The sequence below is a fragment of the Marininema mesophilum genome (assembly GCF_900106775.1).
GTDB classification, from domain to species: Bacteria; Bacillota; Bacilli; order Thermoactinomycetales; family DSM-45169; genus Marininema; species Marininema mesophilum.
This window is the reverse complement of sequence record NZ_FNNQ01000001.1, coordinates 344315-401985: the sequence shown is the minus strand read 5'-3', so window position 1 is coordinate 401985 and position 57671 is coordinate 344315. Positions and strand designations below refer to the sequence as shown.

The 57671-nt window shown below is 44.6% G+C and carries 51 protein-coding genes, 1 tRNA gene, 1 other RNA gene and 1 riboswitch (1 of these 54 cut by a window edge); of the genes, 45 read left to right on the top strand and 8 right to left on the bottom strand.

Features of this window, described 5'->3' with window-relative positions:
- Positions 1-2038, top strand: partial view of a glycine--tRNA ligase subunit beta gene (gene glyS, locus BLV90_RS01805; protein ID WP_091735191.1) — the 3' portion only. Its footprint begins 53 nt before the window's first position; the window shows 2038 of its 2091 coding nt (coding positions 54-2091); its start codon lies beyond the left edge, outside the window; the stop codon is at positions 2036-2038.
- Positions 2039-2258: 220 nt separating this feature from the next.
- Here the strand turns inward: glyS and BLV90_RS01800 are convergent, their stop codons facing one another.
- Positions 2259-3173, bottom strand: coding sequence for an apurinic/apyrimidinic endonuclease family protein (locus BLV90_RS01800; protein WP_091735188.1), 915 nt, complete (start codon positions 3171-3173; stop codon positions 2259-2261).
- 234 nt (positions 3174-3407) lie between these two features.
- Between BLV90_RS01800 and ccpN the strand changes: the two genes are divergently transcribed.
- The 14 genes from ccpN (at position 3408) to BLV90_RS01730 (ending at position 20977) form a co-directional block, all read left to right on the top strand.
- Positions 3408-4076: a transcriptional regulator CcpN gene (ccpN, locus tag BLV90_RS01795; RefSeq protein ID WP_281241990.1), complete on the top strand. Its 669-nt coding sequence runs from the start codon at positions 3408-3410 to the stop codon at positions 4074-4076.
- Positions 4077-4095: 19 nt separating this feature from the next.
- Positions 4096-4923, top strand: coding sequence for a pyruvate, water dikinase regulatory protein (locus BLV90_RS01790; RefSeq protein WP_091735185.1), 828 nt, complete (start codon positions 4096-4098; stop codon positions 4921-4923).
- Complete coding sequence (ppdK, locus tag BLV90_RS01785) at positions 4920-7568, top strand: pyruvate, phosphate dikinase (RefSeq protein ID WP_091735182.1); 2649 nt, start codon at positions 4920-4922, stop codon at positions 7566-7568. Before BLV90_RS01790 ends, ppdK begins: the two co-directional genes overlap by 4 nt.
- Positions 7569-8070: 502 nt before the next feature.
- Entirely contained in the window at positions 8071-9906 is a 1836-nt protein-coding gene (gene dnaG / locus BLV90_RS01780) for a DNA primase (RefSeq protein WP_091735179.1), read from the top strand.
- 31 nt (positions 9907-9937) lie between these two features.
- Positions 9938-11056, top strand: a complete 1119-nt coding sequence (rpoD, locus tag BLV90_RS01775) for an RNA polymerase sigma factor RpoD (RefSeq protein WP_091735176.1) — start codon at positions 9938-9940, stop codon at positions 11054-11056.
- A 220-nt stretch (positions 11057-11276) separates the two neighbouring features.
- Entirely contained in the window at positions 11277-12416 is a 1140-nt protein-coding gene (locus BLV90_RS01770; RefSeq protein ID WP_091735173.1) for an acyl-CoA dehydrogenase, read from the top strand.
- Between the two features lie 161 nt (positions 12417-12577).
- Positions 12578-14215: an AMP-binding protein gene (locus BLV90_RS01765; RefSeq protein ID WP_091735170.1), complete on the top strand. Its 1638-nt coding sequence runs from the start codon at positions 12578-12580 to the stop codon at positions 14213-14215.
- A gap of 106 nt (positions 14216-14321) precedes the next feature.
- A complete protein-coding gene (hppD, locus tag BLV90_RS01760) occupies positions 14322-15443 on the top strand; it encodes a 4-hydroxyphenylpyruvate dioxygenase (protein ID WP_091735167.1) in 1122 nt (373 codons plus the stop codon).
- A gap of 126 nt (positions 15444-15569) precedes the next feature.
- Entirely contained in the window at positions 15570-17015 is a 1446-nt protein-coding gene (locus BLV90_RS01755) for a M1 family metallopeptidase (protein ID WP_177167842.1), read from the top strand.
- 219 nt (positions 17016-17234) lie between these two features.
- Positions 17235-17975: a tRNA (adenine(22)-N(1))-methyltransferase gene (locus BLV90_RS01750; protein WP_091735161.1), complete on the top strand. Its 741-nt coding sequence runs from the start codon at positions 17235-17237 to the stop codon at positions 17973-17975.
- Positions 17972-19075, top strand: a complete 1104-nt coding sequence (locus BLV90_RS01745) for a Nif3-like dinuclear metal center hexameric protein (RefSeq protein ID WP_091735158.1) — start codon at positions 17972-17974, stop codon at positions 19073-19075. The genes BLV90_RS01750 and BLV90_RS01745 overlap by 4 nt, the downstream gene beginning before the upstream one ends.
- 81 nt (positions 19076-19156) lie before the next feature.
- Positions 19157-19579, top strand: an RNA gene (gene rnpB, locus BLV90_RS01740) — RNase P RNA component class A.
- A gap of 180 nt (positions 19580-19759) precedes the next feature.
- A complete protein-coding gene (locus BLV90_RS01735; RefSeq protein ID WP_091735155.1) occupies positions 19760-20572 on the top strand; it encodes a GDSL-type esterase/lipase family protein in 813 nt (270 codons plus the stop codon).
- A gap of 111 nt (positions 20573-20683) precedes the next feature.
- Positions 20684-20977: a hypothetical protein gene (locus BLV90_RS01730; RefSeq protein WP_091735152.1), complete on the top strand. Its 294-nt coding sequence runs from the start codon at positions 20684-20686 to the stop codon at positions 20975-20977.
- Positions 20978-21186: 209 nt separating this feature from the next.
- Here the strand turns inward: BLV90_RS01730 and BLV90_RS01725 are convergent, their stop codons facing one another.
- Positions 21187-22863, bottom strand: a complete 1677-nt coding sequence (locus BLV90_RS01725; RefSeq protein ID WP_091735150.1) for a hypothetical protein — start codon at positions 22861-22863, stop codon at positions 21187-21189.
- Between the two features lie 160 nt (positions 22864-23023).
- On the opposite strand from BLV90_RS01725, the gene BLV90_RS01720 reads away from it, so the two are divergent.
- The 3 genes from BLV90_RS01720 to BLV90_RS01710 all read left to right on the top strand — a co-directional run bounded on the left by BLV90_RS01720 (position 23024) and on the right by BLV90_RS01710 (position 25841).
- Complete coding sequence (locus BLV90_RS01720; protein ID WP_143034974.1) at positions 23024-24091, top strand: M42 family metallopeptidase; 1068 nt, start codon at positions 23024-23026, stop codon at positions 24089-24091.
- Between the two features lie 217 nt (positions 24092-24308).
- Positions 24309-25406 (top strand): NADH-quinone oxidoreductase subunit D, encoded by a 1098-nt coding sequence (locus tag BLV90_RS01715; protein WP_091735147.1) that lies wholly within the window; start codon positions 24309-24311, stop codon positions 25404-25406.
- Positions 25407-25436: 30 nt separating this feature from the next.
- Positions 25437-25841 carry a hypothetical protein gene (locus tag BLV90_RS01710; protein WP_218142274.1) on the top strand — a complete coding sequence of 135 codons (405 nt, stop codon included), beginning with the start codon at positions 25437-25439 and terminating at the stop codon, positions 25839-25841.
- A 123-nt stretch (positions 25842-25964) separates the two neighbouring features.
- On the opposite strand, the gene BLV90_RS01705 is transcribed toward BLV90_RS01710, so the two are convergent.
- The gene (locus tag BLV90_RS01705; protein WP_091735144.1) at positions 25965-26738 is read right to left on the bottom strand and encodes a class I SAM-dependent methyltransferase; all 774 of its coding nucleotides are present in this window, start codon (positions 26736-26738) and stop codon (positions 25965-25967) included.
- Positions 26739-27054: 316 nt separating this feature from the next.
- Here BLV90_RS01705 and BLV90_RS01700 point away from each other — a divergent pair, with 316 nt between their 5' ends.
- From BLV90_RS01700 to BLV90_RS01675, 6 genes are all read left to right on the top strand, one after another.
- A complete protein-coding gene (locus BLV90_RS01700) occupies positions 27055-27669 on the top strand; it encodes a DedA family protein (protein ID WP_091735141.1) in 615 nt (204 codons plus the stop codon).
- Between the two features lie 52 nt (positions 27670-27721).
- Positions 27722-28021, top strand: a complete 300-nt coding sequence (locus BLV90_RS01695; protein ID WP_177167841.1) for a 2Fe-2S iron-sulfur cluster-binding protein — start codon at positions 27722-27724, stop codon at positions 28019-28021.
- Between the two features lie 80 nt (positions 28022-28101).
- Positions 28102-28205: riboswitch (TPP riboswitch) on the top strand.
- Complete coding sequence (locus BLV90_RS01690; protein WP_091735445.1) at positions 28205-28891, top strand: thiamine phosphate synthase; 687 nt, start codon at positions 28205-28207, stop codon at positions 28889-28891. Its footprint overlaps the riboswitch before it by 1 nt.
- Positions 28884-29993: a glycine oxidase ThiO gene (gene thiO / locus BLV90_RS01685; protein WP_091735135.1), complete on the top strand. Its 1110-nt coding sequence runs from the start codon at positions 28884-28886 to the stop codon at positions 29991-29993. Before BLV90_RS01690 ends, thiO begins: the two co-directional genes overlap by 8 nt.
- Positions 29994-30010: 17 nt before the next feature.
- Positions 30011-30214, top strand: a complete 204-nt coding sequence (gene thiS / locus BLV90_RS01680) for a sulfur carrier protein ThiS (RefSeq protein WP_091735133.1) — start codon at positions 30011-30013, stop codon at positions 30212-30214.
- Positions 30215-30216: 2 nt separating this feature from the next.
- Positions 30217-30984, top strand: coding sequence for a thiazole synthase (locus BLV90_RS01675; RefSeq protein ID WP_091735131.1), 768 nt, complete (start codon positions 30217-30219; stop codon positions 30982-30984).
- Positions 30985-31060: 76 nt separating this feature from the next.
- Here the strand turns inward: BLV90_RS01675 and ftsW are convergent, their stop codons facing one another.
- Positions 31061-32233: a putative lipid II flippase FtsW gene (gene ftsW, locus BLV90_RS01670; protein ID WP_245726208.1), complete on the bottom strand. Its 1173-nt coding sequence runs from the start codon at positions 32231-32233 to the stop codon at positions 31061-31063.
- A gap of 133 nt (positions 32234-32366) precedes the next feature.
- Here ftsW and rodA point away from each other — a divergent pair, with 133 nt between their 5' ends.
- Positions 32367-33512 (top strand): rod shape-determining protein RodA, encoded by a 1146-nt coding sequence (gene rodA, locus BLV90_RS01665; RefSeq protein ID WP_177167840.1) that lies wholly within the window; start codon positions 32367-32369, stop codon positions 33510-33512.
- Positions 33513-33635: 123 nt separating this feature from the next.
- On the opposite strand, the gene BLV90_RS01660 is transcribed toward rodA, so the two are convergent.
- Entirely contained in the window at positions 33636-34856 is a 1221-nt protein-coding gene (locus tag BLV90_RS01660; RefSeq protein WP_091735125.1) for a cation:proton antiporter, read from the bottom strand.
- Between the two features lie 523 nt (positions 34857-35379).
- Between BLV90_RS01660 and BLV90_RS01655 the strand changes: the two genes are divergently transcribed.
- The 4 genes from BLV90_RS01655 (at position 35380) to dacB (ending at position 38776) form a co-directional block, all read left to right on the top strand.
- Positions 35380-36063 carry a zinc metallopeptidase gene (locus BLV90_RS01655; RefSeq protein ID WP_091735123.1) on the top strand — a complete coding sequence of 228 codons (684 nt, stop codon included), beginning with the start codon at positions 35380-35382 and terminating at the stop codon, positions 36061-36063.
- A gap of 131 nt (positions 36064-36194) precedes the next feature.
- The gene (locus BLV90_RS01650; protein ID WP_091735121.1) at positions 36195-36719 is read left to right on the top strand and encodes a YhcN/YlaJ family sporulation lipoprotein; all 525 of its coding nucleotides are present in this window, start codon (positions 36195-36197) and stop codon (positions 36717-36719) included.
- 248 nt (positions 36720-36967) lie between these two features.
- Positions 36968-37315: a DivIVA domain-containing protein gene (locus BLV90_RS01645; protein WP_091735119.1), complete on the top strand. Its 348-nt coding sequence runs from the start codon at positions 36968-36970 to the stop codon at positions 37313-37315.
- A 141-nt stretch (positions 37316-37456) separates the two neighbouring features.
- Positions 37457-38776 carry a D-alanyl-D-alanine carboxypeptidase/D-alanyl-D-alanine endopeptidase gene (gene dacB / locus BLV90_RS01640; protein WP_091735117.1) on the top strand — a complete coding sequence of 440 codons (1320 nt, stop codon included), beginning with the start codon at positions 37457-37459 and terminating at the stop codon, positions 38774-38776.
- On the opposite strand, the gene BLV90_RS01635 is transcribed toward dacB, so the two are convergent.
- Entirely contained in the window at positions 38773-39669 is an 897-nt protein-coding gene (locus BLV90_RS01635) for a C40 family peptidase (protein ID WP_091735115.1), read from the bottom strand. The two genes, dacB and BLV90_RS01635, sit on opposite strands and share 4 nt — an antisense overlap.
- Positions 39670-39855: 186 nt before the next feature.
- On the opposite strand from BLV90_RS01635, the gene BLV90_RS01630 reads away from it, so the two are divergent.
- The 5 genes from BLV90_RS01630 to BLV90_RS01610 all read left to right on the top strand — a co-directional run bounded on the left by BLV90_RS01630 (position 39856) and on the right by BLV90_RS01610 (position 43750).
- On the top strand, positions 39856-41484 hold the full coding sequence (locus BLV90_RS01630; protein ID WP_091735112.1) for a peptide ABC transporter substrate-binding protein: 1629 nt from the start codon (positions 39856-39858) through the stop codon (positions 41482-41484).
- A 107-nt stretch (positions 41485-41591) separates the two neighbouring features.
- Positions 41592-42113, top strand: coding sequence for a hypothetical protein (locus BLV90_RS01625; RefSeq protein ID WP_091735109.1), 522 nt, complete (start codon positions 41592-41594; stop codon positions 42111-42113).
- Between the two features lie 141 nt (positions 42114-42254).
- Positions 42255-42328, top strand: a tRNA-Gly gene (locus BLV90_RS01620).
- A gap of 58 nt (positions 42329-42386) precedes the next feature.
- A complete protein-coding gene (locus tag BLV90_RS01615) occupies positions 42387-42914 on the top strand; it encodes a GNAT family N-acetyltransferase (RefSeq protein ID WP_091735106.1) in 528 nt (175 codons plus the stop codon).
- 203 nt (positions 42915-43117) lie between these two features.
- Positions 43118-43750: an O-methyltransferase gene (locus BLV90_RS01610; protein WP_091735103.1), complete on the top strand. Its 633-nt coding sequence runs from the start codon at positions 43118-43120 to the stop codon at positions 43748-43750.
- A gap of 76 nt (positions 43751-43826) precedes the next feature.
- On the opposite strand, the gene BLV90_RS01605 is transcribed toward BLV90_RS01610, so the two are convergent.
- Positions 43827-44078, bottom strand: coding sequence for a DUF454 family protein (locus BLV90_RS01605; protein WP_091735099.1), 252 nt, complete (start codon positions 44076-44078; stop codon positions 43827-43829).
- Between the two features lie 223 nt (positions 44079-44301).
- Complete coding sequence (locus BLV90_RS01600; protein WP_091735097.1) at positions 44302-44961, bottom strand: CBS domain-containing protein; 660 nt, start codon at positions 44959-44961, stop codon at positions 44302-44304.
- A 198-nt stretch (positions 44962-45159) separates the two neighbouring features.
- On the opposite strand from BLV90_RS01600, the gene BLV90_RS01595 reads away from it, so the two are divergent.
- From BLV90_RS01595 to BLV90_RS01545, 11 genes are all read left to right on the top strand, one after another.
- Positions 45160-46890, top strand: coding sequence for an acyl-CoA dehydrogenase family protein (locus BLV90_RS01595; RefSeq protein ID WP_091735094.1), 1731 nt, complete (start codon positions 45160-45162; stop codon positions 46888-46890).
- Positions 46891-46922: 32 nt separating this feature from the next.
- Positions 46923-47690 (top strand): 2,4-dienoyl-CoA reductase, encoded by a 768-nt coding sequence (fadH, locus tag BLV90_RS01590; RefSeq protein ID WP_091735091.1) that lies wholly within the window; start codon positions 46923-46925, stop codon positions 47688-47690.
- Positions 47691-47833: 143 nt separating this feature from the next.
- Positions 47834-48814 (top strand): hypothetical protein, encoded by a 981-nt coding sequence (locus BLV90_RS01585; protein WP_143034971.1) that lies wholly within the window; start codon positions 47834-47836, stop codon positions 48812-48814.
- A gap of 20 nt (positions 48815-48834) precedes the next feature.
- Complete coding sequence (nagA, locus tag BLV90_RS01580) at positions 48835-50043, top strand: N-acetylglucosamine-6-phosphate deacetylase (protein ID WP_091735084.1); 1209 nt, start codon at positions 48835-48837, stop codon at positions 50041-50043.
- Positions 50034-50753 (top strand): glucosamine-6-phosphate deaminase, encoded by a 720-nt coding sequence (gene nagB / locus BLV90_RS01575; protein ID WP_091735081.1) that lies wholly within the window; start codon positions 50034-50036, stop codon positions 50751-50753. Before nagA ends, nagB begins: the two co-directional genes overlap by 10 nt.
- Before the next feature lie 475 nt (positions 50754-51228).
- A complete protein-coding gene (gene queF, locus BLV90_RS01570; RefSeq protein WP_091735078.1) occupies positions 51229-51642 on the top strand; it encodes a preQ(1) synthase in 414 nt (137 codons plus the stop codon).
- 56 nt (positions 51643-51698) lie between these two features.
- On the top strand, positions 51699-52901 hold the full coding sequence (locus tag BLV90_RS01565; protein WP_245726207.1) for an MFS transporter: 1203 nt from the start codon (positions 51699-51701) through the stop codon (positions 52899-52901).
- 146 nt (positions 52902-53047) lie between these two features.
- Positions 53048-53749, top strand: a complete 702-nt coding sequence (locus BLV90_RS01560; protein ID WP_091735075.1) for a response regulator transcription factor — start codon at positions 53048-53050, stop codon at positions 53747-53749.
- Positions 53746-54750: a sensor histidine kinase gene (locus BLV90_RS01555; protein WP_091735072.1), complete on the top strand. Its 1005-nt coding sequence runs from the start codon at positions 53746-53748 to the stop codon at positions 54748-54750. The genes BLV90_RS01560 and BLV90_RS01555 overlap by 4 nt, the downstream gene beginning before the upstream one ends.
- A gap of 201 nt (positions 54751-54951) precedes the next feature.
- On the top strand, positions 54952-55722 hold the full coding sequence (locus BLV90_RS01550) for an ABC transporter ATP-binding protein (protein WP_091735069.1): 771 nt from the start codon (positions 54952-54954) through the stop codon (positions 55720-55722).
- Entirely contained in the window at positions 55697-57646 is a 1950-nt protein-coding gene (locus tag BLV90_RS01545) for an FtsX-like permease family protein (protein ID WP_177167839.1), read from the top strand. The genes BLV90_RS01550 and BLV90_RS01545 overlap by 26 nt, the downstream gene beginning before the upstream one ends.
- Positions 57647-57671 lie beyond the last annotated feature (25 nt).

The window sequence follows — 57671 nt, the reverse complement described above, 5'->3', positions numbered from 1 at the left end:
CTTTGTGCCAGATAGTCTCACTCAATTAGAAGAGAAAATGCTTCATTGGCTGGATGAGAATCATATCGCCCACGGTGTAGCGGAAACCTTCGCTACTCCGCGCCGCTTGACGATTCGTGTGCGGGATGTTGTGGAGGGGCAAGCTGATGTAGAAGAAGAGGTGCGCGGACCGGCAAAGCGTATTGCTGTAGGGGCAGACGGTGGATGGTCCAAGGCAGCTGTAGGGTTTGCTCGTAAACAAGGACTTACCACAGCCGATCTTGTACTAGAGGAGTACAAAGGGGAAACCTACGTATTTGCTCGTCGTCATGTGAAGGGACGGGCGACGGTGGAGCTATTAAAAGAGGGTGTTCCTGAGGTTCTAAGTGCCCTTACTTTCCCTAAATCGATGCGTTGGGGGAATCGTCGCCTTCGCTTTATTCGCCCCGTTCGTTGGTTAGTAGGGCTGTTTGGTGAAGAAGTAGTACCCTTTACATGGGCAGGTGTGACAGCGGACAAGGTAACACGAGGACATCGTTTTCTGGGAGCAGAGGCAACGATACCCGTTGCGGAACAGTATGAGGATATTCTCAAAGAGCAAGCGGTAGTGGTAGATATTGAAGCTCGGCGGGCAGATATTCGCTCCCAGCTTGCTCGGTTAGAAAAGGAAAAGGGCTGGCAAATCCCTATTGATGGAGACTTACTAGAGGAAGTTACTCATTTGGTAGAGTTTCCGACAGCGCTCTCTGGTTCCTTTGACGAAGCTTACCTGGAACTTCCTGCATCCGTTTTAATTACAACGATGCGTGAACACCAACGCTACTTCCCAGTTGAAGACGCGAATGGGAAACTTCTTCCCTTCTTTATCACGGTTCGAAATGGAGATGAGTGCTCTCTAGGTAAAGTAGCAAAGGGGAACGAGAAGGTACTCTCCGCGCGTCTAGCAGATGCTCGCTTCTTCTTTGAAGAAGATCAGAAACTGAGTATTGAAAAGGCAGTCGAGAAGTTGAACAATGTGATCTTCTTTGAAGGTCTGGGTACCATTGGCGATCATGTTCACCGTATCCGGGCACTGGCCGAGACCCTAGCGGATCGTTTGGAACTAGAGGATGGCGAGCGGAAGACCTTACTTCGGGCCGCTGATATTTGTAAGTTTGACATTTCTACCTATATGGTCAATGAATTCCCTGAACTCTCTGGGGTGATGGGTCAAGTGTATGCCAAGCAAGCCGGTGAATCAGAGGATGTAGCTGAAGCGATCGAGGAGCATTACTATCCTCGCTTTGCGAATGATCGTTCACCAAAAGGATCAGCAGGGACGCTGATCAGCTTACTGGATAAGTTGGATGGGGTTGTGGCTGCATTTAGCCTTGGAATTCAGCCGACAGGTTCTCAGGATCCGTATAGTCTGCGGCGCCGTGCTGCTGGCGTGATTCAAATCCTTGCCGATTCAACTTGGAAAAGTCTCACCCTTTCCACTCTTTTTGATCTGGCATTGGACCAATTAACTGAGGATGGTTGGTTGAAACGTCCTGCAGATGAAGTGAAGGATGAATTGACCGCTTTCTTTGACCTGCGGCTGAAGGCCCTTCTTCAGGAAGAAGGGATACGTTATGATATTATCGATGCTCTCCTTACAGGAGAGTCGACAACACCGTCCTTGATGCTCGATAAAGCACGGGTATTGGTGCGCGAAGTGGAAAAAGATGAGTTTAAACAAGTGGTTGAAGGATTTAGCCGTGCAGCTAATTTGGCGGACAAAGGAGAACCTGGGTTGACGATCAACCGTGATCTTTTAGAAGCCTGGGCAGAGCGTGAACTCCTCGCTACTATTGGCAATGCAGGAGAAGCCTTTACCAAAGCGGAGGCGCGTCAGGATGCACAGGGTATGTATGATGAAATCAGCAAACTGGCACCCGTGATCCATCGTTTCTTCGACGATGTGCTAGTAATGGATGAGAATGTTGCGAATCGCAATAACCGTCTCGCCCTGTTACAACAGATTGATGCTTTAGTTAGCCGATTTGCTCTCTTTAAAAAGATCGTGTTTGCTTCTTGATTCGAGGAAGACGTAGTCTACGCTACTGAAATAGATAGTTATGTTATGTGGGTATTTTTTCACTATGAAGGTGGATAAATGCCCTCTTTTTATTTTGCTAAATGATAACCATAAATTGGCGTTAGAAAAGAGAATGAGTTCACAGGAGTCTGAATGATTGGCGAGGAAAATAATAAAGTCGGACCGTTCGGGCCTTCTTGAAAGAATGTCTTGATCCTACTTACTTCTTCTTTAATCCCTTGATACGTGTTTTCCACTCAGTCCATTTTCTTTTATCTCCACTAAAAGGTAGAATGATCGGGGTTTTGGGTGAAACAAGCTCAGAAAACTTCAATAGTTCAGGTTCGGTAGAGGATGTAAAAGGGATATGACAGGTATCGGGTGTATCGCCCCAACTGAGGGAAGAAGAAAGCCTGATCAGTGAGGTGGCCGACTTTACTTGACTATAGAACTGGTTCCAATCCGATGCGGCATTAAGAATTTCTTTTTCAGTGGCAGCGGCAAATAAGCTTCGAGAACGTCGCATGTAGCTGAGTGCGTTTGAGGTGATGCGTGCGTAGGATGTGTCAAAGCATAGCTTTACCTCTGTTGCCTCCACAATGCGCAATAGGTGGCGTGGGGTGCGCAGGGCAGGATGAATGTAACCTTTATCGGGTTCAAAATAGGTAGTTCCCCCCATTGGGGCATTTTCAATGGTCATATGGATTCCATAGGGTTTAGCGAGAATCGTGAGATACTGTAACTGTTCGATTACCTGCTCGACATAGTTCGTTTTATAATCATGGAGAGCATTGAAATCGCGTGGTCGAGCATCAAGATAAGCAAATACCTCATCTAAAGTGACTGTAGTTCCATGACAGATGAGGAAGCGGTATCGCCCACCAAAGAGTGGAGCAATGGTTTCAAAAAGGTGGATCCATTCTTCCTTTTTTGGAAAATTTGCTCCTAGACCGAACCGATCAGGGGCCCGGAATGCGATTGGTTGGATCTCTGTTTTTTGAACATGATCATGAAGCGTAGACCAAACACTGGTAGTATTAGGAAGTGGGATTTCCGCCCATTGAAAATCTGGATCCGAAGAAAGTGACTGACTGGATGGCTCATATCGAATAGCCATCTGATTGGTAAATAACATGGGTGGATTCCTCCCGTCTTACTTCTCTGCACTCATTCTATAAGGAAAGATACTCGTTGGCAAACAGACCCATTCATAGGAATTATTCAATTAATTAGACAATGCTTTATGATTATAGTTGGACATTTTATGTCCCGCAGGGTTGCAAATTGTCGAAAAAAGGTTGCGCAACAGACAAGGGCAATATAGTATATACTATATAAGAAATAAACCATTTAAGTATGTCATAAATGATTGATTTCACGTGTTGCAAGGGGGTGCCATGCTATCGAGCTATCAGAACGCCAGGAGACGATCCTACGGATCGTGAAGGGTGAAGGGCCGATCACTGGAGAACAAATTGCAGAAAAGTTGAGTTTGACCCGGGCGACATTACGACCAGATCTCGCTATCCTGACTATGTCAGGTTTCTTGGATGCCCGCCCACGAGTGGGTTATTTTTATGCTGGTAAGTCCAGCAATCAATTGTTGGGGGATTATATTCGTAAGTTGACTGTAAAAGAGCACAAATCTATCCCAGTCGTTTGTCAAGAGGACACCACCGTATATGATGCGATGTGCACAATGTTCTTAGAAGATGTTGGAACGTTGTTTGTTGTTCGAGAAGGAGGACTCTTAATCGGGGTTGTATCTCGGAAGGATTTTCTTAAAAGTTTGATGGGTAGTCGAGAGTTAGCTCAGACACCCATCGGTGTTATCATGACCCGCATGCCCAACATTGTGACATGTAAGCTAGATGATACACTTCTGGAAGCGGCGGCGTTATTGATCCGTTATCAAGTGGATGCCCTACCAGTGGTGAAGGAGTCCTCATCAGAAAAAGGTGTCGAAGTGGTAGGTAGAATCACTAAAACGACCGTCACCAAAGCTTTTGTCGAATTAGGCGAAGGTACGCCTGTATAGAACCAGGGAGGGAATAACTATTTCTAGCACAACGGATCACCCTACTATCTATCTCTTATCTGATTCTGTAGGCGAGACAGCGGAGTTCGTCGTTCGTGCAGCAGCTAGTCAGTTTAATGGTGGAGATGTGGATATTCGTCGCATCCCTTATGTGGATGATAAAAAAATTATCCTCGAGACTGTACAGGCGGCAGCAGAGACTCATGGTATGATCGCCTTCACCATGGTTGTAACTGATTTGCAGGAATATCTTTTAGAAGAAGCGGAGAAGGCCTCTGTGCCTGTGGTTGATATAATGGGTCCTATGTTGGAGGGACTTGCAGGGTTGTACAAGCGAGATCCAAAACGGGAACCAGGTTTGGTTCGCCGCTTGGATGAAGAATATTTCCGTAAAATAGAGGCGATTGAGTTTGCTGTGAAGTACGATGACGGCAGAGATCCCCGTGGGCTATTACGGGCAGATATCGTTCTGATTGGTGTCTCTCGTACATCGAAAACTCCACTTTCAATGTATCTCGCCCATAAACGAATTAAAGTGGCCAACGTTCCTCTTGTCCCTGAGGTAGAGGCGCCTGAAGAATTGTACATAGTGCCTCCAGAAAAATGTATCGGTCTTACAATTGATCCAGATCAATTAAATGGCATTCGTCGCGAACGACTCAAATCACTTGGTCTAACATCCCAAGCAAACTATGCAAATATGGAACGGATTTTACAGGAGTTAGAGTACTCCGAAAAAGTGATCAAGCGTGTAGGTTGTCCGATTATCGATGTATCCAATAAAGCGGTAGAAGAAACCGCCAATATCATCTTTGATATCTTTCGAACAGGAGGCGGTCTAACGTGAGCCAAGCATTCGTAGTTTCATTTGAGGACGGTCGTTTGGAAGAGAAGCATTTATTAGGGGGGAAGGGAGCCAACTTGGGGGAAATGACTCGGGTTGGGTTACCGGTTCCCTCAGGCTTTACTATTAGTACGGAGGCTTGTTTGAACTATTATCGTGAGAACCAGACATTGACTGATGAACGGAAGCAGGAAATAGCCGATGCTTTAGCTCGTTTAGAGAAGCAAGCAGGTAAAAAATTAGGGGATGCAAAGGACCCTCTCCTCGTCTCTGTTCGCTCTGGGGCAGTCGTTTCAATGCCTGGAATGATGGATACGGTACTCAACTTAGGACTCAATGATGAAACTGTTGAAGGGCTAGCTACTTTGACCAACAACCCACGATTTGCACTGGATTGTTATCGTCGGTTTATCCAGATGTTTAGTGATGTAGTCATGGGAATCCCCCATTATCGCTTTGAGCGAGTGATCGAAGCATGCAAAGGGGAACGTGGCATCTCCTCGGATACGGAGCTTACTGCGGAGGATTGGCGGGAAGTGATTCATCGCTTTAAGGAGATTGTTCGTGAGGAAACCAAAAAAGAGTTTCCTCAGCAACCAGAAGAGCAACTCCATCGTGCGATTATTGCTGTCTTTGATTCTTGGAATAATCAACGGGCTCGAATTTACCGTAAAATCCATAAAATTTCGGATGATCTAGGTACAGCTGTCAATGTACAGATGATGGTTTTCGGCAACATGGGAGAAGATTCGGGTACGGGTGTTGCCTTTACACGTAACCCCTCAACTGGGGAAAAGAAGCTATATGGAGAGTATCTGATCAATGCCCAAGGGGAGGATGTAGTTGCTGGTATTCGCACTCCCGAACCGATCCAATCACTTGCTGATCGGATGCCAGAGATTTATGCGGAATTTTGCAAAATCAGTGAACGGTTAGAAAATCATTATCAGGATATGCAGGACATCGAATTTACCGTAGAACGCGGAAAACTGTACATCTTGCAGACACGTTCTGGAAAACGGACGGCTCATGCCGCTGTTAAAATTGCTGTTGATTTAGTGAAAGAAGGAGTTATTGAGCAAAAGGAAGCGATCAAACGGGTCGACCCTGATCATTTGGACCAGATCCTTCACCGACGAATCGATCCAGATGCCAAGTTGAATGTGCTTACGAAAGGACTTCCCGCCTCCCCGGGTGCTGCCTCAGGATTGGTCGTCTTTGATGCGGATCGTGCTGAACGTTTCTCCCAGGATGGAAAAAAAGTGATTCTCGTCCGACCTGAAACGACGCCTGAGGATATCCATGGGATTGTTGCTGCTCAGGGCATTTTGACGAGTCGCGGCGGAATGACTAGTCATGCTGCTGTTGTTGCACGAGGGATGGGTAAGCCCTGCATCTGCGGTTGTGAGGAATTACAAATTGATCTAAAACAGAAAAAATTGGTCGCAGGAAATACCATTGTCAAAGAAGGGGAATTGCTCTCCATCGATGGAGGGACTGGGAAAGTAATCAAAGGTCAAGTTCCATTGATTGATCCCGAACTCTCAGATGAATTTCAAACTCTCTTGAAGTGGGCGGATGAATTTCGTCAACTTAACATTCGAACCAACGCAGACAATCCTACCGATGTTGCAAAAGCAAGGGAATTTGGAGCAGAGGGTGTAGGACTTTGCCGTACAGAGCATATGTTCATGGAATCAGATCGAGTGCCCCTCGTTCGCGATATGATCCTCGCTGAAAATATAGCAGAGCGACAAGAAGCATTACAAAAACTATTGCCACTGCAACAAGAGGATTTCAAAGGCATTTTTCAATCAATGGACGGGCTTCCTGTGACGATTCGACTCCTGGATCCCCCCCTTCATGAATTCTTGCCTAACCTAGAAGATTTACTTACAGAGGTAGCTCGCCTCTCTGCTACACCAGATACCAATCCTGTCCATTTAAGAGAAAAAGAGAATCTGCTGCGTAAAGTACGTACCTTACACGAATTTAACCCGATGTTAGGTCATCGAGGATGCCGCCTTGGTTTGATCTACCCAGAAATCTACACAATGCAAGTGGAGGCAATTTTCCTTGCTGCTGTAGAAGCAGAAGAAGCAGGGTATAACGTTCAGCCGGAAATCATGATTCCTCTGGTGGGCCATGTAAATGAACTTCGTGAAATGCGGCAATTAGTAGAAGAGACCGCCATCCGAGTTAAAGAGACAACTGGACGCGAAATTCCTTTTACAGTAGGGACCATGATTGAGGTTCCTCGTGCGGCATTAACAGCGGGTGAAATCGCTGAAGAAGCTGACTTCTTCTCCTTTGGCACCAATGATTTGACCCAAACGACCTTTGGTTATAGTCGAGATGATGCCGAGGGGAAATTCCTTCATCAGTATATTGATCAAAAAATCCTGCCTGAAAATCCATTTATCACGCTGGACACTGGAGGAGTAGGCAAACTGGTAGAAATGGGTGTACGAATGGGTCGGGAGGTTAAACCTGATCTAAAAACAGGGATATGTGGAGAACACGGTGGGGAGAAAGATTCGATTCGTTTTTGCCACGATACGGGTCTTGATTATGTGAGTTGTTCACCTTTCCGAGTTCCTCTCGCCCGATTGGCTGCAGCCCAAGCGGCTGTAAACAAATCCCAATAATACTGATGAACAAATGAAAAAGCGCCTAGATATAAAGGCGCTTTTTTCTTATCTCTTTGAGCATTACCTCTAAGATAAACTTCATAGGATTAGAGAGTAGGTAGAAAGGGTAAGAAATCATAGTGGTTCCATGTTTTTGAAGTGGTATATAAAATATTCCGAATGTCAAGGCTCAGCAGGATTTTTTTGTATTTGACGCGTATACTAGTTAAGAAGAACTGAGAGATCGCATACTTCGACAAATGTTGGTAAATAGTGAGTCCCATATATTGTGGAAGGAATGAACGGATTGTTGTAGAATTGGTTCTTGTAGCATGGAATGTGATATTCTCCTTTTTGGGCTTGTAATTGAGAGGAGCATATAATTAGAAAACATTGCAATGAAATTTCCCTTGCAAGGATGAAGGATTTTGACGAATATTGGCGAATTCATTCCTGTTAGAAGGGATGGTATCCCGACAGCTAGAGCGAGTTTACGTATGTACTAGGAGGCGGTGATTTCATGTCGGGTAGGATCCCGGAGGAAGTCATCGACCGTGTTCGGGAGCATCATGACATCGTCGATGTCGTCGGACGGACGGTACAGCTAAAGAAAAGCGGGCGAAATTTTTTTGGACTCTGCCCGTTTCATTCTGAAAAGAGCCCGTCTTTTTCTGTCTCTCCTGATAAACAGATTTTCCATTGTTTTGGTTGTGGATTGGGAGGGAATATCTTTCGATTCATCATGGAAAGTGAGCAGATGACCTTTGTAGAAGCCCTGCGTCATCTAGCAGAAGAGGCTGGGATTGAAGTTCCTACCCCTGATCGTCGTGATGACAGTGCTGAGGAGCGGCACCGTCTTCACTTATTGAAGGCGATGGACTTAGCAGGGCGGCTGTATCATCATTTACTAACTGAAACAGAGCATGGCAAAGAAGCGAGAGAATACCTCCATGACCGAGGGATTCTATCAGAGACGATCACCCAATTCCAAATCGGATTTGCACCCGATTCTTATCATTTCCTTCATCCTTTTATGAAACGTCGGGGGTTTTCAGAAGAGGTATTGGCGGAGGTTGGATTGGTCTCTGAACGTGAGAGGAGGGGTAAACCCTCTTATTTTGATCGTTTTCGTGGCCGTGTGATGTTTCCGATCCATGATTCTCAGGGAAGAGTGATCGCCTTTGGTGCTCGCATACTTGGTGAAGGGCGACCCAAGTATTTGAATAGCCCAGAGACTACTCTTTTCCAGAAGAGCCACTTCCTTTATAACCTTCATCGAGCGCGGAAAGGGATTCGTTCAACGGAGCAAGCGGTTCTCTTTGAAGGATATATGGATGTAATTGCCGCATGGCAAGCAGGGATTACATCAGGTGTGGCTACTCTCGGAACGGCATTGACAGATTCTCAAGCACGGGTAATCCGGCGCAACACGGAGGAAGTAATCATCTGCTACGACGCGGATAGTGCAGGAGAAAGTGCCACGGATCGAGGGATGGATGTATTGAAACAAGAAGGGTGTATCGTGAAGGTCGCCCGGATGCCAAAAGGAATGGATCCTGATGATTACATTCAAGAGCGTGGTGCCGACGCTTTTCGCTCGGAAGTAATTGCTCAGGCTGTTCCCTTTACTGCATTCAAGTTAGAAAGCCTTAAAAAAGATTATGATTTACGAGATGCCGATGGGCGGATGAGCTACCTTAACCAGGCGGTAGGAGTAATAGCTGATTTACCTAGGGCAATCGAGAAGGATCATTACTTACGGCGATTGTCAGAGGAGTTCCATGTCTCCCTTGATGCCCTGAAACAGGAACAACATGTGGCGGCGTCGAAAAAGAGAAGAGAGCGTTTAGGGGATAAAGGACAAGGGAAGTGGCATAATGGATATCAAGAAAGCAAACACATGGTCGGTCGAGATCGGAAAGTCCTTGCTTTCGAAATGGCAGAGCGACGCCTACTCATATTGATGATCCATCATGCGGATATAGCTGAACAGGTACGAGAGAAGGTAGGAGCGGATTTTAATGTAGAAGCCCATGCCGCTATTGCCGCGTATCTCTATGCCTATTATGCCGAGGGGCATTTGGCTGATCCGGCTCGTTTTATTCATTATGTAAAAGATGATTACCTCGTACAAGAGATCAGCTCTTTGATTATGAGTGAATTACAAGATCAGATATCTGATGGTGAGGTAGCTGATTATATCCGTCACGTACGTAATTATCCTCTTCATCGTAAGATTGAACAAAAAAAAGAGCAAGTGAAACAGGCAGAGCGCTCTGGTAACATTGCTGAAGCCGCCCAGCTAGGGATTGAACTTATCCAACTTAGGGAAAAAGTTCAAAGAGGGTCGGAGTAGGCATGTGTCCAGGGAAGGAGGGAGCCAGAAGTTGGCAAACGAGCAAAACGTGGATCTGGAGCAAGAACTTACGTTAGAACAAGTCAAAGAACAACTACTGGACCTCGGGAAAAAACGCGGGGTTCTCACCTATAAAGAGATCATGGAGAAGATGGCCTCCTTTGATCAGGACTCCCAACAGGTGGATGACTTTTTTGAACACCTTGGGGAACAAGGTGTAGAAGTGATCAACGAAGATGAGGATAATCCTCAATTTACCCAGGAGAACGAGAACGAAGCGAATGAACTATTGGTGGATGATCTTAGTGTGCCACCAGGAGTGAAGATCAATGACCCCGTACGGATGTATCTGAAGGAAATTGGTCGTGTTCCTCTTCTTTCAGCGAAGGAGGAAGTACAGCTCGCTGAAAAAATTGAAGATGGTGATGAAGAAGCCAAGCGGCGCCTCGCAGAGGCAAACCTTCGTCTCGTTGTCAGTATCGCGAAGCGTTATGTAGGTCGTGGGATGCTTTTCCTTGATTTGATCCAGGAAGGGAACATGGGTTTAATTAAAGCGGTAGAGAAATTTGATTATCGCAAGGGCTTTAAGTTCTCCACCTATGCGACTTGGTGGATTCGTCAAGCAATCACCCGGGCGATTGCTGACCAAGCAAGGACCATTCGAATTCCTGTTCATATGGTGGAAACGATTAATAAGTTGATCCGTGTCTCTCGTCAGCTCCTACAGGAATTAGGCCGCGAACCTACGCCTGAGGAAGTCGCTGAGGAGATGGCGTTATCGCCAGAGAAGGTGAGAGAGATCATGAAGATCGCTCAAGAGCCCGTCTCCTTGGAAACGCCAATTGGTGAAGAGGATGATTCACATCTAGGTGATTTTATCCCAGATGATGATGCACAAGCGCCTGCCGATGCAGCTGCTTATGAACTTTTGAAAGAACAATTGAAGGATGTGCTGGATACACTCTCTGATCGAGAAGAAAATGTTTTACGTCTTCGCTTTGGATTAGATGATGGACGCACACGTACGTTAGAAGAGGTAGGCAAGGTGTTCGGTGTTACGCGTGAGCGGATCCGGCAGATTGAAGCCAAAGCGTTGCGTAAATTACGTCACCCTAGCCGTAGTAAACGGTTGAAGGATTTCCTTGAATAAATGAAGGGAGCACTCGTGAAAACGGGTGCTTTTTATTTTGGTTGGTAATTCTGACAAGAAGTCTAGTTCAATATTATCCCTTTTCCCAACCCAATGCAAATACCCTTAGTGATAGAGGGGTTGGATCAGGTAAGTTGCGAAAATTCTTGAAGAGCTTACCCTTTCTTCCCTATAATAAAAATGAAAGCGTTTACTTTAAGAGATTGAGGGAGTGGAGAAGATGAATTTCGATTTGAATGAAGAGCAAAAAATGGTACGCAAATTAATGAGGGATTTTGCTGATGGAGAAGTTGCTCCAGGTGCGGATGAACGCGACAGGACGAAAACTTTTCCTGTTGAAATATTCCGTAAGATGGCAGAATTGAATTTGATGGGTCTTCCTTTTCCTGAGGAATATGGTGGGGGTGGAGCAGATACCATTAGTTTCGCTATAGCAGTAGAGGAGCTTTCACGGGTGTGTGCTTCTGCAGGGATTACCTACTCCGCCCATGTTTCTCTGGGTTGTGCTCCTTTATATCTCTTTGGAACTGAAGAGCAGAAACAGCATTACCTAACACCACTATGTCAAGGAGAAAGCATGGGTGCCTTTGGTTTAACAGAAGCAGGTGCAGGATCCGATGCTGGTGGTACGAGAACGACAGCTACCCGGGATGATGATAGCTGGGTGATTAATGGTTCCAAATGTTTTATTACGAATGCTAGTTATGCAAAATTTTTAGCCCTCACAGCAGTAACGAATCGTACAGAGGCGGGACCAGAGATTACGGCTTTTATCGCAGAAACGAATTCCCCAGGTTTTACAGTCATTGATAATTATATTAAGTTGGGCTTGCATAGTTCCAACACCACGGAATTAGTGCTAGAAGACGTACGAGTTCCTGAGGATAGGGTCCTTGGTAAAATTGGGGAAGGGTTTAAACAGTTCCTCATCACTCTCGATGGCGGTCGTATCGGTATTGGTGCGATGGCTGTGGGTATTGCCCAGGGTGCCTATGAGGCGGCCCTTAAATATGCCAAAGAGCGCACCCAATTTGGGAGCTCCCTCTCCAAATTTCAAGTGATTCAGCACAAATTAGCAGATATGGCTATGAACATTGAATTAGCACGGACCATGGTCTACAAAGCGGCTTGGTTGAAGGATCAAGGAAAGAAATTCACCAAAGAAGCGTCCATGTGTAAATTATTTGCCTCAGAAATCGCGATGAAGGTGTGTGATCAGGCAGTACAGATTCATGGTGGATATGGATATATGCATGATTACAAAGTGGAGCGGTTCTTCCGTGATGTCAAACTGACAGAGATCGGCGAAGGAACCTCGGAAATTCAGCGTATGGTCATTGCACGGGAAATTGGTTGCTAGTCGATTCATGGACTTAAATAGAATAAACATAGATTGTATATGAAGCCAGTGTAGTGGCAGACTCTCCTATCTTATGCTAGGGGAGTCTGCTATATAGAAGATTATCCCAACTTTCTGAATTTGTATTGTAATAAACACGCCTAAAGAGAGGAGATATTTCTATGTACCAGTCTAACCCTTTAACAATAGCTGAATTATTAGATGAGACGGTAGCCCGTTATGGGGATCAGGAGGGAGTGGTCTACCCGGAACGAAATTTACGCTGGACCTACCGTCAATTTCGTGAGGAATGTAATCGAGTAGCCAAGGGCCTGCTAAACCTAGGTGTAAGAAAAGGCTCCCATCTTGCGATGTGGGCGACTAACCATCCTGAGTGGTTATTAACGCAATTTGCCTCAGGTAAGGCAGGAGCCGTACTTGTTACGGTTAATACCAATTACCGAACAAAGGAATTAGAATACTTACTTCAGCAGTCGGATGCAGAAACGCTCATTTTAATGGAGTCATACCAAGGTGCGAGTTACGTGGAGATGATCCAGGAAATATGTCCAGAGCTGAATCAATGTAAGCCTGGGGATTTGCAATCCAAACGTCTTCCTCGACTTAAAAATGTGATTCTCATTGAAGGGGAGCGGCGAGAAGGTATGTTTATCTGGGAAGACCTCATTAAGCTTGGAGAAGAAGGACGTGATGAGGATCTTTATCTTCGAGAAGCTTCACTAACCCCAGATGATGTGATTAACATGCAGTATACATCCGGTACCACCGGTTTTCCTAAAGGGGTAATGCTCAGTCACACAAACATTATCCATAATGCACAGAGCATTACCGAAAGGATGAAGTTGACAGCGAATGATCGCTTATGTATCCCCGTTCCCTTTTTTCATTGTTTTGGGTGTGTTATGGGTACCTTGGCATCTGTGGCACGAGGCGCAACCATGGTACCTATTATCAAATTTGACCCTCTTATCGTACTAGAGACTATTGAAAGTGAGAAGTGTACAGCGATACATGGGGTACCAACGATGTTTATCGCGGAACTCAATCATCCGGAATTTCATCGCTATGACCTTTCTAGTTTACGTACAGGCATAATGGCAGGATCCAATTGCCCTCGTGAAGTGATGAAAAGAGTAATGGAAGTGATGGGCGTACAGGAAATTACCATCGCCTATGGACAGACAGAATCTTCGCCAGTGATTACGCAAACACAACGAAATGATTCGATTAAATGTCGTGTAGAGACGGTAGGTAGAGCACTCCCTGGGGTAGAAGTCAAGGTGATTGACCCAGAGACTGGATTGGAAGTAACCCAGGGGATTCAGGGAGAAGTATGTACACGAGGCCCTCTTGTGATGAAAGGTTACTACAAGATGCGAGAAGCGACGGAACTTGCCATCGACAAAGAAGGGTGGCTTCATACAGGGGATCTTGGAGCATTGGATAGCGAAGGCTATCTTTGCATCACAGGAAGATTGAAAGATATGATCATCCGCGGGGGTGAAAATATCTATCCGAGGGAGATAGAAGAGTTTTTGTATACTCATCCTCAAATTTTAGATGTGCAAGTGGTGGGTATTCCTGATGAGAAATATGGGGAGAAGGTGGCGGCATTTATCCGCGTGGTCGAGGGGATAACCTTAACCGCAGCAGAGGTTATTTCCTATTGTGATGGTCGAATCGCTCATTTTAAGATTCCTCGTACCATTCATTTTGTTGATACCTACCCGATGACTGCGAGTGGGAAAGTTCAAAAATATAAATTGCGAGATTTAGCTGGTGAGCTACATCATTTTTAAATCCTTCATCGCAGACAAGCAAAAACGCGCCTCCGCAAATGCTTGCAGGGCAAATCGTGCTTTTGTAACCTGAAGAGAGATTATACTCCGATGGGGGGCTTTTTCTATGGAAGAATTGAAAGTGCATTCCACAATAACAGAAGATAAGGATTTCTTGCCGATTCTGGATGTCGATTACCTCGAGTTTTATTCTGGAAATGCCAAACAAGCCGCTCACTATTTCTGTAAAACCTTCGGTTTCCATCTAGTTGCTTATAAAGGGTTGGAAACGGGTAGCCGTGAAGTAGTTTCCTATGTATTGCAACAAGGTACCATTCGCTTTATTCTAAGCGGTTGCTTTACGCCAGAACATCCCATTGCTCAATTTGTCAATTTACACGGTGATGGAGTAAAGGATATTGCTCTTGAAGTGGAAAATGTTGAAGAAGCTTATAAAGAAGCAATTGCCCGCGGGGGAATATCCATCAGTGAACCTATCGAGGAATCCGATGAACATGGCACTGTTAAGCGTGCGACCATTGGTACCTATGGAGATACGATTCACACCCTCGTGGAGCGGAAAGATTACAAAGGCACCTTCGCGCCTGGGTTTATCAAAGCTGAGGCGAGCATTCCTTTTGAAGATGTCGGCTTGATGGGTGTGGACCATGTAGTAGGTAACGTGGAACGGATGGATGAATGGGTCTCTTATTATGAAAAAGTAATGGGTTTTAAAGAATTGCGCCACTTTAGCGATGCAGATATCACAACGGAATACTCTGCATTGATGTCCAAAGTGATGCAAAATGGTACTGGTCGGATCAAGTTCCCTATTAACGAACCAGCTGAGGGGAAAAGGAAATCCCAGATCGAAGAATATCTGGATTATTATAATGGAGCTGGTGTTCAGCATATCGCTCTTTACACGAAGGACATCGTATCCACCGTTAGCAAGCTGAAAGAAAATGGTGTCGAATTCCTGATCGCTCCAGACACCTACTATGAAGAATTGAAAGGGCGCGTTGGTGAGATTGATGAAGCGGTAGAAGATCTTAAGCGAAATGGTATTCTTGTCGACCGGGATGACGAAGGGTATCTGTTGCAAATCTTCACCAAACCCATCGTTGATCGCCCTACCCTCTTTATCGAAATCATCCAGCGTAAAGGTGCTCGTGGTTTTGGGGAAGGTAACTTCAAGGCGCTCTTTGAAGCGATTGAACGGGAACAGGAGCGGCGCGGGAATCTGTAAGGGATAAAAAGTTAAAATAGTTTACCATGACAAAAACACCTACCATTGTAGGTGTTTTTGTTCATAAAAAAAGTATCCTTGGAAATGATAGGAGGGTAGGACATTAATGGACGGGAGTGGATGGGTATGATGCGTCGCTTCGTGTCGCTGATGATCGTGATCACCTTGGTGATAGGGATGATGCCGATTACACAAAGAGCGATAGCAGCAGAAAAAGGGTTAGCAAAGGAGCGTCCTAGCTATACCATTGATGCGAAGTATGATGATCAACAACAGATGGTTACTGGACATATGTCCCTAAAGCTACCAGCTAATCATAAAGGAAAGTTAGATGAGTTGGTCTTTCGTCTTTATCCCAATGCCTTTCGTAATTGGAAGTGGGGTGCAAAATCCAGACCATCGGCTCCAGGTTGGTTAAAGGTGGATCATGTACGTGTAAATGGGGCGAGGGCTGAGACGAAGACAAAGGAAACGGTTCTCCATGTTTCCTTACCGAAGCCTTTGGCATCAGGCAAGACGGCAGAGGTGACGATGGACTACCAATTGAAGATGCCTAAGGGTGGAACCCGTCTAAATGTATATGGAAATACCGCTTTCTTAGCACAGTGGTATCCCATGTTGGCTGTGAAGGATGCAGCTGGATGGCATGATGAACCCTATACGACGACAGGGGATCCTTTTTACACACAGATGAGTGATTTCAATATCACCTTCCGTGTGCCACAAGGTTATCATCTGATTACGAGTGGACGAGATATCGCAGAGGATGCTAAAGGGCCCATTACAATCAAACGAGATAATGTCCGTGACTTCGCTGCGGTAATCAGTAAAGACTATGAACGTGTTCAGGGAAAGAGTGAACAAGGGGTTAACGTAAACCTTTGGTACCTCAAAGGGATGGAGGATGTATCTCAGGAGCTACACGATGCGGCAGTCTCCGCGATGGATTTCTTCGGGAAATATTTCGGTAAGTATCCCTATGAGGAAGTGGATGTTGTTCTCGGCGAAACAGGTTATGGGATTGCAGGAATGGAGTATCCTGGGTTGGTCACCTCTGTTGCGAAGATCCCGACCAAAAAAGGAGAATCTCCAGCGATCAATGTAGTGGCTCATGAGTTAGCCCATCAGTGGTGGTACGGTGTAGTGGGAAATGACCAAGTGAAGGAGCCTTGGCTGGATGAGGGTCTGACTACCTTCTCAGAGTTTCTATTTATGCATGACCAGATGGGTGAAAACGAACGGGAGTTTCTCACCAAAGTAGCGGAACGAAGTGATGAGGTATATAAGGCCAAAGGAGTTACTTCTGTAGAGTCCCTGGACAAGTATTCTGATCCGATTTATGCATTGATGGTTTATGCAAGGCCAGCGGCGATGATGTGGGCGCTAATGGATAAATTGGGTCGCGATAAAGTGATGAAAATCTTAAGCACCTACTATGACCACTACCAATTTCGTACAGCAACAACCCATGATTTTATTCAGACAGCCAATAAAGTGGCAGGCAAGGATTTAACGGATTTCTTCAACCGCTGGCTTTACTTTAAAGGTGCTGGTGCTGTGGCAAAGGATTGAGTAAGCCGTTGCTGTAGGCGATAACCTATAATAAAAGAACTTCCTGGGATGTACCCTTTTGCATTCATCGATGCGAATGAGGTGCGGAGGTGGGGGAGTTCTTTTTCTTTTGAGAAAAGGGAGCTTCCATGGAAAGATGGTAAGCTTGGTGAAGGAGGGTGAAGTAGGCCGTTGCTTTCGGTATAATTGAATAGAATTTGCCAAAGGAGCGGTTAGTGAATGGATCAGGAACAATCAGGACGGGCTACGATGCGAGATGAATTATCTACTCGCCTCACTGCGGTTGCTCGTTTTATCCCTCAAAGTAAACGGGTAGCAGACATTGGCGCAGATCATGCGATGTTGTTATCCTATCTAGTCAGTGAGGGGCGAGTGGAAAGCGGAGTTGCGGGAGAAGTTAATTTTGGTCCTTTTAAAAATGCACGGGATCGGGTACGTACATTAGGGATGGAGGAAAGAATTTCCGTCCGCAAAGGTGATGGCCTAGAGGTTATTGCACCAGGTGAAGCCGAGGTCATCATGATTGCAGGGATGGGCGGTGCGCTGATCGCCTCCATTTTGGATAAAGGAAAAGAAGAGTTAGTTGGTGTAACCCGTCTTGTCTTACAACCAAACAATGGCCAAAGACGTCTTCGAAAATGGCTTTTTGAGAACGGATGGCAGTTAATCGCTGAAGATTTAATTGAGGATGCGGGTATCATTTATGATATTTTGGTAGCAGAATCCGGCGATGCATCTCTCCCCTATGAAAAAACGGGACTGCCTGTGAAGGTGGCTATGGAGGTAGGTCCTATCTTATGGTCTGAGAACCACCCTCTCCTTATGGGAAGAATTGAAGAGGCATTGGCAGAGAGGGAGCGAATTTTAAAAAGCCTTGCTTCTGGCCGGACACCAGAAGCTGAGGTGCGTAAGCAACATTTAGCAGAAGAGATCGACACATGGAGGAGGCTACTTCTATGACAGTAATGGGTAGAGAGATAATCCAGATTCTGGAGGAATGGGCGCCCAAAAGATTGGCAGTGGAAAATGATCGAATCGGATTACAAGTGGGTCATCCCGATGCTGAGGTTAAGGGAGTTTTAGTAGCACTCGATGTTACTGAGGCGGTGGTAGACGAAGCAATCCGTATCGGTGCCAATTGGATTGTTGCTCATCATGCCATTATCTATCGCCCGCTTAACGATTTGCGCACGGATCGACCAGCAGGACGAGTGTATGCAAAGTTGCTCGCCCACGAGATCAATGTCTTTATCTCCCATACCAACCTGGATGCAGCATCTGGTGGCGTGAACGATGTCATGTGTGAGCTCATTGGATTGACAAACCTAGAGGTTCTGCTTCCTACGTATCAGCCATCCTTGCAAAAAATTGTCGTTTTCATTCCAGAGTCTCACCATGAGAAAGTACTCCAGGCCATGTGTCAAGCAGGGGCAGGGGCGATTGGGGAATACAGCCATTGTACCTTTAATCTTCATGGGACAGGCACTTTTCTCCCTGGGGAAGGAACTAATCCTCACATAGGAGAGCAAGGGAAGCTAGAGCAAGTATCCGAAGTGCGCTTGGAAACGATTGTAAGCGATGAAGTGCGTGACGCGGTTGTTCAAGCAATGAAAAAAGCCCATCCCTATGAAGAAGCCGCCTATGATATCTATCCGCTTGAATTGCAAGGGGAGAGGTTGGGAGTTGGGCGTGTGGGCGATTTGCCGAGAAGCGTGACTCTCCGGGAGTTGGCAGAGAAACTCAAAGTAGCCTATCAGCTTTCCGGTTTACGCATGGTAGGAGACGGAGAACGAAGGGTACGTAAAGTAGCCGTTCTGGGAGGGTCTGGTGGAAGATATTATCGGAATGCTTTATCATGTGGAGCCGATGTCTATATTACAGGAGATCTGGATCACCATACGGTATTGGATGCACTGGCTGAGGGACTGACTCTCCTTGATCCTGGTCATCATGCAGAAGAGTTGGTGCTACAGAGGGTCGTAGATATATTACAAAGGAAGCTCCCTTCAATAAATATTCAAGCGACGACAGTGGACACCAATCCATTTACCTTCCTTTGAACAAGTGATTTTCCATTTGATCCCATGTTCTTGCTTCATCGTTCCATCTTTGATACAATGGAATATGTCGCTTTGAATTGGAAAGTAAACCAGGCAATCGCCGGTGGAGTGCCGAAAGGCCCCACGGGAGGAAAGTCCGAGCTCCATAGGGCAGGGTGCCGGCTAACGGCCGGTGGAGGTAACTCTAAGGCTAGTGCCACAGAAATGAAGACCGCCGATGGGGATGGGGTGACCCATCTCACAGGTAAGGATGCAACGGTGCGGTAAGAGCGCACCAGCAGTATGGAGACATACTGGCTAGGTAAACCCCACCTGGAGCAAGACCTTAAAGAGATCTACGCTTCGGCGTAGCTGTAGCCCGCAGTGATCTCGGGTTGGTCGCTGGAGTGGTGTAGCAATACATCGCCTAGACAGATGATTGCCGCTCCAATACGTGGGAGGCGATACGACAATCGCTACCTGACCACTAGGAGAACAGAACTCGGCTTATGGTTTGCTTTCCAACTACAACACATGACTAATGACGCGAAACCTTCGCGTCATTTTTATTTATTTGTAAAAAAACTGTGATGTAGTTGAGAAGAGTAAGTAATATATGCATGGTATTATTTTTATAACCCAACGGGGTGCATGATTTGATTAAGGTATTTAACTGAAAAAAGTTTAAAATGGAGGGGCACAGCGATGAAAAAGTGGATTCTAGTCGCTTTGAGCCTCTCCCTGGTGATGATTGCGGTGAAGTTCTATCCATTAGTACAGTTTTTGGTTGCGCCAATCCCTGCAGAGCCTGTACTAGTCTCCCATACCAACATCATGGAGAGGTTGAAAAAGACCGCTACTGAAAAAGAAAAGTTAAATTATCTGGTTCTTGGTGATTCTGTTGCACGAGGCTATGGATCGAAGGCGAGTCGTGGTTATAGTTCTTTAGTAGAACGGGAACTAGAGAAACAAAAAATCCCGATGAAGTTAGAGAACAGAGGAGTAGTCGGTCAAACCTCAAGTAAACTGTACAACTATGTGAAAACACCCAATATAGAACAAAAGTTAAAGAATGCCGATCTAATCTCTCTTACCATTGGTGGGAATGATATGGTGAAGGTGGCTCTGGAGAATAAGAATCCTCTTTCTATAGTATCCAATTTTAATTCCATCCAAAGCCAATATAAAGAGAATTTATCTGGGATCTTGACGCACATTCGCAAGGTAAATCCCAAAGTACCCATTGTCCTTACATCTCTATATAACCCTGTCTCTTCAAATAAACTCTACTATGGAATTTCGAATAAATTGATGAAAAAATGGAATGTCGGGATCAAGCAGGTGGCTTACCAGTATTCGGGTATTCGTGTCGTTGATGTCAATGGTCGTCTCCAAGCAGGAAGGGGAACTTGGTTGTCCGATCGAATTCACCCCAATGATCATGGATATCAGGTAATTGCCACGGGCATCATGAACAACATTCTTAGTGAAAAACGAACAGTAGCAGGCAAAGAATAATGGAATGTAAATGCTCCTGAGACGGGGCGTTTTTTTTTGTTGCGATTCGCATGACTCAGCCTCTTCAGTGGAAAGATAGGTACAACCTTTTGCAGGGAGGGGTTAGAGAAAGTGCGTCGCCATCCATTTGCCACATATGATGCTTATAAGGAGCGATATCGCCTCTATTGGTCAGAAGAAGGGGATCATCGTCCCCCTTTAATGTCGGAAGAACAGTTTAGCAACAAGTTTAAGTTGTTACGGGAAAGTTATGGAACCTATCGAGACCTACTAAATCAAGGGCAAGAAGAAGAAGCAGCGATGTATTATATGAATGTAATCAATTTCCTAGAAAATGAATTAGCAGTTGCTGATGGCACAGATAATTTCCTCCAGCACGGAAATAGCACATGGCATGGCCTCTAACTAGGCCTGGCTGTATAGGAAATGTGATCTTAGGGTATGCTAATCCAACTATGGTCTGTATATGGAGCTGATTTCACATGTGGTGGCTGGGATATCTGGCTGGTGCTGTCCTTGGAGCATTGACTCATTGGGCAGGTTAAGGAAATAGGTGATTGATTATTAAAAGCCCCGATCTTATTGGATCGGGGCTTTTAATAATTAAGGGAAGGCTACGAAGGGATATGAAGAAGACGATCCAAGCGTTTGGCTTGAGTAACCATGTGCTTATGCAAGGGTATGGAGAGGTTCTCCTTCTCCTTTTCTATTAACTGAAAGCAGTTGTCTAATTCACGCTGGACAGATTTCGTTCTATCCTTAGTAAGGTGATTTAGGATTTTTTCTCCACTAGCTGCTAAGGATGCATTGCCTGACTGTCGAGCATCATCTAATAAATGATAGGCGGTATTGAGGGTCATCGCAGCCAAATAGACGCGTAACCGCCGTTTAGGATCATATAAGAGGGTGTTGGCAATCATGGATGGGTGATTTGAAAAGGTAGACCAGCCTCCTTTTTTCTCAAATCGAGCATTCTCCAAGGAGAAGCCATGGGGAATGAGAGAGTCAAAACCGACATATAACCAAGATCGTGAACCAGCATGTTTTCGTTGGAGCCTGAGGCTGATGACTGCTTCTTTTTTACCTTTTAGAAAGGAAGATAAATTGAGTTCCTGGGTTTGCCAACGATTAAACCACCCCTTCGTTACATCTTGTTGCCAGACGGTTTTTCCATCGATCAATACTTGCTTCCAGTATTCTCCTTTCCGGACGCCATAGGGATAGACATCCATGTGGGAGAAGGAAAGTCGATAATTTCTAGTAGAGTGGGGATAAATAAGTTGCTTAAATTCACCATTTACACCGGGTAAAGGATTTCGTCCAGGGGGAACAAAAACACTGGCGTAACCATATCCGGAGTGAGCTGTTTTCTCTCGTTGCTCAGCAAACCAATCTTTATATAGGACGTAGGTAACTAATCCTTGAATTTTTCCAGCTGCTAAGTTCTCCATTCCGATTCCAAGGGCCTCTTTTACATAACGAACGGAGGGGCTGGCAGGAGTAGCGGATAATTTACTAGCATGTACCATTAAGTAAAAAGGAAGACGCATGGAAGAAAGTATCTGAGATGCACCTTGAATCTGTTTACGTAGGTATTGAGTTCGTTGCGTATTACGATACTGACCATCACGGAAAGTCATTAAAACTCCATCCATCATTTTGCGATAACGCTGAAGTGTAGCTGGTTGGATGGCTGTGTAATAGATTTGCGGGACAAATTTTAGATGGGGATTTAAGGCTTTGCCTGCGGCTTTCATCCGCTGAACATAGGAGGGGTTAAAGAAAGAGAGGTTATGATTGAAATCATCGATGACGATTCCTTTAAGATTCTTAAGTCTGTGTGAAACACTGCCGACTGCGCGAAACCATGCGATAAAGTCGGTGCCAAAGGGTTCTGATTGGATATCTCGAGCTTCCGAAGGAGGAACGAGATAAACCCATACAGTGATGCCTGCTTTCTGTGCGGCAGGAAGGAATTCTTTGCGAAGATCATCCCAGTCTGATGACTGGTGCCAAATCAGATAGAAATAGGTATTAATTCCAAGTTCCTTTAGTTTGCGGATGGTCCTTGTGGTATCCACATGACGGAGACCATCTCGCCGTGGTTGACTTTCACGAATCTCCCCAGCATAATCGCCCACTATGGTTGAGGAGGAGGCGGTTAGTGGGATCGGAGGGGCAGAGGCGAAACTAGGGCGGGGGAGAAGGATGTTATAAGGTCCCAATAGTAGAATAATCAACCCTATAAACACACACCGTAATAAGGGATAAATCCGTTCATATCGGTCCATATGTATTCTCCTTTCTGTGAGTTTGGACTGGTGAGTATAGGGTGACACTCGACTATTATCCGAGAGATTATATGGTTTTATGCTGGAACAATGACGAAATAAATTAGGTAACATTCACGCATACTACCTAGAGAGGCCAAATTGACAGGAGGGTGTAGGATTGGAACTACTCAAAGAACTTACTGAAGCGAAGGCAGTCTCCGGTTATGAGGAGAATGTACGTCATATCATGCGACGGGAATTGGAATCTTCTGGTTGCGATAGTATTTTTACAGATGGGATGGGAAGTATTTTTGGTGAAAAAGTGGGTGTAGGGGATGGCCCACGGATTATGTTGGCAAGCCATATGGATGAAGTGGGCTTTATGGTTACAGAAATTCATAAAACGGGTTATCTATACTTCACGCCGCTAGGAGGATGGTGGGATCAGGTCCTTCTTTCCCAACGCGTGACGATCATGTCTACCAGTCGCAACTTTACCGGTGTGATCGGTTCAAAACCTCCTCATCTTCTGAAGCCGGATGAGCGGAATCGTGTGTATCCAATGGGGGAAATGTACATTGATGTAGGAGCCAAGGATGCAGAACAAGTGAAAAAATGGGGGATCAAGGTTGGAGATCCCATCGTACCGATTTGTCCCTTTGAAATGATGCCAGATCATGACACGATCTTAGCCAAGGCACTAGACGATCGTTTGGGTTGTTATATAGTGCTTGAAGCGTTTAAGCAGTTGAAAAACGAAGACCATCCTAATCGGCTTTTTGCAGGTGCTACAGTACAGGAAGAAGTGGGCCTAAGAGGAGCGAAAACAGCGCCACGAGCAGTTGAACCGGATGTAGCCATTGCGGTGGATGTGGGGATTGCCCAGGATGGTCCGACGAGTGACGGAACGAAACCAAGGTTGGGTGGGGGAGCACTGATCACCTTTCTTGATGCAACGATGATTCCTAATGTCGGTCTCCGTAATCTGGTGATCGATACCGCCGAGGAACATCAGATTCCTTATCAAGTCGATACCATGATGGGCGGAGGAACCGATGCAGGCCAATTTCACCTTTTTCACCGCGGGGTACCATCCCTAGTGATCGGTGTGCCTGCTCGGTATATCCATAGTCATGTCTCTATGGTGAGTAAAAAGGATACGGAAGCCGCTATCAAGTTATTGGCAGAGACAATCAAAAAATTAGATGATGAAACAGTAAAATCTTTTACCGCCTTCAAAGAATAGAATAAATAATATAAAAGAGAGGCTCCTATAGTAACACTAGTGATACTGGTTCTTTAGGGCTTCTCTTCTTTTTGTGAGGGCCCTATTCATGGAAAAGGGCTCCTATTCATGATAAAATAGCGAATAGTGATTGAAGAAGAATAATTCACATTGTACCTTTTAGTAATTGCTTTCAAGATGACTGACGCTGTGAAGAAGGGGAGAGGGAGGCAGTTTCATGCGGACAGAAGAAATGCTCTTAAACGTGGGGCCACAGCACCCAAGCACCCACGGAGTATTCCGGCTTGTACTTCGCATCGATGGAGAGATGATCAAGGAAGCTACACCGGTGATCGGATATCTTCATCGGGGAACAGAAAAACTGGCGGAGGACCTTACATATACGCAAATCATCCCTTATACCGATCGAATGGATTATGTCAATGCAATGAACAATAACCATGCCCTTGTTCACGCAGTCGAGATGCTCATGGATATCGAAGTACCTGAGCGAGCAGAGTATTTACGTATTATTGTTAATGAATTGAATCGTGTAGCAAGCCATCTCGTCTGGTTTGGTACTTATCTATTAGATATTGGTGCGATGAGTCCGTTCTTATATGCGTTCCGCGACCGTGAAAAAATCGTAGATCTATTTAACGAATTGTGTGGGGCAAGGCTAACCTACAATTACATGCGAGTGGGTGGAGTGAAATGGGACGCTCCCGTAGGGTGGATCAAAAAAGTTTCTGATTTAGTAAAAGAATTGCGTTTAAAGCATAAAGAATATATGGATCTTGCTGGAGGAAATGAAATTTTTCTTTCGCGGGTGAAAGGGATTGGGCAGTATGATCGAAATACCGCGATCTGCTTTGGTCTTTCGGGCCCATGTTTACGCTGTACGGGTGTCCCAAGAGATCTTCGAAAAGATGAACCCTACTCCATCTATAATCGCTTTGATTTTCAAGTACCTGTGGCAACTGAAGGAGATTGCCGTTCGCGGTTTGATTTGCGAATGGAAGAGATCAAGGAAAGCTTGTCTATTGTCGAACAAGCGGTCGACTCCTTTCCAGAATCGGGGCCTATTATGGCAAAAGTGCCGCGTGTTTTACGTCCTCCTGAGGGGGAGGTGTATGCTGCTGTGGAGAATCCTCGGGGAGAGCTTGGGGTACATGTCATTAGTAAAGGGAAGGATAAGCCTTGGCGTATCCATTGGAAGCGTCCCTCTTTTAGTAACTTACAAATTTTGCCCCATCTCTTAAAAGGAGAAAATGTATCCAATCTAATTGCTATATTAGGTGCAGTAGATATCGTCCTTGGAGATGTCGATGCCTAAACACTATTAATACGAAGGGTATGGATCATTTTGGATGAAAATAAAACCAGTAAAATTGAATATGAATATCATCATATAGGTATTCCTACGGATAAGTCTCAAAAAGATGAAAGGTATAGTCCGTTATTTAAAATGTACACTTCTGATAGCGAGAGCAAAGATTTCAGAGTACAGTGGCATCGTTTTGAACCGGATAGCTCCATACATCCACTAATCCAACGAATGCCGCATATCGCTTTCAAAGTAAACGATATTCAACTGGCAATAGAGGGAAAAAAAGTGATTTTAGAACCTTACTATCCCTTTGAACGTTTTTGTGTAGCCATGATAGAAGAAGATGGTTTGCCAATTGAGTTGATTGAAACGGATCTTAAAGAAGAAGAGATTTGGTCTGACTCCCATAAAAATTCGACCTTATACCCAGATAGCGAGTAGCATCATACTTCACGAATTCTAGGAAATCCTCCGTCGGTTCGTTCACGAAGGTCAGCAAAGGTGCTCCATACTCATATATGGAGCACCTTTTTTAGTGGTTAGAGTAAGGTTAGATATTTGGAGTTACCTAATTTTTTTAATGGCCATAACTCTAATTCGTTTATAATCAGCAACCCATATACCATCTTTGTATAAGGTGGATTGTATCTTGGTTTTTATCTTTCCATAAATCATCATTCTTTCCTTTGTAGATAGTTCAGGAAAAAAGTCATCGGCAAAACTATCTAACCAATGATCCAATCCTTTTTCGCCATATGCCAAGGGAGTAGGTCTATCAAAATGATGAGCATAGGAAACTTTAAATCCGTGCTGTTCCAGTAAAATACTGTATTCTCCGATGCTTGGAAAATACCAAGGATTCCTTGCTGAAGCATCTATTCCATATTCTTGAAAGAGCACCTCTGTTATTCCTTGAATAACGGTTTGGACATTTCCTTGTCCTCCGAATTCGGCGACAAAGCGACCCCCTGGCTGTAAAGCTAGTCTAACCGATTCGATAACATTGGCAGCTTGTTTCATCCAATGCAGGGCTGCATTTGAAAAGACAGCATCAACCTTTTCATTGGTTCGAAAAGTTTCCCCATTTTCAACGATGAATGGAATTTCAGGATACTTCACACGTGCTTTCTCAATCATTTCTTCCGAGAAGTCACTTCCTGTTACCACCGCACCTGTCTTAGAAATTTCCTTTGTAAGATCACCCGTTCCACAACCTAAATCAAGTATTTTCTCTCCTTTTTGTGGTTGAAGTAGTTTAAGCACTCCCTTGCCGAAATGAGATACAAAACTTAATTTATCATCGTACAAATCCGGATTCCACACATTTACAGAACTCATATAATAACACTCCCTTACTTTTGTGATATGTATTTTTATTATAATTTATAAACATGGACCCTTCTAATATATATAATTAATTACATTGATAGTTACAGGCTATGGAAGGATCGCAAATAATTCTCGAAGGTGTCACAGGGGGAGTATGGAAGAATGAATCATAACTGTTAACCTTTTGTGTAGATAGGAGTGAAAGTTTTTCATGCCTTCGGGTATATAATGGAGTCAAGAGTTAAGAAATGAAGCGTCTCTTTTGGACAAGAGGTAAATATGATATTCTAAATACGTTGCGAGTACGAGCGAACGGGGTTGGATAATGGAACAGACCATGTTAGAACTCCTTTCACAGTATGGATACTGGGGCATTTTCTTCTTCCTCGTTTTGGGGATTGTTGGCTTGCCATTACCAGATGAGATCATGATGACCTTTATTGGTTATCTTGCATCGGCGGGACAGTTGGACCTTGCGCTTACTTTTATAAGTTCGCTACTTGGATCGATCTGTGGTATTACAATTAGCTACTTTTTGGGTGGGAGGTTAGGATACCCTTTCCTCAAACGGTATGGTAATAAATTTTTTATTAACCGTCGACGCCTTAGAATGACACAGTTTTTGTTTAGAAAATATGGCAACTGGGTACTCTTTTTCGGATATTTTATACCGGGTGTGCGCCACATTACCGCATATGTAGCAGGGATCTCTCGTATGCCTTGGACACGTTTTGCTGCTTATGCTTATACCGGAGGCTTGTTTTGGTGTACAACCTTTATCGGATTAGGTTATCTGGTAGGGGCTAACTGGGAGCGGGCAATTACAACCTTCGAGCATTATGGTGCACTCACTATCTGGGTGTTGGTACCACTACTACTTATTACACTCGCATGGTTTATTTATAACCAGCACCAGAGACGGTATAATTCAAATTCGTAATGATTCCGGAATGAATCAGATGGATCTAGTTTTGAAGGGGGTGGGTAGATTAATGCCACAACTGGATGTAATTATTGGCCCGAAGGAGCACTCATTTGAAGTCGCTGAAGGGGAGAACCTTTTGTTTGAAGCGATTTCCCGTTCAGTGATGATTCCCTTTAATTGCACTTCAGCACGATGTGGTACCTGTCGAGTCAAGGTGCTAGCAGGGGGAGAGCACCTGAATGAAGTTGGTGACCCTGAGGAACTTCGCTTAGGAGAAGAAAAAGTAAATGATGGATTTCGGCTGGCTTGTCAAGCCTATGTTTATGGGGATGTGAAGGTGGAAGTCCCTCAGCCCCGATTGTATTAAGGGGCTACGTAGGCCTCCTTTTACTTGACCATCTCTTTAGCAAGTTGATAAAATAGGAGTAACCAAAATTTATACTTGTTATTTTCCACTAGGGGTGCATCGATGGATGCTGAGAGAGGCGAGGCCTTAACCCTTTGAACTTGAACTGGTTGATACCAGCGGAAGAAAGTGGGGAGTGGTACCGTGCATAGATTTAGGAGCGAACGGACCGGCATCCCCTCGGATGCCGGTTTTTTATTTCCTTCTCCACAACTTCATTTGGTTGTTACTCCAGAGAGGAAAAGTGTGGAGTGGCTTCATGTTTGTCGAGTGGTTCACCCTTGGTTATCTGTCGTTCACCTTCGGTATAAAGGACAGGAATTTAAACAGGTACTCTACTGGGCAGGGCGGCTCATTCATGAAGCGGGCGTGCCCCGAGAGAAACTAGTGATCAATGGTTCTCCCCGTGTAGCAATGGAGCTAGGGGTGGGGGTGCATTTGCCAGAAGAGGGACCCGCTCCAGGAGACATTCGAGCCAACTTCGGTCATTCAACAGTGATCGGTTGTTCTGTCCATTCGGTAACCGCAGCACGCCGGAAAGCGCAGGAGGGAGCAGACTACCTATATTTTGGTCATGTATTTTCGACGGGTTCAAAACCAGGTAAAGCGCCGCGAGGGACTGTAGCATTACAAGCGGTTTGTCAATCGGTTGACTTGCCAGTGATCGCGATTGGAGGAATATCCGCAGCGAATGCCAGTACCTTAGCTACAACGGGTTGTGCAGGAGTTGCTGTCATCTCAGCGATAGCCACAGCCACATCCCCTGAAACAGCTGCGAAAAAATTGAACATTCGCCTTGGTGAGGCATGGGGAGGGATTGTGGATGAATGATGGAGTAGTAGTGATCGGAGGCGGTGTAATCGGTTGTTCCATTGCATGGTATTTAGTGCAAAAAGGCGTTCGGGTTACGCTCTTGGAACGAGATCGGATTGGAGCGCATGCCTCGGGAGCTGCGGCGGGAATGCTCGGTGCACAAGTTGAAATGGAGCACCCAGGACCCATGGTAGACCTTTGTTTAGCGAGTCGTAACCTCTTTCCCCATTTGCAGGAGCAATTGCGGACAGAGACAGGGATCGATATTGAGTGGAATCAAGCGGGATTACTCCGAATTGCTGGGACAGAGCAAGAGGCAGAAAAACTCCGTGCGCGGGAAAGGTGGCAACGTCGTTTAGGGGAAAAGGCAGAATGGTTAACTGCTACCCAGGCGAAGCAATTAGAACCGCAGCTGTCAGAAAAGGTGACTGGAGCGCTCTATTTACCGCAGGATGGACAGGTTTCAGCCCCTCGATTGACCCAAGCCTTTGCTCGAGGAGCTCTGTTAGGAGGGGTTAGGATAGTAGAGGGAGTCGAGGTACGAGGATGTAGAGTAGAGAGAGGCCGCATCATCTCCCTCGACACAACAGCTGGAATCTATCGGCCTGAAGGAGTGGTAGCAGCGGCCGGGGCCTGGAATGGGTCTTTGTTAGAGATGGTAGGAGATCACCTACCAGTTATTCCGGTCAAGGGAGAGTCGCTGGCTCTTCGTCCACGAAAGCCCTTATTTAAAAGGACATTATTTAATTCTAACTGTTACCTAGTTCCTAAGGCGGATGGGCAGGTGATTGTTGGTGCGACAGAGAAACGAGAATTTAATCCGGGGGTTACGCTCGGTGCTATAAGAGCATTGACAGAGGCTGCACGAGACTGGGTTCCCGAGTTGGAAGATGCGGAGTGGTTACGCGCTTGGTCGGGACTAAGACCAGGAACTCCTGATGGTCTTCCATACTTAGGTGCCACAGAGACCACGGCCAATCTTTATGTGGCTGGCGGACACTTTCGTAATGGAATTCTCTTGTCTGCAATTACGGGGAAATTGTTAGCTGACTTGATTGTTGGGGAGCAGACACCACTTTTGGAACCCTTTTCCCCAAGTCGAGTCACAGTGGGTGTATGAGGGAAGGGGAGTCGAAGATGGAAGTGCGCTTAAATGGAAAAGTTCACAGCTTGCCGCAGGGAGTAAAGACAGTAGGTGAGTTACTTATGAACCTAGGTTTACAGGAAAAACTCGTCATGGTGGAGCGAAATGGAGCTGTCCTACAGCGAGAGGATCATCAGGGTACACTCCTGGCAGACGGAGATCAATTGGAAGTCGTTCAATTCGTAGGAGGAGGATAAGGATGCTAACCATTGGCCCCTATCGTTTTCAGTCCCGGCTATTCCTTGGGACAGGTAAATATCCATCACTCGATGTACAATATCGAGCGGTGCAAGAGTCTGGGACGGAAGTACTTACCTTTGCTCTTCAGCGTTTAGAACTGGATCGCCCAACCGAAGAATCATTTCTTGATAAATTGGATTTGAAGCGATACCGTTTGTTACCTAATACCGCTGGTGCTCGTTCTGCTGAGGAAGCTGTGCGGCTGGCTCGACTTGCGCGTGGGTCAGGGCTTTGCGATATGGTGAAGGTAGAGGTCATTGGCGATGAAGAAAGGCTACTGCCTGATCCGATGGCTACCTTGGAAGCGACTCGCCGACTCGTAGAAGAGGATTTTATCGTGCTCCCCTATACCGGGGACGATCCTGTATTGGCTAGAAGACTTCAGGAGGTTGGTGCCCATGCAATCATGCCAGGTGCTTCGCCGATCGGGTCGGGTCAAGGGCTGATTAATCCCCTCTATCTCTCCTTTATCATCCAGGATGCATCGGTACCTGTCATTATTGATGCCGGGATTGGCGCTCCCTCGGATGCTACCTTAGCTATGGAAATGGGTGCAGATGGGGTGTTGTTAAACAGCGCTGTTGCCCATGCTGGCGATCCTGTCGCGATGGCTCGTGGGATGCGGTTAGCGGTGGAAGCGGGGCGTTTAGCCCATCTCGCCGGTAGAATCCCTAAGAAAGAGACAGCGATGGCCAGTAGTCCAACCGAAGGTTTAACGATCAATTAAAAAGAGGTCCATGATACAACTTGAGCCCGGTGGAATCACCGGGCTCAAGTTGTTTAGACGTTATAGGGGGCTTTTGTTACCCTTTAAAATTGAATGTTACCAGTTGAGGTCGCTTCCGATTGGAGCGATTGGTTGGTGAGGTTTGCTTTTGAGAAGAGGGTGTCGTTTGATAACGAGAGATGTTCATGAGAATCCCGGCAGCCATCATACAGATAACAAGGGAGGTCCCTCCATAGCTGATGAAGGGTAGCGGGATTCCAGTGACAGGTAGCATAGCTGTAACAACCCCTAAGTTGAACAGGGTTTGGATAGCAAACATGGTGACGATTCCAATCCCCAGCAAATGACCAAATAAATCGGGAGCACGGACAGCAATGCGGATTCCACGTAAAATGAACGCGATATAGAGTGCGATGAGTACAACACCACCGATAAAACCTAGCTCTTCAGCAATGATGGAGAAGATAAAATCCGTTTGAGCCATAGGGAGATAAGCAAGCTTTTGGATACTATTGCCCAGCCCTTTACCCATCAAGCCCCCTGGTCCAATGGCAAAGAGGGATTGGATAATTTGGAAGCCACCCGAAGTTGGGTTCTGCCAAGGGTCAAATACTGCGGACCACCTTTTGAGCCGATAAGGTTCCATCAGCATGATATAAACGAGAACCGGAATACCCGTACTAAGGAGTAATAATAAATGTTTCATTCTTGCTCCTGCTATGAACATAACCGTCATACAAGAGACAAGTAGAATGACCATCGAACTAAAATGAGGCTCGCTCACGATCAAAGCTGAGAATAGCCCAAGTATGATAAAGGGTGGCAATAGACCTCGTTTAAAGTTGTGAAGGTGGCTTTGTTTTTTTGTCATTATCGCGGCTGTATAGATAATCGCAGCAATCTTCGCCAGTTCAGATGGCTGAAAGCCGACAGGTCCGATTCGTATCCAACGGCTGGCTCCATTTAAATGATCACTAATACCTGGTATGTAGACAAGAAGAAGCAGGAATAAACTCCCAAGTAGGATCAGCCCTACTTTTTTTTGATAAAAAGTGTAGGGGACATTGGCTATGACGAAAAAGAGGATAAGAGCAATCACGCTCCAGGATAATTGCTTTTTGAAGAAATAGTAACTATCTGCATGCTTCGTGAGTCCATCATAGTAGCTAGAGCTGAAAACCATAACCAGGCCAAAGCCTGTCAAAAGAAAGATGATTAGCATCATCCAAAAGTCTGGTTTACCACGCACGTTCCTTATCTCCTTCATCACAAAAGTTTAATGGGTAAAACCCTCTTTTATCCGCTCTATCGGTTGCGGTATACTGTTTGGTAGACGTTTGTCACATCGAAAAATGAGTCTGCAAGAAGCGGGTGTTCATTACATGAAAATCAGCCGGATGATTCGGCAATTAGACTTTCTCATGATCATGCTGATTTTGATGTTAGCTGGTGTCAGCATGATTGCCATTTCAGGGGCGACTTACTCTACCAACCCCATTTTTTTTGAAAAACAAATCTCCTGGTACATAACAAGTATTCTACTTATGATAGCCACACTCCTGTTTGACTATCGTCTCTTGGCTCATGGGCGGTTTGTTTACGTGCTTTATGGTGTGGGTCTCTTTCTTCTTCTATTAGTCATGATTCCGGGGATTGGAGTCACGGTGAAAGGGGTTCAGCAGTGGATTCGAGTCGGAGGTTTTCAGTTTCAACCTTCGGAGTTTATGAAGGTTATCCTGATTATCCTGGTTGCTAAGTTTCTCGCAGAGGTAAGAACGACTCCTGTATACGCTCGTGATGTATGGAAGATGCTCCTTCTCTTTGCCGTTCCTTTTCTCATTATCTTAAAACAACCAGACTTAGGAACTTCCCTCGTTCTGGTTGGAATACTTGGTAGTATTTTATTGGTGGGGGGACTCTATTGGCGTACCGTGATCACTGTCCTAGCGATCGTTGGTGTTTTGGTAGCTAGTGTTTTTGTCCTCTATTTAACAAATAGCCCCCTGCTCCATGTAATTCTTGCAGAGCATCAGATTCAACGAATTAGTACCTTTGTCAATCCTGCATTGGATCCCAGTGGGACAGGCTATCAATTGACACAATCCATGATTGCTGTAGGGTCCGGTGAATTGATGGGAAAAGGATTTCATCATGGTACCCAGGCTCAAGGGCGATGGATTCCTGAACCCCATAACGATTTTATTTTTGCTGTTTTTGCTGAAGAGTGGGGCTTTTTAGGTGGAGCGATTCTCCTTTGTCTGTTTATTTTTCTCGTTTATCGGATGATGAGAGTCGCTGTACACTGTGAAGATCGTTTTGGTACCCTGATTGTAACAGGGGTCGTGGGGATGGTTGTTTTCCAGGTGTTCCAGAATATCGGGATGTCGGTTGGCATGTTACCTGTAACAGGGCTGCCCTTACCCTATATCAGTTATGGGGGAAGCTCTCTCCTAACACAGTTAGTAGCGGCAGGACTTGTACTTAATGTCTCGATGCGTCGCGGTACAGATCTATTGTTTACGGACTAATGAATATGTAGAGGTTCATGGGCACCGATTTTTTATTTGGCCATGAAGTTAAACCCCCTAAGTAGGTTGGATCTACTCAGGGGGTTTTTCCACTGTCTACTATTAGGGGGCATCATAAGAAAGCTAGTGATGAGGGCCTTTACCCAAGCTTATTTTTAGTAAGGGGGGCGTGAGCAACGTGGTAAGTAAGATAATAAAAACGGTAATCGTAAATAATTGAGCATCAATCAAGTGGCGACTGAGCCCGATGGAAGCCACAATAAGTCCTACTTCTCCTCGGGCGACCATACCCGTACCAACTGCAAAGGAGTTATTCCAAGGGAAACCTGCTAACTTGGCACCCAAACCACTTCCGATAATTTTAGACACAGTCGCGATGATGAGAAGAACAATTAAAAGACTGATTGCCTCTGGTTTTAGTTGCCTAATATCGGTAGATATCCCAATGCTCACAAAAAAAATAGGGACGAAGAAGGAAGAGGAGATAATCTCCACTTTTTCATATAGTTCCTGGCGGTGGTGAGTACTACTGAGAATCAATCCAGCAAAATAAGCACCAACAATTCCTGCCAATCCAAATAACTCAGCCACATAAGCATAGATAAATGCAAGGATGATACCGAATGTTAAAATCACTTCGGATGAAGTTAAATAGGATATCCAGTGAATAAGGCGAGGGAGAATCCTGCGTCCGAGGGTGATAGCAATGAAAAAAAAGAGAAACATTTTTAGTAATAGGATACCGATAATAGTAGGAAGGCCTTCTCCGTGATTTCCAGAGGTAGTAAAGGTGACGACAACAGAGAGGAGGACCAATCCAAGGATATCATCCAGTACAGCAGCTCCTAAGATCGTAACGCCTTCTTTACTTTGTAGTTGGCCCAGCTCTCGCAGTGTCTGAACAGTGACACTGACGCTTGTGGCAACAAGAAGAATGCCGATAAAAATTGAAGTGAACAAACTATAACCGAAAAAAAGTCCGCTAGCCCAACCCATCACAAATGGGAAAAAGACTCCACCTACTGCAACGAACGTTGAAGCGGAGGTGTTTTGCTTAAACTCATCGATATCCGTTTCAAGACCTGCTAAAAACATAAGGAGGATGACACCAATCTCTGCGAGATGTTTAAACATCCCAGGGTGCTCAGGGTGAATATGTATCCAACCAAGGAAGGCGGGTCCCAAGAATACACCAACGAGAAGTTCACCAAACACGGAGGGTTGTCCCAGTTTTTTGCTACCATGACCTGCTAGTTTTACTGCAATTAACAGGAGAGCGATTTCCAACAAATAGTAATAATTTTGTAGGGTTTCATTTTTGATCCAATGAGTGACGACGTCCATGGAGTCCTCCTAAAGTAACGGATATCTAAAATTGGAAAAATAACCCCTCTGAAAACGGGTAATAAAAAGGGAACCCATTGACCAATGGAGAAACAGAGAGTCTGACTACCTTTGTGTTTCAGGGATACAACACGAGAGAAGCTTTCCTTATATCTTTCCCTGATCGTTAGGGCTCCAGACACGTCCGTGACCAGACAGGGGGATGGGAAATGAGTAAATCCAATGTAGGTATATGGGTTGTACTTATATTAGGATTGGTTCTCGTCGGTGGGCTGATCGTCCAATTTGTGACGGCTTCTTAAAAATTAAATACCAAATAAATCCCTTATTTAAGAAGATAGGACACCATGATATAATGATTCTAGGGAACCTCTATCGTTAGAGGTGATCCCTAGGATCTTTTCACTTGAGAGATAGCTATAATTTTTGAGTGGGAGAGATTTGAAATAAAGAGTTAAGTATCTGGGTAAACCCATATTATTAGAAGAATGAGAGCGAGTCATAAAAGGAGAAGTGAAGGCTGATGATCAACCTCTTGATGCTGATTCTTGTCCTGGGTGCCTTTGGGCTTACAATCTGGGCTCAATTCCGGGTGAAAGGTAGCTTCAAACGCTGGTCTAAGGTGCAAGCTAAATCGGGCTTAACTGGGCAAGAGGTAGCTCGAAGCATTTTGGATCGGAATGGGTTGCGAGATGTCGCCGTCAATCCTGTTCGCGGTCAACTGACGGATCACTATGATCCAGTTTCCCGGACAGTGAATTTATCAGAGCCCGTATTTTACAGCGATTCTATTGCTGCTGTCTCCGTAGCTGCCCATGAATGTGGTCATGCGATCCAACATAAAAATGCTTATGGTGCCTTGGTATTACGTCATCGGATGGTTCCCGTAGCTAACTTTGCCTCAGGAATTGCCCCATTTTTGTTACTAGGGGGTCTGATCTTACAGGCGATGGGATTGTTTGGCCTTGGCGTGATCTTGTATGCAGCGGTTGTTGCTTTTCAGGTAGTTACTTTACCGGTGGAATTTAATGCCAGTTCCCGGGCGAAAGAGATCATCGTGCAGGAAGGGATGATTAGTAATATAGAGGAGAGAGGGGTACGCAAGGTACTCAATGCTGCCGCCCTTACTTATGTAGCGTCCGCGCTATATGCTCTTCTTGAATTGTTACGATTTGTGCTCCTCTTCTTTATGTCCAATGATGATTGATTAAGGGAACGAATTTATTTCAGAATGGGAAGTCTAGGAAGGGCCACATAATGTGGTCCTTTTTTTTTGTACATATTTTTGAGTAGGGGTTGGATACTAAGGCTGACCTAGTTAAGGAAGGAGGTAGGGATATGCAGCTCCGTAAACAATGGCTTGTCATGGCAATTGCTGTGCCCCTTGTTTTTACTACTGTAGGGTGTGCGATGAATAATAAAAAACCGCAGTCAACACAAAGGCCAAATACCCAACAGGTGCGGTATGATGAGAGAATGAATGATGCCAACAACAATACGGGTTATGATACCAATACGCGTGTTGGACAAAAGATGCGTACTGCGGATGATGTATCGGACAATTTGGTCAAGTTGAGAGAGATTGATGCTGCGACTACGGTAGTTATGGGTGACACAGCGTATATAGGTGTATCATTTGCAGGTAATTACCAAGGCGGCATGACAAACGAGCTGAAGAATAAAGTGGCCAAAAGGGCACGAAAAGTGGATTCCTCTCTGAGACGAGTCTATGTTTCAGCCAATCCAGGTTTTGTAGATGCCATGAAAAATTATGCTAAATCTGTGCGGGATGGTCGTCCAATTTCCGGCTTAATCAACGGATTTATGGATCTAGTACAGCGTACATTCCCGACATCGCAGTAAATGTAGCTATAAAAGGCCTCCTCTCGGGGGCTTTATTTATTTCCATACTTTAACGTCTAAAATATACTACGAAAAGCATTCTCTCGTGACTAGGCGATATGATAAACTAAAGTAGTGTTAATTCCTTCGTCTATAGGAGAGCGATGAAAAACTTATCGGAAGGATAAAGACATTCCCGTACTTGCCTTAAGATGAGTAACAGATTGGTGAATTCAAATAATTAACAAAAGTTCAGGAGGCGTCTGCAGATGGAGCGTTTGACACCACGAGATATCTTTAGTAAAGATTTCAAAACCGCACGGAAAGGATATAACGTGGATGAAGTGAACGAGTTCCTCGATGTTGTTATTAAAAACTTCGAGGCCTTGCTCGAAGAAAACCTCCAACTGAAGGAAGAGCTAAAGAAAGAGCGGAAATCAAAGCTGAAACAGGGTCAATCACTATCTAACTCTAATTTACCTGGTCAACCACTATCTAACCCTAATTTATCTGGTCAACAATCGATGCCACTGCCGATGCAGGATAATAACGATCGTATGGTGGAGGATCTGATGCGCCGCATGGAACGGTTGGAGAAGTACATGATGGGACGTTAACGAAGAATTTGGTTAGTCATTATGTTTTCCCAGCGGAGGTGCGTGACCCCAGGCCTGTTTATTAACTGATGAATTTTTCTGAAGAGGTTAACCGATAGGCTTGGCGCTACCTAGTCAGGAATACGCATCGGAGGGGACTAAATGAGAGACTGGTTGCGAGCAGTGGAAAAACTGATCATCCGATGGGGAATAAAGAGTGGTGAAAGGGGCGCACGGGTTGGATGCGCCCTTTTTTGTACCCGAACGGGTCAGTGGGGAGCTATCGATGGAGATAAGCTTTTTCTCCCTGCCTCCAACAATAAGCTATGGACCACCGCAGTGGCGTTGGATCAATTGGGTAGCCACTATCGATGGATGACACAGGTGGGAATTAGCCACGATATGCTTACCATCTCAGGTGGTGGGGACCCTACTTTTAATGAGCAGGATGCTAGGATGATTGCTCAACGGATGTGGGTACGTGGTATGGATAAACTTCCTCATAGATGGATAGTTAATCAAGCTTGGTGCAATGAAGAACCCTGGGGAGTGGGCTGGAGATGGGATGATCTTGCTGAAGGATATACCGCACGAATTGAGAGTCTGATCATGGAAGGGAATCGAATCCTTTTCAAAGCGGACCCCCAGGGTGAAACTCCCCATCTGATCCCTATGCAAAAATTGAAGACGATCAAAGTAACCTCCCACTGTATGTGGACGGATGGACCTTCTGATATGGTGGTGAAGCGGAAAGATAGCGCTAATCATTTTCATTTATCTGGGAAGCTATCCAGGAAGGAACCGGAGATTGCGGGGGCAGTTTGGTCAGGAGCCCAGTATTTTTTGGAGATTCTCCGTGGAGCCTGTCAACAAGAAGGAATCCAAGTTCCTGAATATCCTGAAATCCGAGAAGGGAACATTACACAGAGGAAAGGGATGGTGTTAAAACACTATTCTCCACTTCTTTCTCAGGTGATACAACGTGTCAATCGTGAAAGTGATAATTTGTCTGCGGAAATTTTATTACGTACTTTGGGGAAGGAGAGCAGGAGCGAGGTTTGTGAGGAAGCAGGAGTGAATAAGGTGAAGAAAATCTTGCACACATGGGGGCTGAAAGGTCCTGAATGTTATGTAGATGGTTCAGGATTATCCACGTATAATTTATCATCCCCCAATGCACTTGCTGAACTACTCCACCTTCAGCTTCAGCATCCTGATTTCCCCATCTTCCTCGATAGTCTTTCTCGTTATGGGCAGTATGGTACACTTGCCGAGCGAGCCTCATCTTTACCAGCAGGCATAGAGGTTGCCGCTAAAACTGGGAGTCTGGCTAACGTCCGGACACTAAGCGGATACTTATTAGAGAATGGGTATCCTATAATCGGATTCTCATTTCTTATCAATGGGTTGGTTGATGAAGAAAACGGTGAAGGATTGCAGGATGATTTCCTTCACGAGCTTGCTGCTTTGAGTAAAAACTAATAACGGACTCCCCAACAAAATTCGGCTCCATAGGGTTCATCACTAAGGGCATTGATTCTCACGGGGTGCCCACTGTTGGGAGAGTGGATAAATGACTGCTCACCGATAACCATGCCTACATGATGAATGGCGCCTTGCCCCTTTTCATGAGCAAAAAAGACGAGATCACCAGGTAACAGTTCCTCCTTGGTCAATCGGATTCCCTGTTGGGCTTGATCACTCGCATCTCGGGGAATGACAAGTCCATGGGCTGCTAAAATTCGGTGGACAAATCCGGAACAATCGAAGCCAAAGGATGACATTCCACCCCATAAATAGGAGAGCCCAAGAAAGCGCTCTGCTGTGGGGAGGCGTGTGGAAGGAGGAGTGATGGGTAACGTTTCAGCGATAAAAACATCGCTAAGTGCCAACCTCTTTGTTGCTCCCTCAGGGGTAAGGACAATCGCGTGATTATCTTCCTTACCGATACAGGGAAGACGTGTCATAAAGGAGAGTGGCCACTCTTTATCCCCATTTTCACTGAAAGGAATGGTTTGGTCAGCGGTTACCCAGGCATAGGGGGAATTGGAAAAGGCTTTGTCGAATCGGGAATGGAAGGTAAGTTGATCCCGATATACCCAACCTGGATACCCTCGAGCATCTTTGCGAGTGGATTGGTGGGGGAGACATACCTTTACCCAATCCTCCCTTTCTTCAATGACCATTGCAGGCTCACCCAGAAGGAGTTGAGATTCAAGACGGCCGGTTAGGCCTTTTCGCCTCTCCGTATCCAGTGAGTTTAGCCACTGATAAAATCCTTCTGCGCCTTTAAGGGAAGGGCCATCCTCTTCACGAATAGATTCAGGAGATAACCAGAGGTTGGCTATAGGAAGTCGACAATAACGTATTTCCATGAGATCATCCTTTCAAAATCCAAAGAGGTTAAGCTCACATCGATCATTCTTTATCTTCGGGATATAGAGTAAAGGTTCCTTTTTTGAATGGTTTGAAATAAGAAGGAGATTATTCAGAGGGTAGAGAAAAGTTACAACGTAATAAGTTAATTATTCGGAAAATTAATTCGAGGAGGGGTACTACCTATGCGGAGAATTTCAATAATCGGATTGTCCCTTGTATTGGCAGGTAGCGTATTGGTAGCTGGATGCACCAAAGGGGATTCTGATGCAACAACTTCCACGGGGGCTAGCCAACACTTAGAATTAAATTTGACGTCTGGCGAGCCTGCATCGTTAGATCCGGCGAAAGCTTTTGATGGCAATTCCATGGAGGTGGTGAATAATTTATTTGAGGGGTTGATGCGCTTTGATAAAAATCACCAACCCAAGCTAGCTACAGCAAAAAAAATAGAGAAGTCAAAGGATGGCTTAACTTATACGTTTACACTCCAGGATAATGCTAAATGGTCCAATGGGGAGCCGGTAACAGCCAAGGATTTTGAAGTCGCTTGGAAAAGAGTGATGGACCCAAAAACAGCCTCCAATGCTTCCTTATTGATGAATCCCATCAAAAATGCAAAGGCTTATTATGAAGGAAAAGCGAAGGCAGAAGACGTCGGTGTACAGGCAAAGGATGAAAAGACCTTAGTGGTGGAGCTTGAGCAGCCGACTCCCTATTTTGAACAGCTAATCGCCTATACTCCTTTTTCACCTGTCTACAGCAAGGGGATTGAAAATAAGAAAAATCCCTTTGGTGAGGCGAAGGAATATATTTCGAATGGTCCTTTTAAGATGAAATCTTGGAAGCATGATAATCGCATTGTGGCCGTGAAAAATGAAGAGTACCGAGATGCAAAGAAGGTAAAATTGGCACAGATCGATTGGGGAATGACTAAGGATCGGGCTACACTTTATCAGCAATATAAGGCGGGAGAAATTGATTACCTCGATAGCACTTCTATTCCGCCAGATTTGCAAGGTAAAGAGATAGAGAAGGGCGAGGCGAAGGTATCCGATGGTGGGGGCCTAGATTTTTACCGATTTAATGTAAAGGAAAAACCGTTTAACAATGCGAAGATCCGGAAGGCATTCGCCCTGGCAATCGATCGTCAAACGATTGTAAATAAGATCGTTCAAGGCCAGCAGCAAATTGCTCTTGCCTATGTCTCACCAGGTACCATGACGAAATCTGGCGATTTCCGCAAGGATGATAAGCAGGCATACATCAAAGATGATGATGTCCAATCAGCAAAAAAATTGTTAAAAGAGGGAATGAAAGAAGAGGGCATCACGAAATTGCCTAAGGTTGAAATTTTATTTAGCCAGGATGAAAAGAATAAAAAAGTGGCTGAAGCGATTCAGGAGATGTGGCATAAACACCTGAAAGCAAAAGTGACATTAAAAGCACAAGAAGCCAAAGTATTTTTAAATAACCGAAACCGTGGCAACTTTATGATTGCTCGCTCTAGTTTCCTGCCTGATTACAATGATCCCTATAATTACTTAGAAAGTTTTCAAACCAATCATCCAATGAATCAAACAGGTTGGAGCGATAAAGAGTACGATTCTATTCTAAATGGTGCTTACAAGGCAAAAAGCGAAGCTCGGCGGATGGAACTTTTGCATCGTGCGGAAAAAGTATTGATGGATCAAATGCCTGTTATTCCCTTATATTATTACAATAACATCGTAATGAAAAAGCCTGAAGTGCAGGGGGTGATGTCGCACCCCACTGGGCCAAGGGATTATCGTTTCACAGAAATTAAAGGCTGATGAAAACTCTCCGGAGCATCCGGAGAGTTTTTTGCATCAATCTGCCATTTTACCCTCCGCTCCTCGGAGCATACTAAGATCAGACCGATTAGAGGGGAGGGATATTTGTGAGCAAACACAAGAAGAGGCATAAGCGTAACAATCACACAGAACATGAAGTTGTAGAACCGAGACGGAATGAGGACCTTACATCAGATGACTTTAACGAGGAGTATGCAGGAGAATTTGCTCCAGCTGGTTTGAACAATTTCCGGCAAGCTCCTGGGAGAGACGATGATGAATTGGAGACAAAGGATATTGGCGAAACCGAGAAATTTGATTGGAATGACCGAGATGATACAGAGGCAGCAGCTGAAGTAGCTCCTGTTACAGATTCATTCGGACGCGATGAGCTCTCAGTAGACAAGAATGATACAGAGGGTGAAGGTCAGGGCCAGGGTGTTGGTGTAGTCGGCATTATTATATCCGCCCTTGCATTCTTCCTCGTTCCTTTTCTATTAGGGCCGGCGGGAATCATTCTCGGTATTATCAGCATCCGCCGTGGAAGCATGTTAGGATGGTGGGCAGTAGGAATTGGTGCAGCAGCGATTCTGTTAACCGCCTTTGTAGCTCCGCTTGCAGGTTTTTAATGATGGAATCTGGACCAACAGCCACCCTGGATACGGGGTGGTTTTTTGTAGCATCTTCTGAGGAGTAATTCTTGCACCTAGCTATGCTGGAGTGATATAATTAAAAAATAGCTAAGAAAGTTATCAACTTTAAGGATTTATGCGGATGTAGTTTAATGGTAGAACTTCAGCTTCCCAAGCTGATAACGCGGGTTCGATTCCCGTCGTCCGCTCCACTGAGTCATTGCACAGGATGTGCAGTGACTTTTTTATCGCTATTTTGGAGGGGAATGGATGGAAGAGATGCGCCTGCGATTTGCAGGAGGAAAGGATCTAGATTACATGGCGAGATGGTTTGCTGATGAGGAGGTAATGTATTGGTCTTCAGGAGGCCATGGCGAGACATTTTTGAACCAGGAGCAGTTAGCAGATCGTTTAGCTAGGATGAACTCCTTGGAGAGTGGACGTTGGTGGATAATTGATGTAAAAGAAGATACGGAGTGGAGGGCGATAGGGCGAGTTACTTTTCGCGACTTTGAACGAGTAGTGCGATCCGTTACCATTGGGGAGAAGGAGTACTGGGGACGTGGATATGGAACCGCGGCGATTCGTTCCTTTATTGACTTGTTGTTTTGCCGATATAACTTACATCGCATTCAATTAGATACTTTTCGGAATAATGTTCGAGCTATTCGCGCTTATGAAAAATGTGGATTTCATCAGGAAGGTTTGTTGCGGCAAGCCTTTTGGACGACTGATGGCTATCAGGATAAAGTGATTATGGGGATGCTTCGCTCCGAATGGGAAGGGAAAGAAAGCTAGACAAAAACAGTGAATAGAGAGAAAATATTAATGGAGTTGGTAAAATTTTTTGATTTGAATGAGCATATCTTGAGAAATTGGAAGCGATGCTATGATGGGTTTATGAGAAGCAGTATGACGCCCACCACCACGGACAGAATGTAAGTTTACGAATGATGAATGGGGTTACTCCCCACCTATACTTAAGGATAATGAGGGATAATATGGATCGATTTCAATTTGTAGACGAACGATATGCTAGAGAAGATGATGTATTACAGTCGATTACTGCTGGATTAGAAAAACGAGAAATGCCACAGATCTCTATTCCCCCTGGCGTTGGCAAGGCACTCTATATGCTTGTAAAAATGTGTGGAGCCCATCATGCTTTGGAAATAGGTGGGTTGGGTGGATATAGCTCAATCTGGTTGGCGCGTGCTCTTCCTGCGGATGGTCATCTGTTGACCCTGGAATTGGAACCAGACTATGCGGCTTTTGCTAAGGAAAACCTGAAAAAGGCTGGATTGTCTGAGAAAACAAGTTTTAATATAGGGGATGCTCGGAAAAGTTTAGAAGTATTGGATTCCCAGCGAAAGCAATTTGATTTCTTTTTTATTGATGCCGATAAGGAAAGCTATCCCTTTTATCTAGAGAAGGCGATTAAGATGAGTATACCAGGTGCTGTGATAGTCATGGATAATATGTTTTACGGAGATGATATCTTTGACAAAGAAGAGGAAGAAAGTCCAAATGTGAAAGGAATTCTAAAAGCTCATGATATCCTAACCTCAGATGAGCGATTGGACTCTACTCTATTGACAGTGGGAGATGGCCTTGCTGTTGCTCGTGTAAAGTGAAATAAATCAAAAGAGACGAAGGTCCATCCCTAGCGATGGCCTTCGTCTCTTTTTAAAAATTACCTATTTTAATCGGTTAGGGAAGAATACGTTTTAACCGAGGATGTTTTCGCAATCGATTCATTTGCTTCGCGATTAGAGGATGACGCTTTTCAAATTGATCCAATTTACGTTTTGCCCAAGGAGATGTCTTTGAGAGGATTAGGAAACCGAGCATCAAAAAGATCACACCTTGTAGAACAGGTAAAAAGAGACCTATGATGCCTAGTATGATAAAGAACCAGCCGAGAATTTGACTACCGATATACTTCATACGTTCTTTAGTCATAGGATAGAACTCATCCTTTCGAGGTTCTGGACATGTTTAATGTTTTCAATAGGTTGATGCGTTATGCGTGGTAATTGGATTCTTTATGGGGAATTCCCCATTAATTATATCTAACGTATTATTATTTCGATATGTGTCACGGGGAAAAAATTGGGCGGAAGTAAAGAAAAAGAGGATCTTCAGGAAATATTCGCAATAGTGGACTTCCGTCTCTTTGCCTTGATTAGCCTGCGTGTTGGGTTTCTTTGATGTTAAGAATTCGGAAACCCCGCTGTTCTAGTCTTTCCTTAATTTCCTCTACATAGGGAGTTGGCTGGATTTTTAACATAATGCGACGTACCGCAGCGTCACCAGCGTCAAAAGTGACCAGGCTGATAATATTCACATCAAAATCCTGCACGGATGCGACGACATGCTCTAGCTCATGGGGAGCATCGAGGACGACAGCCATCAGGAACCGGACACCTGGTAGGTCATGACCATAAGTGGATGCAAGGGCGGCTTCAATGTCACTGATCTTGACGATACCAAGGAAGCTCAATCCATTCTCATCGACTACTGGGACAAAGGGATAGCGAACAATCACCGGTAAGGTTTCTTCAAAGTCGCTATGGATGGTTAATGGATCCATGATATGTAGAGCATCTTTCACTTTCCCTTGATCGAGGTCTACATGTGTGCTTGCTCCCGTGTTTTCACTCTCTAGAAAGGATTTCATGGCGTAGGTGTAACCGGTAATACCGAGAAAGAGGCCATTCGTATCAATTACCGGGATCGAATCTAAGCGATACTCTTTTAAAAGGTCAAGCATTTCTTTAATGGGGGTTTCTGGTGTTACAGTAGCAATTTCATCCAAGTGGGTAAGACATTGTTTAATGAACACTTTGCATCGCTCCAGTCAAAGCAGAATCTATACTATAGAAAAACATTCGACATAACAGATGATTCTCCTCCGGTATTCTAAATTGTTTGTTGACGTGTTCCATTCTCTTGGTTACATTGAATTAGTATTCACTTACTCTCATTGATCGGGTGATTTTCCAATTAAATCAACCCGATCTAGCGAAGGGGCGAGGGCGTGATGGATTACAGTCGCTTTACAGATGGGAATGCGGTCAACTGGTATGAAAGCGATTTCACCATGAAGCGTTATGTACAACGTTACCTATCACCAACTTTACAAAAATGGGGAGAGGATCAACTCGCCCATATGGGGGCATATGCTGCCGGACCGATGGACGAACGTGCTCGTCACACCGATCGTGAGGGAGCACCGAAACTCCTTCGCTATGACCGTTTGGGAAATGAGATCAACGAGGTTTGGTACAATGAAGGGTATCGGGCTACAGTGGCGGAAGGATTTCGTTCAGGGGTAGTGGGGTGGCGTTATCGAAAGGATGTCCCTGAACCTGTGCCTTTCTTTTTCACTCAGTTACTTCACATGTTGATGTCTGGGGCAGAGACAGGCTTTACATGTCCAGTAACCTTGACGATGGCAGTGGCCTTTGTTATCGAGAAGTTTGGCAGTGAAGAACAAAAAGCGAAATACCTTCCCCGTTTGGCAGCGATGGAGCCAGAGAATCTGTTGCAGGGAGCAACCTTTCTCACGGAAATCGAAGGCGGCTCCGATGTAGGGGCGATTCAAACGAGGGCAGTGAAGGATGGAGACCGCTGGTTGCTTACAGGGGAAAAGTGGTTTGCTAGCAACTGTGATGCAGATCTTTCGATTACACTTGCTCGGGTTTCCGATGTCCCAGGTACGAAGGGGTTGGGTTTGTTTTTAATGCCAAGGATTCTCGAGAATGGAGTAAAAAATCGGATTGCGATCCGACGCCTCAAGGATAAGTTAGGAGTGCGAGCCGTAGCGAGTGGTGAGTTGGAGCTTCGTGAAGCGGAGGCAGAGCTGATCGGGGAACCAGAAAAGGGATTTAAGTATATGGCTGAAGCCCTTAATATTTCCCGGATGTGTACGGCAACAGGATCTTTGGCCATGTCACGCCGGGCTTTTCTGGAAGCGGCGATCCATACATTTCGGCGTTCCGCTTTTGGTAACACTCTCAAGGATTACCCGATGGTGCAACAAACCCTCTTGGATATGATGACGGATATCGAAGCGGGCTGGGCGTTAGCCGCCCAGATGATGCTGGGGATGGATCGTTGTCATACAGAGGGGCAGGAGACTGTAGAGGAGATCACACGTCTTCGTCTCTTACTATCCATGGCAAAATATCGATTAAGTGAAAATAGTGTATTACATGCTAAGCAAGCCCTGGAGCTTTTTGGTGGTAATGGCTATATCGAAGAGTTTGTGACGCCTCGTCTTTTGAGGGATGCTCAGGTGAGCACGGTGTGGGAAGGGCCCTCCAATATCATGGCACTGGAAGTCCTAAAAATTCTCGCCAGAGAAGCAGCGCATGGCAGTGGTGAAAGTATCCTCTTTACAGAAATGAAGAAGACTCTTTCTGAAGTGGATCGTCCTGAGCTGGTGGATGTAGCACAGTGCATTGAGCAGGAGAGAAAGGAACTTTTCCTTGATACCCGCTATCTATTGTCTGCAGATGAGAGGGTGCAAAATGCTCACGCTCGCACATTGATGGATAAACTGACCGATGTATACACCGGTATCCAACTGTTGAAAGAAGCGCAGGTGGACCTTGCGGAATCGAAAGATGAGCGCCTCGCTCGAATTGCAGAGTATTATGTGGATCGGACCTTCCGTCCAAATGTTCATAGTATTCGTAGTAAGAGCATCCCAGTAGACGATTTATTTGAACAGGTGGTATGTGGATTTCAGGAAGCACCAATTCATTAACCCAATACAAAAAGAGATGTGGAGTGAGAGAAATGAATGCAAAAACGATCATCGTAACAGGCGGTTCTGGCGGTATGGGTAAAGCAATGGCTACACGCTTCTGTGCAGATGGGGCCAATGTTGTTATTACTGGCCGGAATGAGGAGAAACTCGAGGTGGCTAAAGCGGAAATGAGCTCCCTTTCAGGACAAGTATTGACCGTTCCGATGGATGTCCGTAAACCAGAACAGGTGGATGAAACGGTTATGAAAGCGAAGGAAGCTTTTGGTTCTATCGATGGGCTTGTTAATAATGCAGCTGGTAATTTTGTGGTCCAAGCGGAAGATCTTTCGATCAATGGTTGGAATGCAGTGATTGATATCGTACTTAATGGAACATGGAATTGCACTCAACGTGTAGCAAAGGAATGGATTGCTGAGAATAAGCCAGGCTCTATTGTAAATATCGTAGCTACTTATGCTTGGACCGGTGCCGCTGGTGTAGTTCACTCAGCAAGTGCTAAGGCAGGTGTTCTAGCAATGTCTCGTACCTTGGCTGTGGAGTGGGGTCATAAATACGGTATCCGTGTAAACTGCATCGCTCCTGGCGCAGTAGAAAATACCGGTGGGGTAGAGAAACTGATCTTGGACGAGCGTATGCATAAACGGGTATTGGCTGCGATTCCAGCAGGTCGTTTCGGTAAGTTAGAGGAAATCGGTGGCGTAGCTGCTTTCCTACTTTCTGAGGATGCTCAATACATCAATGGCGATTGCATCACCATGGATGGCGGTCAGTGGCTAAACGGATCTCGTTTCATTTAGATGAAAATTTTTCAAGGCCGACTCGATCAAGAGACGGCCTTTTTCTTATGTATAGGGGTGATATAATAAATGAATCCAATGCGAGGTGGGAAGCAAAAGTTGTAAAAAGGTTTTTAGAAACCTAATTTTTTGAGAAAATGGATATGAAGATCATCGTTAGAGAAAAAGGAGTCGTTGTAGGCGTGGTTTCATGGATGATAGCGGTAATGATCAGTATGTGGTCACCGGAGACAGCAGTAGCTGCGGATCAATCGGCTACCATTAAACAAGAATCCCAGAAGACGATTCCAAAGGATAAACAACCGGGCACTTATTCATTAAAGGATTCGTCAGAGGTGATACGGACTCAGGATTGGTTAACTGTAGATCCAACGACTGGTCAGGTGGAGGGGGTTTGGTTATCCTCACTTCCTCAAAGTGGTATTCCCAAGGGGGAGTGGAGTTTTACTTATCCCGACTATAAATTAAGACCAGGTTGGAATAAAGAAGAGCAACCACTTCTAAGGGCACCCTCCCATGATGGGGCAGCATTTCTTCGTATGCAAAAACCTGGGTCGCGAAGGGTTCTTATCGATTGGAAGGGTGCTTCAGGTGGAACTGGAAAGTCTGAGATAACCGTCGTTCTCCCGGGGATATCTATGGCTGTAGATCCACACGAGAAATCGGATCGTAAAACGATCCGAGCACATATGGCGGGTAAAGATGTGAAGGGAAGTTGGACGATTGCCGTCGCCAATATGAATGATAAAATTTTGCAACGTCAACAGGGGAAGAGTAGTTTTACTCTCTCGCTACCTTCGGGGAAATATTTGGTGAGAGCGATCTTTCGCGGAGAAGTGGATGGGACTCCGATTGCTATGCATGAAACGAAAAAGCTCAGGATCGAAAATGGGGAAAGTGAAATTAAAAAGATAAATAAAGATTATGAGAATGAATATTTCACTTCTAAGCAGGCGCTTGAATCTATAGATAAGATGAAAAAAAGTGGTTATCTTGCGGATCCTGAACATGAATATGCATCGAAGGGAGCAGTTATGGTGTGGAGCGCCGTTTGTGGAGTGATTGGTTTCATCGCATTGTTTATCTGGCAAAGGGTGCGTAAGAGATCTTCTAAAGCTCTTTGAATGGGAAGGAGAGTACAGGTATGGATGTACTAGCAAAGAAGTTCCTCTTACGTGATATGACCATTTATTCCGAGAAAGGTATCATCCGAGATGGATATGTAGTGGTTGAGGATGGTGTCATTCACCGAGTGGGTCAAGTGGGGGAACTAGGTGGGCTGGGAGGGGTTGCAACACTCTCGTTACCTGGTCACTGTATCACACCGGGGATGATCGATATCCATATCCATGGTGCCGCAGGTGCCGATGTCATGGATGGGACGCCGGATGCTCTCGCCACAATCGCACAGACCCTTCCCCGAGAAGGAACCACCTCATTTTTGGCGACCACCATGACTCAAAGTGTGGAAAAGATTGACCGAGCGATTATAAATGTAACCACTTATCAGCAGGTAAAGTCAGTAAAAGGAATCGCGGAATTGTTGGGGATCCATTTGGAAGGTCCCTTTATCTCGTATAAACGGGCAGGAGCTCAGCCAACTGATCATATCTTACCGCCAGATCGTCAGCAATTTATTCGTTGGCAATCCCTTGCCCAGGGAAATATACGTATCGTTACCATAGCCCCAGAAGTTGAAGGTGGACTGGAGTTAGTACGGTTCTTGAGAGAGTCCGGTGTGATCGCTTCTGTTGGACACTCAGATGCAACCCTACAGGAAGTAGATGCCGCAATCCAAGCAGGCGCTTCCCATATCACCCATCTTTATAATGGAATGCGAGGCTTGTACCATCGTGAGCCAGGAGTCGTCGGAGCGGCTTTGTTGCGTGATGAACTGATGGTGGACTTGATACCTGATGGAATTCATTCGCGACCCGAGATGGTAGAGCTAGCCTATCGGATGAAATCGCAACATGGTCTCATTCTGATTACCGATGGGATGCGGGCGAAGTGCCTCCCAAGTGGGATATATGAGCTGGGTGGACAACCTGTCCATGTGCAGGGAGGGAGAGCGTCCCTATCCGATGGAACATTGGCGGGTAGTGTCTTAACTATGAGTGATGGGGTGAGTAATATGCTCCGTTACACAGGATGTACAATGGAAGACATCCTCTGTATGACTGCGGTAAATCCAGCGAAGCAACTAGGTGTCTTTCATAGAAAGGGTAGCATTGCACCTAAGAAAGATGCCGATCTAAATATTTTCAATGAAGAGAATGAGCTGATCGCCACTTTTTGCCAAGGAGACTTGGCCTTTGCGAAAAATGAGGGAGAATCCTTACGGTGGAAATAATTGCGGCTGCAAACTATGAAGAGATGAGCCAAATGGCGGCTACATTCTTGATGCACAAGGTATGTAATGCGAGGAAAGTTACCTTGGGATTGGCGACTGGGGGTACCCCGCTTGGTACTTATCGTAGACTAGTGAAATACCATCAAGTGGAGGGAATCTCTTTTCAGGGAGTGCAAACGTTTAACTTAGATGAATATGTGGGGTTAGGGAAAATGCACCCTGGTAGTTATCATAGCTACATGGAAACCCACCTTTTTCGCTGGATCGATATCGATCCATGCCAAACTCACCTTCCGAATGGTGAGGCAGTGGATCTAAAATTGGAGTGTGCTCGTTACGAAGAGTTAATCCGTAGTAGGGGTGGGATTGACATACAGGTATTGGGGATTGGGAGTAACGGACATATCGGTTTTAATGAACCAGGTACTCCTTTTGATACACGGACCCATGTAGTAGCGTTAGCTGACTCTACACGACGGGCTAATGCTCGCTATTTCTCTGGTGAAACAGATGTCCCCTACCAAGCGATTACGATGGGAATTGGTACGATATTGGATAGTCGTCAAATTCTGTTGCTCGCTTCAGGGATTGGGAAAGCAGCTGCGATTCGCCACCTCATAGAGGGGAATAAAGATCGGCAATTCCCTGCATCTGCATTATTGGACCACCCTGATGTGACGGTTATAGTGGATCAGAGCGCCAGTAATTAGGATGCTAATCGGAGCTGGTGGTCAAGTTCCTTACCATTAATTTTTTATAGGTATAATTATATTTAATATGTGATATATATTTATTTTTTTAATTAATAATTAGATATTTTTTATTTATTCAAGAAAACTTAGAAGGGGCTAGATACCCCTTATTTTTAATTAAATAAGAGTTTTAGATGGGTTTGTTTAATGGAAGTAAGGGGTAACATTGTTGAGGGTATACCTATACGAGAAGATAGAGATAGCTGGCGATCAAAAAATAGCTATCTACGTGTTTTGGATTGAATGGTTGTTTATTTTTAGCAGGTGATGGGAAGGTATTTTTCCGTTATAATGATTAATTGTAGTGTTTGAAAATAAGGTTCTGTGAAGGTGATTGTGGGTTTCTTCATTGAGTAGGATCGACTTTTGATATCAAATAGTGAGTTGGCCTTGATGGGATAGCTTGTGTGGATAATGAAGGGGGAAGAAGCCTGTGGGGAAAGTGGAAGTAGATCATAGTAAATATCAAAATATCCGATTTGATATTCAAGATGAATCGGCGATTATGACGGATATCCTGGAGACTATTCCATATGAGTATCCAGGAAAAGATGTAGAGATTGAGATCCCGACAAATGAATTCACTTCGGTCTGCCCTTGGTCGGGCCTTCCGGACTTTGCGGATATCACAATCAGCTTTGTACCCAATCAAAATTTGATTGAAATGAAATCATTAAAATATTATTTAACATCCTACCGTAACGTAGGTATCTATCAAGAGCATGCCACACGGCGTATTTTAGAAGAAGTAGTGGCTGCGATCAAGCCGAAGCGGATGAAAGTGAAAGCGCTTTGGAACCCTCGTGGGGGATTAGGAACAAAGGTAGTGGCGGAATACACCGCTTAACGAAGAAACCTTGGTAAGCCTGGATTTTTAATGATTTGCCTCTAGAGAGGGGTTAGATGGAGAGGGAGAAGCAAATGACGTCAAGTCGATTAACACGGTTCACCTTTAGCGCACATTTCTATTTTATCTTATTTGGTATGGGTGGATTTTTCCCACTGTTAAGCACATATTTTCTTAAAGACGCCGGCCTTAATGGTACACAAATCGGAGCCATTCTTTCCTTAGGACCGATTATAATGGTCTTCGCCCAGCCGTTATGGGGGCTGTTATGTGATACTACACAACGATCTAAGCAGGTACTGATGGGGACAACCTTTTTTACGGGTCTCTCCGGTTTAGGCTATCTGATAAATAACGATTATGGTTGGATGTTGGGTATTGCTGCGATATTGGCAGTTTTCCAAGCGGCCCTTGTCCCTATTTCCGATAGCCTCGCGATGAGCTATGTTCAACGTGAGGGAGGGGATTATGGGAAGCTTCGACTGTGGGGAGCAGTCGGCTTTGCTAGTGCAGCGTATTTTATTGGAGAGTGGGCAGAGAATTCCGGGTTGATGGTGATTTTTATCGGTTTTGCTGGGGCGATGACTCTAAGTGCTGTGACAGCGTCTTTATTACCTCGGGAACGAGTTTCCTTTGATATAGACTTGCGCACTGGACTAAGCCGTTTGATGAAACTACCCCAGTTTCCTTTGTTTTTAATGGGGACCTTTTTCGTTTTTGGGCCAATCCAGGCCAATAATGTCTACTTTGGTTTGCTGATTCAAGATCTAGGAGGTACTTTAGCAGGGGTAGGGATCGGATTTTTACTTGCTGCAGGTTCAGAAGCACCTGTGATGCGTTTCGCCAGTAAGTGGATAAGCCGCAGAGGGTTATTATCAGTCGTGATATTTGCTTCCTTAGTCTCTGCTGCCCGGTGGCTTTTTTATGGATACGAACCCTCAGTTGCGTGGGTCTATATTACAACGGTGAGCCAGGGTCTTTCTGTCGGGTTATTTATTCCCGCCGCCCTTCAATATGTACAGGATATCGCACCGAAAGAAGTAAAAACAACAGCGATTGCTCTTTATACAGCAGCGGGAACAGGACTTGGAAATTGGTTTTTTAGCCTGCTAGGGGGAGTAATCTTTGATCACTTTGGTATTTACTCTACCTATCTCTTTTTTGGAATTTCTACATTGTGTGGAGTTGGGATGGTCCTCTGGGTCCAAAGATTGGATCGGAAATCCGAAAGTTCGCTAGAGAGATCAAGTGTCCGTTAGTTCTATTACGAAAACACATAAATTCCTGATTATAGGAAACCGTATGGGGTATCTGAAGAGAATGAGAGAGGGTTTTGTTGGAATTTTCATTATGAAGGATTCTTTTTGCAAAGAGCTATATTTTTTTCAAATGAAAGAGGATTAATATGTTTACAATTATGATTGTAGAAGACGACCCTAAGATCAATCAGCTCCTTCAATCTCATATTGAGAAGTATGGATATCAAGCTATAGACACGACAGACTTTGAAAAAGTGTATCAACAATTTCAAGAGAATCAACCCGACCTTGTCTTATTAGATGTCAATCTACCTAAATTTGATGGATATTACTGGTGCAGACAAATTCGGTCTGTTTCAACCTGCCCCATTTTATTTATTTCTGCGCGTGAAGGTAAAATGGAACAAGTGATGGCTCTAGAAAATGGTGCTGATGATTACATTCCGAAACCCTTTCATTATGAAATCGTCATGGCTAAAATAAGAAGTCATCTACGTAGAGCTTATGGTTCCTATGCTTCAACCGAAGGAGAGCGTAAAGTAGAGGCCTCTGGTCTAACCTTATATCCAGAGCGAATGGAAGCTTCATTAGAAGGAAAAGAAATTGAATTAAGTCACAAAGAAGTGATCTTACTTGAAGCATTGATGGAACGTCAAATGCGCGTGGTCAGTAGAGATCGACTGCTCGAGAAATTATGGGATGATCAACATTTTATTGATGACAACACGCTCAATGTCAATGTGACACGGTTACGCAAAAAACTACGGGATCTAGGAATTGGTGATTGCATTGAAACTGTAAGAGGTGCTGGTTATATGCTAAAGGTCACTTGGAGAAAATCCAGATGAGACTTTTTTTGCGTGATCATATGGTTTACATCATCGTCTATCTGATCCAGATGATACTTGTACCCTTACTGTATTGGCTTGGTGGGTATGGGACTACATCCCTCGGACTTTATGCTATCTTGTTAAGCAGTACATTATTACTAGCTTATCTATGTTATCGCTATATCAGACTACGGTCTTTTTACCAACGCTTATCTCAACCTCTGGAAACACTAGATGAATCAATTCAAAAAGTAGGTTATGCACCTCTAGCAGATGCTTTGGATCAATTATTACAGACTCAGTTTCAACATTATCAAAACCAACTCCATCACTTTCAACATAGGCTAGAAGATCATGTAATCTTTATTAATCAATGGGTGCATCAGATGAAGACATCCATATCCGTGATCCAGCTCACTATTCAAGAAGAAGATGATCCTATCTTTCACAGCATTCAAGAAGAGATTGATCGCCTTCGTAAAGGGTTGGAAATGGTATTATATATTTCGCGCCTTGACCAATTTGAATACGACTTCCATGTGGAGTTAATCTCCATTCACCAGGTTGTTAAAAAAGTAGTTTCCAACAATAAGCGTCTATTTATCTATAATCAAGTTTATCCGGAAATTCAGGTGGATGAACAGATACACGTGTATTCTGATGAAAAATGGCTCTCTTTTATGATCGATCAACTGATCACCAATGCTGTTCGTTATTCGGTTGGTGAAAGCCAAAAGGTGATCATTTCCTGCTCTGTGTTGCATGATCAGGCCGTCTTAGAAGTCAAAGATTATGGGATTGGAATTCCCAAACAAGATATCCGGCGAGTCTTTGAACCCTATTTCACTGGAAAACATGGGAGAGAATATTCAGAGTCGACAGGGATGGGACTTTATCTTGTGCGCGAAATAAGCAATCGTCTGCATCATCGCGTTGAATTGGAATCAGAAGTAGGTGTAGGCACTTCAGTGCGCTTGGTTTTTCAACCCTTTATGAGTCAGATTCCTCCAGGTCAATAGTTTTTGTATATACATGAAAAGCCATTCCTTTATATTATAGGAATGGCTTTTTTAGCAGGTACAGCTGTGTCGAATTGCCACCTTACAAAGATGTAAGGTTGATGTAAGGTAAATCCATAGCAGGGAGTCGATTCGTCCAGTAAAGTATGAATCAAAGTGATAGGCTTGATAAAACTTACATGAATGAAGGGAGACGTAATAATGGAAATGCTACAAGTTCAAGGATTAAGTAAATTATATGCAGGTAAAGTATCGACGCGTGCCTTAACCGATATTCAGTTAAGTGTGGAACAAGGGGAGTTTGTCGGGATTATGGGTCCCTCGGGTAGCGGAAAAACGACCCTTCTCAATATGGTAGCCACCGTGGATACCCCGACTTCCGGAGAAGTCATTATTAATGGTAAAAATCCTCATACCCTTAAGAAAAATAACTTGGCTCGGTTTAGACGAAGGCATCTCGGCTTTGTCTTTCAAGATTTCAACTTACTTGATACGCTAACGATTGCCGAAAATATTGTCTTACCTCTTACCTTAGACAAGAAAAGTGTCAAAGAAATGGATCGGAAATTAAACGCCGTAGCTGAGAAATTAGGAATCGTCGAGATTCTAAAGAAACGAACCTATGAAGTCTCGGGAGGACAACAACAACGGGCGGCCATTGCTCGTGCTGTGATTCACTCGCCGTCTCTTTTATTAGCCGATGAACCGACTGGGGCTTTGGATTCTAAATCGTCTCGTACCGTTATGGAAATGATCGAAATGATTAACGAAACGGAAGGAACCACCACACTGCTGGTGACGCATGATGCACAAGCCGCTAGTTATTGTCACCGAGTGGTCTTTATTAAGGATGGTCAGTTACACAGCGAAATTTATCGTGGATCCAATCGGCAAGCATTTTTTCAGGAGATTATCGATATGCTTTCTTTTTTAGGAGGGAATGATCATGAACTTTCGTCAGTTCGCGTTTAATAATGTCAGACGAAATGCACGGGCTTACTCCGCATATTTCCTTAGTAGTGCCTTTGCGGTCATGATTTTTTTTACCTATGCCGTTTTTATTTTTCACCCTAATTTGGTCCATAATGACATCGGAGCTACAACGAAGCAAGGAATGAAAGCTGCTGAGTATGTGATCTTTGCGTTTTCCTTTCTGTTTGTGCTCTATTCCATTAGTGCTTTCCTCAAAGTGCGGAAAAAAGAGTTTGGCATTTTATCCATCTTAGGTTCAGAAGGGAAACAGCTAAATCGCCTGATCTTTTTGGAAAACATGATTATTGGTTCAGCTTCCATCCTTACGGGGCTCGCTAGTGGAATGATTCTGTCTAAATTATTCCTGCTAATTGGGGCTCGGGTGGCGGAGATGAAGGAACTTCCCTTTTATTTACCATGGAAAGCGATGGCACTGACTACGATTTGTTTTTTCGTACTATTTTTCGTGATTTCTTTGGTGAATTTATTTCTCGTTCGTCAAAACCGAGTCCTTGAGTTATTACAAGGATCGAGTAAGCCGAAACCAGAACCCAAAGTTTCCATCTGGCTCTCTCTCTTATCTGTGGCTTGTTTTGTCGGAGCGGGTTTCCTGATGAAGCAAAATATCATGGACAAAAGTATGAATTTCAATCTCATTTTGCTGTTAGGGACGGTTGCTACTTATTTTTTCTTTACACAAATCAGTATGTTTATCATTCGTTTATTAAAGAAAAATCGGCGCTTCTTTTGGCGAGGAACCAATCTCCTTTGGGTTTCTGATATGGCGTATAAAGTAAAAGATAACGCGCGGATGTTTTTTATGATCACCATGGTCATCGCCATGTCGTGTTCGGCTATAGGAATGATTCTTACCTTAAATGCGCAAAATGAGCAACAATTTAAGTCGAATAAATTTGCCTATAAGTACAATACACGTCAAATGGGTAAGTGGAAATTCGACTTCAAAAAAATAAAAAAAGATACTGCGAAAATAGACAAAGAATTGAAGCAAGCGGGTATCAAGTATAAAAAAATAAGGAAATCCATGCTAGAACCAGGTGCAAAAGAATTCAAAGAAAATACAGGAGTCATGAAAGAATCTGATTATAATCGCTTAGCAGATATATATGATCTACCCAAAGTGCCCTCACTAACATCGAAAGAAACAATGATCATGAACAATTTATCTGGTACTAAGGAAGAATCAAAAAAACTACAAAAGCTTACGATGGCAAAGGGTAAAGCTGAGTTTACTATAACAAAACAATTTGAAAAAACGTTGGATAATTCGTTTGCTTACAGTCATATTGCCGTGATCTCTGACATATCCTATGCAAAATTGAAAAAGGTCATGCCTTCAGCAAGCGAAGAAATTGATATCTCTTATTACATTCCAGAATGGCTCAATGATCAATTGCCTGATTCGAATTCCGTAGAAACAAAGATCGGTAAAAAATTAGTAAACTGGTCTAGGGAAAATGCAACACAGAATAGTATAGATATTTTTCAATCTCGTGCAGTTGACTATGTATTGCTAAAGCAATCAATGAGTATTCTGAGCTTTATTGGTATATTTATTGCGGCGATCTTCTCACTTTCTTCAGCTAGTTTCTTATACTTTAAGCTGTATACGGAATTAGACCAAGACCGTCATCTTGTCCATAGCCTTTCTAGAATGGGATTAAGTTCTAAAGAGATGAAGCGATCTGCGACAATTCAAATTGCGGCTCTATTCTTTATTCCCCTTGTTGTAGCAGGAATGGAAACACTAATCGGTTTGTTCTTGTTGAAGGAGCAGTTTTATCTAGGAGAGCCATTGATCCCAGCCTTGATGGGAATTGGTAGTTTCTTTACCGTACAAGTGGTTTACTTCCTCATTGTGAGGTCTCGTTATCTAGCTCAGCTTAATCGAGTCATGGTCTAAAGTGTCTGGGGTATTCCCAGATAAA

Excerpts from the sequence above, each read along its gene's own strand:
- BLV90_RS01750 (WP_091735161.1), top strand. The coding sequence starts at position 17,235 with ATGGATCAGGAACAATCAGGACGGGCTACGATGCGAGATGAATTATCT.
- dnaG (WP_091735179.1), top strand. The coding sequence starts at position 8,071 with ATGTCGGGTAGGATCCCGGAGGAAGTCATCGACCGTGTTCGGGAGCAT.
- BLV90_RS01560 (WP_091735075.1), top strand. The coding sequence starts at position 53,048 with ATGTTTACAATTATGATTGTAGAAGACGACCCTAAGATCAATCAGCTC.
- BLV90_RS01585 (WP_143034971.1), top strand. The coding sequence starts at position 47,834 with ATGAAGATCATCGTTAGAGAAAAAGGAGTCGTTGTAGGCGTGGTTTCA.
- BLV90_RS01595 (WP_091735094.1), top strand. The coding sequence starts at position 45,160 with ATGGATTACAGTCGCTTTACAGATGGGAATGCGGTCAACTGGTATGAA.
- BLV90_RS01765 (WP_091735170.1), top strand. The coding sequence starts at position 12,578 with ATGTACCAGTCTAACCCTTTAACAATAGCTGAATTATTAGATGAGACG.
- BLV90_RS01610 (WP_091735103.1), top strand. The coding sequence starts at position 43,118 with ATGGATCGATTTCAATTTGTAGACGAACGATATGCTAGAGAAGATGAT.
- fadH (WP_091735091.1), top strand. The coding sequence starts at position 46,923 with ATGAATGCAAAAACGATCATCGTAACAGGCGGTTCTGGCGGTATGGGT.
- BLV90_RS01735 (WP_091735155.1), top strand. The coding sequence starts at position 19,760 with ATGAAAAAGTGGATTCTAGTCGCTTTGAGCCTCTCCCTGGTGATGATT.
- BLV90_RS01565 (WP_245726207.1), top strand. The coding sequence starts at position 51,699 with ATGGAGAGGGAGAAGCAAATGACGTCAAGTCGATTAACACGGTTCACC.
- BLV90_RS01770 (WP_091735173.1), top strand. The coding sequence starts at position 11,277 with ATGAATTTCGATTTGAATGAAGAGCAAAAAATGGTACGCAAATTAATG.
- BLV90_RS01715 (WP_091735147.1), top strand. The coding sequence starts at position 24,309 with ATGCGGACAGAAGAAATGCTCTTAAACGTGGGGCCACAGCACCCAAGC.
- BLV90_RS01755 (WP_177167842.1), top strand. The coding sequence starts at position 15,570 with ATGATGCGTCGCTTCGTGTCGCTGATGATCGTGATCACCTTGGTGATA.
- BLV90_RS01705 (WP_091735144.1), bottom strand. The coding sequence starts at position 26,738 with ATGAGTTCTGTAAATGTGTGGAATCCGGATTTGTACGATGATAAATTA.
- rodA (WP_177167840.1), top strand. The coding sequence starts at position 32,367 with ATGAAAATCAGCCGGATGATTCGGCAATTAGACTTTCTCATGATCATG.
- BLV90_RS01555 (WP_091735072.1), top strand. The coding sequence starts at position 53,746 with ATGAGACTTTTTTTGCGTGATCATATGGTTTACATCATCGTCTATCTG.
- dacB (WP_091735117.1), top strand. The coding sequence starts at position 37,457 with ATGAGAGACTGGTTGCGAGCAGTGGAAAAACTGATCATCCGATGGGGA.
- BLV90_RS01650 (WP_091735121.1), top strand. The coding sequence starts at position 36,195 with ATGCAGCTCCGTAAACAATGGCTTGTCATGGCAATTGCTGTGCCCCTT.
- hppD (WP_091735167.1), top strand. The coding sequence starts at position 14,322 with ATGGAAGAATTGAAAGTGCATTCCACAATAACAGAAGATAAGGATTTC.
- nagA (WP_091735084.1), top strand. The coding sequence starts at position 48,835 with ATGGATGTACTAGCAAAGAAGTTCCTCTTACGTGATATGACCATTTAT.
- BLV90_RS01635 (WP_091735115.1), bottom strand. The coding sequence starts at position 39,669 with ATGGAAATACGTTATTGTCGACTTCCTATAGCCAACCTCTGGTTATCT.
- BLV90_RS01550 (WP_091735069.1), top strand. The coding sequence starts at position 54,952 with ATGGAAATGCTACAAGTTCAAGGATTAAGTAAATTATATGCAGGTAAA.
- BLV90_RS01615 (WP_091735106.1), top strand. The coding sequence starts at position 42,387 with ATGGAAGAGATGCGCCTGCGATTTGCAGGAGGAAAGGATCTAGATTAC.
- BLV90_RS01725 (WP_091735150.1), bottom strand. The coding sequence starts at position 22,863 with ATGGACCGATATGAACGGATTTATCCCTTATTACGGTGTGTGTTTATA.
- BLV90_RS01800 (WP_091735188.1), bottom strand. The coding sequence starts at position 3,173 with ATGTTATTTACCAATCAGATGGCTATTCGATATGAGCCATCCAGTCAG.
- BLV90_RS01605 (WP_091735099.1), bottom strand. The coding sequence starts at position 44,078 with ATGACTAAAGAACGTATGAAGTATATCGGTAGTCAAATTCTCGGCTGG.
- BLV90_RS01655 (WP_091735123.1), top strand. The coding sequence starts at position 35,380 with ATGATCAACCTCTTGATGCTGATTCTTGTCCTGGGTGCCTTTGGGCTT.
- BLV90_RS01645 (WP_091735119.1), top strand. The coding sequence starts at position 36,968 with ATGGAGCGTTTGACACCACGAGATATCTTTAGTAAAGATTTCAAAACC.
- BLV90_RS01545 (WP_177167839.1), top strand. The coding sequence starts at position 55,697 with ATGAACTTTCGTCAGTTCGCGTTTAATAATGTCAGACGAAATGCACGG.
- BLV90_RS01675 (WP_091735131.1), top strand. The coding sequence starts at position 30,217 with ATGCTAACCATTGGCCCCTATCGTTTTCAGTCCCGGCTATTCCTTGGG.
- BLV90_RS01745 (WP_091735158.1), top strand. The coding sequence starts at position 17,972 with ATGACAGTAATGGGTAGAGAGATAATCCAGATTCTGGAGGAATGGGCG.
- BLV90_RS01630 (WP_091735112.1), top strand. The coding sequence starts at position 39,856 with ATGCGGAGAATTTCAATAATCGGATTGTCCCTTGTATTGGCAGGTAGC.
- BLV90_RS01700 (WP_091735141.1), top strand. The coding sequence starts at position 27,055 with ATGGAACAGACCATGTTAGAACTCCTTTCACAGTATGGATACTGGGGC.
- BLV90_RS01660 (WP_091735125.1), bottom strand. The coding sequence starts at position 34,856 with ATGGACGTCGTCACTCATTGGATCAAAAATGAAACCCTACAAAATTAT.
- thiS (WP_091735133.1), top strand. The coding sequence starts at position 30,011 with ATGGAAGTGCGCTTAAATGGAAAAGTTCACAGCTTGCCGCAGGGAGTA.
- BLV90_RS01695 (WP_177167841.1), top strand. The coding sequence starts at position 27,722 with ATGCCACAACTGGATGTAATTATTGGCCCGAAGGAGCACTCATTTGAA.
- thiO (WP_091735135.1), top strand. The coding sequence starts at position 28,884 with ATGAATGATGGAGTAGTAGTGATCGGAGGCGGTGTAATCGGTTGTTCC.